A 54,755-nucleotide genomic window follows, 5' to 3' on the forward strand; every position below is an offset into this window, starting at 1 on the left:
GACATTTCTCTCCCAGATTCGCCCGGCGTTCCGTTCCCTATCCGGATATTTTAATCCTAAAGCAACTAGGCGTTTGGGCTCGGGGTGACGAGCTGGCCGGCATGGGAGTGCGCGCAACGGATTTCCCATTCCAGTGCCTCGGCGTCTTCATCGTTCCTGGCGGCCCGACTGCGCTTCCGCCGTTCGTCGATCTTCGGTGACGGGACAGCCGAAGGCCGGCCTGGCGTGCATGCGCCGACCGTCGCTCCGTCACCGCCGGTTTGTGTTGCCCGTGGGTGCGGGCCGGACTTGATGGAAATGGAGCGGGCGAAGGGATTCGAACCCTCGACCCCAACCTTGGCAAGGTTGTGCTCTACCCCTGAGCTACGCCCGCTCTGAGCGGAGGCCGCCGCCGCGGCCCCGGGTAAGGCGGCGGCTGCTAGCATGGCCCAAGGGGCCCTGCAAGTGCCATGAACACCGCCCGAACGATGGGGTTGGCAGACTCGCCCGCCATCCCACATAGGGGCCTTCAGATAGGAAGCGTGCGGAGGATGTGAAGTGGCGACATTGGGCTTGAGTGCGGACGAGCGCGAGGCGGTGGAAAATTTCCGGCGCGACGTGCTCGAGCCGAGTATGACCTCCCTGGTGATCCTCGATTTCTGGGCCGAATGGTGCGGTCCCTGCAAGCAGTTGACGCCGATCCTGGAAAAGGTCGCCGCCGATTATGCCGACCGCGGCGTCAAGCTGGTCAAGGTCAATGTCGACGAAGACAAGTTCATCGCTGCGCAGTTCCGCATCCAGTCGATCCCGACCGTCTACGCCCTGTTCCAGGGCCAGCCGGTGGCCGACCTGTCGCCGGCCCGGACCGAAAGCCAGCTCACGCGCATGCTCGACCAGATCCTCGCCCAGCTTCCTATCGAGGGCGAGGCCCAGCAGCGCGAGGCAGAGGTCGAGCCGCTGGTCGCGATGGGCGAGGAGGTGCTGGCGGGTGGCGACGCGCCGCGCGCGGCGAACATTTTCCGCCAGATCATCGAAATGGCTCCTGAGCTGCCCGAAGCGATTTCGGGCCTGGCCCGATCGCTGATCGCGGCCGGCGAGATCGAGGAAGCACGCACCATGCTCGCGGCGGTGCCGGAAAAGATCGACAAGGATCCGTCGATCGCCCGGGCGCGGTCGGCGCTGGCGCTCGCCGAGATCGCTCCGGCAGCCGAATCGTCGGAGCTGGAGCAGCGGGTCGCCGCCGATCCGGACGATCTGGAGGCTCGCTACGAGCTTGCCGGGGCGCTGATGGCGCGCGACCAGCGCGACGCCGCCGCCGACCAACTTCTGGAGATCGTGCGGCGCGACCGCGAATGGAACGAAGGCGCGGCGCGCACCCGTCTGCTTCAACTGCTCGAAGCCGTGGGCCTCGAGGACAAATGGGCGGCCGCGCAGCGCCGCCGCCTGTCCGAAATATTGTTCGGCTGATGGAAGCCGCGCTCCTTCGGGTGCCGATCTTTCCGCTCCCGGGAGCCCTGCTTTTTCCGCGCAGCCAGCTGCCACTGCATATTTTCGAGCCGCGCTACCGGGCGATGGTGCGAGACGCGCTCGCCAGCGACAGGCTCATTGCGATGGTCCAGCCCAAGGAAGTGGCGGCGGCGGAGGGCGCAGCCGCCGACCGGCCGCCGCCCCTGTTCCAGATTGGCTGCATCGGCCGGATTTCGGCCTGCGACGAGCTGGACGACGGACGATTCAACATCGTGCTGGAGGGGCTGAGCCGATTCCGGATCGCTCGCGAGGCCGAGGTGACCACGCCCTACCGCCAGGTCGACGCCGACCGCAGCGGATTCGTCGAGGACGACGAAGTGGTGCTCGGCATTGCCCAGCGTGCCGAAGTTGAGCGCGAAGCGCGGGCCTATGCCGACTCGCTGGGCTATCTGGTCGACTGGGAATCGGTGTCGCGACTGGACGACGAAATGCTGGTCAACGGCATTTCGCAGATTGCGCCGCTCGACATCGGCTCCAAGCAGGCGCTGCTCGAGGCGGCCGACCTTGCCGCACGTGCCGACCTGCTGGTCCAGTTCATGCAATTCCAGCGCATGGCGCCGGGCGGTGCGGACGGCCCGGAGACGATGCAATGACGATCGATCCGCGGCTGCTCGACAAATTGATCTGCCCGGTCACGCGGACACCGTTGCGCTACGACGCGGCGGCGCAGGAGCTCGTTTCCGAGGCCGCGGGCCTGGCCTTCCCGGTGCGCGACGGTATGCCCGTCATGCTGGTCGAGGAAGCGCGAAGGATCGCGGATTGAACGGTGTGGCCCGGGTGGCCGATCTGACCGGCAACTGGAAGGGCATTTTCAACTATCCACGGCTGCTGCCGCCCACTGCGTTCGACGCCGAGCTTCGGGACCTGGTCGGGTCGATCTGCGGCGTGACCAGCGAGCCGCATGTCGATGGTAACGGGCTGATCCTTCACGCCACGCTCGAAGGCTTTCGCGAGGGAGCGTGCGTTCGATTCAAGAAGGTCTATGACGATCCCGACGACGAATACCGGCCCGTCCTTTACGAAGGCAATGTCGATTCGTCGGGTGACGAGATATCGGGGAAATGGACGGTTCCCGGTGCCTGGTCGGGATCGTTCATCATGGTGCGCCACTCCGGGCAGGAAGAGGCCGAGGTCCGCCATGTGAGCGAGGAAGTCGGACCCTGAGGCCGTTCCGCGGGAACCCTGTCGGAGTCAGATCGGCAGGCCGCGCAGGAGAAGCGGGAGGTCGCCGCTCTCGCCGCGCGCCTCGGCCATCAGGCGATCCTTCAACGGACCGATGCGCTGGACCGCGCCCATGCCGAAGCGGCGAACGGCGGACGCCGCCCGGCCCGGGACTCCATAGAGGCGCGTGAGGCTGTCGGTGGCGAAGGCGACCATCAACGTATCTAGACCCCGCCAGGCCTGGTAGCGGTCGAGCAACTGGGCGTCGCCGAGGTCCATACCCAAGCGCGCGCCCTCGACCACGACCTCGGCCAGAGCGGCGACGTCGCGGAACCCGAGATTGAGGCCCTGGCCAGCGATCGGGTGGATGCCATGAGCGGCGTCGCCGACCAGAGCGAGGCGGCGGTCGGTAATCTGGGCGGCATGGTGGAAGCCGAGCTTGTAGTTCCAGCGCGGCCCGGCAAGGACGACAGCGCCGAGGAAGCCCCCCATCCTCCGCGCTATCTCATGCGCGAGCGCTCTTTCCGAAAGGTCGACCATCGCCTCGGCGTCACGGGCATTGACCGACCAGACGATCGCCGAACGCGGCCGCCCGTCGTCGCCCGGGAGCATCGGCAGGATCGCGAAGGGGCCGTCGGGATAGAATATCTCGTAGGCCACATTCTCATGGGAACGCTCGTGCGACACGGTGGCGACGATGGCGACATGGTCGTAACGCCAGCGGGCGATCGGAATGCCGGCGGCATCGCGGATCGGCGAGTTGCGTCCCTCGGCGCCGACCAGCAGCGGCGCCTCGGCCAACCGGCCGTCGTCGAGCGCCACTCGTGCGCCGGCGCCGTCGCGGACGATCTCGCCGGGGCGCGCCGGCATCATCAGTTTGATTCGCTTCGCGGCGACCACCCTTTCGCGCAGCGCCGCACGGAGCAGACGATTCTCGAACATCATGCCCAGCGGATCGTCGCCGGGCGGCGGCTCGAACAGGATCGCGCCGGGCTTCAGGCCGTCGTTGACCCGGATGCCGCCGATCGGGCAGCCCTTGCCCTCGAGCGCGTCGCCGACCCCGATCGCCTGGAGCATTCTCCAGGAGGAAGAGGATATGGCGGTCACCCGACCGTCATGAGTGGGCGCCAGATGCGCTTCCGGCTCGGCCGGATCGATGATGATGCTGGAAAGCCCGTGGCGATCGAGCGCGATGGCGAGGGTCTGGCCGACCAGGCCGCCGCCCAGGATGATGACGTCCGCGCGCTCCATGGCTTCGCCCTAGTCTCCCTCGACCTGGCGAGCAACGACCGGAAAGTGACATCCGCTCCCTCCTTCGTCATCCTGACGAAGGCTGAGACTCGATCCGGCTCTCCGTCCGTCGCGATTACCCGACGCAGGGGCCGCGCGACGCACGCTGATCGCTTGGACGCCCGCCTTGGCCGGGCCGACGGCGGGAGAGGTGCGGCGATCCCCGAAGGGCGTTGGCGCCCTCCGTCCGCACCTCTGCACGCCCTGTCGAAAAGCTGCGTTTGGTCGCCCGTTGCGACGCCTCGCGCTTGACCCGGGAGTCCGCCGGGGCGCATTAGGGCCTGCGGGAACATTTGGGGCACGACAATGGCGGCTACGACAGCGCATAGCGGCGGCGACGGGCGGCTGGCCCGGTGGCGCGACGGCTTCAACCGGGCAGCGAAGCGTTCCGGAACGCTGGTCGGTGGCCTGGCTCTCGCATTCGGATCACTCTTCGCCCTGGTCGCCCTGGTGAGCTATCGGCCGAGCGATCCCGCGCTGAACACGGTCGCGGCGGGCCCGGTCCGCAACTGGATGGGAAGCGCCGGCGCCTGGACGTCCGATTTCCTGCTGATGCTGATGGGGCCGCCGGCCGGGCTGCTGCTGCCGGTATTGCTGGTGTTCGGCCTTAGGCTCGCGCGCGACGTCGAAGCCGGCCGCTGGCTGCGGTCGCTGCTGCTGACGTTGAGCGGGATCGCGCTGATCGGCATGGCGGCCGGGTTGATGGTCGGCGGTGCGATCAACGGCCTCCCGGCCGGTTGGGGTGGGGCGATCGGGCTCGGCCTCGCCGGACTGGTGAATTTCGGGCTCGACGCGCTCGGTGCGCCGGGGATCGCCCAGCCGTTCCGGATCGCGATCATCCTCCTGGCCACTGCGGGCGGGCTTGCGCTCTGGCTGATCGGGCTCGGGCTCACCGTCGAGGAAAAGCGCTGGCTGGCCACGCGGCGGCTTCGCGCCGCCAAAGGAATCGAGCCCGACGAACTGCCCGCGCCGGAGGAACGCCCGGCGCGCGCCCCGGTTGTTGTGCCACCCGAGCCGCGCGGACCGGGCCCCGTGATCGCCGAGCGCACGCCTCCGCGCGAACCGGTGCGCCGGCCGATGCGCGAGCGGCAGCCCTCGCTGGCGCTCGGCGACGCCTATACCCTCCCGTCCATCGACCTCCTGAATCCGCCGCCGCCGGCGAGCAACGTCGGCTTCGACCGCGCAGCGCTGGAGCGCAACGCCCGGCTTCTCGAATCCGTGCTCGACGATTTCTCGGTCAAGGGGGAGATCGTGGAGGTCAGGCCCGGCCCGGTGGTGACGATGTACGAGCTCGAGCCCGCGAGCGGGATCAAGGCGAGCCGGGTCATCCAGCTGGCCGACGACATCGCCCGCAACATGTCGGCGCTCTCGGCGCGCGTCGCGACCATTCCCGGCCGGAGCGTGATCGGGATCGAGCTTCCCAACGCCAAGCGGGAGATGGTGACCCTATCCGAGCTTGTCGCCAGCCCCGCCTTCGAGGACCAGGTCGCGCAGCTGCCGATCATCCTCGGCAAGAATATCGCCGGCGACCCGGTCGTGGCCGATCTGGCGCCGATGCCGCATCTGCTCGTCGCCGGCACGACCGGCTCGGGCAAGTCGGTCGGCCTCAACTGCATGATCCTGTCGCTGCTCTACCGGCTGACGCCCGAGCAGTGCCGCATGATCATGATCGATCCGAAGATGCTTGAGCTTTCCTCCTACGACGACATCCCGCACCTGCTCGCGCCAGTGGTGACCGAGCCCGCCAAGGCGATCCGTGCCCTCAAATGGACGGTCGAGCAGATGGAGGAGCGCTACCGGATGATGGCCTCGGTCGGCGTGCGCCAGCTGTCCAGCTTCAACGCCAAGGTGCGCGAGGCCAAGATGAAGGGCCAGCCGCTCGGCCGCCGCGTCCAGACCGGCTACGACCCCGAGACTGGCCAGCCGCAATATGAGATGGAGGAGCTGGAATATGACGTCCTCCCCCAGATCGTGGTCATCGTCGACGAGCTCGCCGACCTGATGATGACCGCCGGCAAGGAGGTCGAGTTCCTGATCCAGCGCCTGGCGCAGAAGGCGCGCGCCGCCGGTATCCACCTCATCATGGCGACGCAGCGCCCGTCGGTCGACGTCATCACCGGCGTCATCAAAGCAAACCTCCCGACTCGAATTTCGTTCGCGGTCACCTCCAAGATCGACAGCCGGACCATCCTGGGTGAGCAGGGGGCCGAGCAACTGCTCGGCAAGGGCGACATGCTCTATATGCCGGGCGGCAAGCAGATCGTCCGCGTCCATGGACCGTTCGTCTCCGACGAGGAAGTGCGCTCCGTCGCCGAGCATTGGCGTGGGCAGGGTTCGCCCGAATATGTGATGGCGGTGACGGAGGAGCCGGAGGACGGCGGCTATATGTTCGAGGGCCAGCCGGTCGGCGAGGACGATGCCGAGACGCAGCTGTTCCGCAAGGCGGTCCAGGTCGTGGCCGAGAGCCAGAAGGCCTCGACTTCCTACCTGCAGCGGCAGCTGCGCGTCGGCTACAACAATGCGGCGCGGCTTATCGAGCGGATGGAGAAGGAAGGCTTCGTCAGCGCTCCCGACCATGTCGGGCGCCGCGAGGTGCTGGTAGATCCCGAGGGGAGGCCGATCGGCTGAGGCCGCAAGGCTTATGATCGGCCGAGGTCCGATGCAGGACGCCGCTGGCCTGCCCTGAACCGGAGGGAACTGCGAAGTTCACTGGGCATTCAAGCGCGGATCGCCATATCCATGGCCAATCCATCACGGAGGTTCTTCATGCCGCGCATAAGCGCACTTGCTCTCGCGGCCGTCGCCGCGCCGCTGACGATGACCCTGTTCGCGCCGGCGCCGGTAGTCGCGCAGGCCGATCGGGGCCTCGCCCAGGTCCAGGCTCATCTGCGCGCGGTCGACACGATGACCGCCCGCTTCACGCAGACCGACCGGCGCGGCCGTACGCTGAGCGGTACGCTCAGCATGAAGCGACCGGGCAAGGTCCGCTTCGACTACGGCCGCAACGCCAACATGCTGATCGTCGGCGATGGCCGGGCGCTCACCTTCGTCGACTATGAGGTAGGCCAGCGCCAGCGTTGGCCTATCAACGATTCGCCGCTTTCGGTGCTGCTCGACCCGAACCAGGATCTCGCGCGCTTCTCGCGCGTGATTCGCAACGACGATCAGGTGCTCCTGCTCGAGGCGCGCGATCCGCGCCGCCGCGAGTTCGGCAAGATCACGATCGCCTTCGTCAAGGCGCCAGGAGCCCCGGCCGGCCTGACGCTGCAGGGTTGGAACGTGGTCGACGCCCAGAACAACCTGACTTCGATCCGGCTTTCCGCGCAGCGCTTCAACGTGCCGGTCGCGGACAACCTGTTCACTTATCGTGACCCGCGTCGGGCGGGCCCGCGCGGCTGAACGTCGGCGGAACGCGCGAAACTGCCGTCGAGACGTGTGCCGTCGTTCATCGAGGCGACAGGTCGCCGGCGATAATGTCGAGTCTGCAATTGCGGAAGCGAACCGGGTTTCCCCCCTGTTGCCCGGACAAGCCACCGTAATTGACCTCGCGTGAGAACGCTTGGTAGGCCCTCGCTCCACGCCCCCGGAGCGAGGGCCTTTCCATGTCCCCCGTCATCGACAGCCGCCATTCCTGCCGCTAATCCGCCGCCATGTCCTCCATCAAGATCGCCTCCTGGAACATCAACAGCGTCCGCGCGCGCACCGAGATCGTCGAGAAATTCCTGACCCAGGAGGCGCCCGACATATTGTGCCTCCAGGAGACCAAGGTCCGCGACAGCGAGTTCCCTGAGGGGCTGTTCCGGCGGCTGGGCTACAACCACGTCATCATCTGCGGGCAGCAGATGCATCACGGAGTGGCCATCGCGAGCCGGGTGCCGATGCGCGAGGACGAAAGGTTCGACTGGCAGGCGAACGGCGAGGCACGCCATGTCGGCGTGCGCCTCGACTGCGGCATCCGGCTGGAGAATGTCTACGTGCCGGCCGGCGGCGATGTGCCCGATCGTGAACAGAATCCGAAATTCGGGCAGAAACTCGACTTTATCGAGCGGATGCTGCGCTGGTCGGAAAGCTGCGGCGCGCCGACCATATTGGTCGGCGACTTCAACGTCGCACCGCTCGAATGCGACGTCTGGAGCCACAAGCAGCTGATCAATGTCGTCAGCCACACGCCGGTGGAGGTCGAGGCGCTGACACGGCTGCAGCAGAGCAACGAATGGGTCGATCTCGGCCGCCGCTTCGTGCCCGCGCCCGAGCGACTGTTCACCTGGTGGAGCTATCGCTCGCCGGACTGGACGCGGAACGATCGCGGCCGCCGGCTGGACCATATGTGGGCGACCAAGGACGTCGCCGCCCTGGCGACTCGTCACCATGTCTACGAGGGGTGCCGGAGCTGGACGCGCCCCTCCGACCACGTCCCGCTGATGACGGAATTCTCGATTTGAGCGGCGCGCGGGATGTCGCCCGCGCCATAGACGCCCTTCGGCGCGGCTGGCCCGTGGCCGTGGACGACATCCGATTCCTGGCGGTTGAAGGCGCCAACGCCGCATCGCTGGCGGAGTTCGACGGCGATGGTGAAGGTGCTCCCGCCGACCTGCTCGTCTCCGGAAATCGCGCGGCGACTCTGAAGCTCACCAACCAGCGCGAGGCCCTGCCGACGGAGCCGGTATTGATCCGTCGCAGCCCTTGGATCGACCTCGATGCGGCGACCGCGGTCGCCGATCCCGCGCTCGATCTGGCGAATCCGCTGAAGGGGCCGTTTACCACCGCCCCCTTGTGCTCGCCGCCGACCGCCCGCGCCGCCTTGCGTCTCGCCCGGCTGGGCGGACTGCTGCCGGCCTTGTTCACCCGCCGCTCCGGCGAGGCCGAGGCCCGGGTGACGGCCGAGGACGTCGCCGCTTTCGGCGCGGGCGCCGACCTTCGAATCGTCTCGCGCGCGCGCCTGCCCAACCGTTTTGCGGAGAAGGCCGAGATCGTCGCGTTCCGCGCCGACGGGGACACCGTCGAACCGATCGCCTTGCTGATCGGGGAGCCAAGCGGCGCGCCTCCGCTGGTTCGGGTTCACAGCGAGTGTCTGACGGGGGACGTCCTCGGCTCGCTCAAATGCGACTGCGGGCCGCAGCTCGCCGGAGCGCTCTCCGCGATTGCCGCGGCCAGCTGGGGAATCCTGCTCTATTTGCGCCAGGAGGGCCGCGGGATCGGACTGGTCAACAAGCTGCGCGCTTATGCGCTGCAGGACCAGGGGTTCGACACCGTGGACGCGAACCTGCGCCTCGGCTTCGCGGACGACGAGCGGGACTTCACGATTGCGGCGAGAATGCTGGCGGCCCTCTCCCAGTGCCGCGTCCGGCTGCTCACCAACAATCCGCTGAAGCGGGAATCGCTCGAAGCGGCCGGGATCGAGGTGACGGAGACGGTGCCGCTCAGAGTGGAGGCCGGGATGCACAATCGCGACTATCTCGCCACGAAGCGCGACCGCAGCGGCCACCAGCTTTAGACGAGCAAGCAACGCGGCTCGCCGTGCGGCCGCCATTGGGGCCCATTCGGACTACGTCCTGGAAAAGCCGAGCATCTCCCGGACTTCGTCGAAGCCGTGCGCGATTCGTTCGACGCCCAGGTCGCGAAGGTGCTCGGCATGGCCAGGCAGGCAGTGGCGGCCGGCGCAAAGCCCGATCACCTCGGCACCCGACGCGACGGCGCCTTCCACGCCCACCGGAGAATCCTCGATGATCACCGTTCTGGCGATGTCCACGCCCAGCTGCGCGGCGGCGTAGAGGTAGATGTCCGGCGCGGGCTTGCCGCGGACGACATGCTGATGACCGCTGAAGATCATGTCGCCGAAATGCCGGCGCAGACCGACATGGTCGAGGTGCCGCTCGATCCAGTCGACCGAGCTCGAGGACGCGATCGCCCGCGGCAGATCCGGCGGCAGATCCTCGATGAAGGCAACGGCGCCCGCGACGGCCTCCAGCCCCTCGGCCAGCACGCGTGCATTCTCAGCCTCGCGCGCGCCGTGAAAGTCCTCGGGCAGCGGCCGACCGATCCAGCGCTCGATCGCGCCGAGGAAAGCGTCGCCGGACAAGCCCATGAATTGGCGCATCGAATCCTCGGCGCTGGTCGGATGGCCGATCGCGGTCAGATAATCGGCGATCTGCTTGTTACCGACATATTCGCTTTCGATCAGCACGCCGTCGAAATCGAAGATGATGGCATCGTAAGCGAAGCGTCGGGCTGTCAACTCCGCTCTCCGAACAGCGCGGTGCCGACACGGACATGGGTGGCGCCGATCATCACCGCCGTTTCGTAATCGCCCGACATGCCCATGCTGAGGCCGGCGACGTCATGACGCCGCGCCAGCTTCGCCAGCAAGGCGAAATAGGGTGCGGGCTCCACTTCGGCCGGCGGGATGCACATCAGCCCGGCGATCGGCAGGCCCGCCGTGCGCGCCTCCCGGAGCAGGGCGGGAAGGTCCGCGACCGCGCATCCGCCTTTCTGCGGCTCGTCCCCAATATTGACCTGGAGGAAGCAGTCGGGGCGCCGCCCGCTACGTTCCATCGCCGTGGCCAACGCAGAGATCAGAGAGGGGCGGTCGACCGAGTGGATGACATCGAACAGAGCGACCGCATCGGCGGCCTTGTTCGACTGAAGGGTTCCGATGAGATGGAGACGCAGGCCGGTGTGGCGCTCGGACAAGGGGGGCCACTTGGCCTGAGCCTCCTGCACCCGATTCTCTCCGAAGTCGCGCTGGCCGGCGGCAATGACGGGCTCGATCGCCTCCAGCGGATGGGTCTTCGAAACGGCGATCAGCGTCACCGAACCGCTCGGCCGCCCGGCCAGCGCCGCGGCGCGGGCGATGCCGGCACGGACGGTCTCCAGCCTTTGCGATGCGTCGTTCATCGTGGCTGCTATAGAAACGGCCATGCCTGCCCGCCACCCTCTCCCGCGCCTGTGGCTGATGACCGACGAGCGCCAGAGCGACGGTCTGTTCGAGGCGCTCGAGCGGCTGCCTCCGGCCAAGGCAGGAATCGTCTTCCGGCATTACGGGTTGCCGGAAGCGGAGCGGCACAGCCTGTTCGACGAAGTGCGCATGTTCGCGCGGCGACGGCAGATCATGCTCCTGCTCGCCGGCGCGGCCGGAATGGCGCGCGCCTGGGGCGCAGACGGGAGCCATGGCCGCGGTTCGGGAGAGGGCTTCCGGAGCGCGCCGGTGCACGATTTGACCGAGATCCGCGCGGCCGAGCGGGACGGCGCGGCCATGCTGTTCCTTTCCCCGGTCTTCTCGACGCGCAGCCATCCCGGCGCCCGGCCCCTCGGACCTGCACGGTTCAACTTCCTCGCGCGAAGGACCCGGCTGCCGGTGATCGCCCTGGGCGGCATGAACGCGATGCGCGCCCGCAGGCTAGGCGAGGCTCATGGCTGGGCGGGGATCGACGCCTGGGCGTGAGGCCCGGTTCGGCTCAGAAGCGGAAGACAGTTCCGACGTAAACGGCCTGGCTGTCGCGGCGCTCGTCGCGGGACATCGGCTCCAGCTGATCGCGAGCGATTCGGTAGCGGGCGCCCGCCGTGACGTCGACGTTGCGGGCGATCGTGAACGCGCCGCCGACGTCGACCGAAACCGCCTCGTCGTCGGAGACCAGGCGCTGGGCGCCCTCGCTGCGCTCCGCCGCAACCGCGACCCGGCCGGTCAGGCGACGATTGGCCCTGTAGCTCATGCCGACCTGCGCCGCCTCGCGCCGACCCGGGACGACCCCGCCTTCTGACTGGGCCACATCGCCCGACACGGCGAAGCGGCGCCAGCCCAGCGAGACGCCGAGCGTATAGGAGCTCGGGGTGATCGCCGTCACCGGAGTCGCCGAGCTAGTGGATATGACGTTGCGCGCCTCCTCCGGCGTGTTGCCTCGAGCGCGGATTGCGACCCGCACTGCACGGCTGCGCTCGGAAGTCGTCGGCGCAGGCGTGAATCGGAATTCGGTGCCGATCTGGCTCCCCCGGCGGGCGAGCGTCGCGGCGAGTCGGGGATCCGACACGGCCGGGGTGAAGGCGCCGATCGGGCGGCCGCTGACGACGAGAGAGGGGCGAGCCTTGGCGCGCGAGCCGGTCTGGGCAATGGCAGGGGCGAGCACCAGCGCCATCGCAATCAGCGATGCACCCCCCAACGCAGCCAGGCCCCGAAGCTGACTCAAATTCAAGGACTCCTATCCACCGGGGATTTAGTACGTCTCGCCGCGCATTCCCAGCGACCCGAATCGCTTCGGACCTGAATCATTTTCGTCTGTTGCAAGATTCACACAATGAACCTTTCCCATGCCTGAAGCGGGCGGTCACGTCGGTGCTTGCCGCCTGCGCGACGATATCTATAACGGCGGTCGCAAGAGAGTGTTTCCAAGGACCCCCATCATGGCTCGCGCACTGACCCTCGGCCTGGCAGCGGCATGCGCCGTTCTCCTCGGCGGCTGCCAATTCATCCGGGACGATGTCAATCGCACCCTTGGCAATGCTCCGGAAGACAATGTCCGGCGCAGCGATCTCGCCGCCCGTCAGACCACCACCATCGGAGTCAATGCCTATCTCTGGCGCGCCGCGCTCGACACGTTGGCGTTCGCGCCCTTGGCGCAGAGCGATTCGAACGGCGGCGTGATCGTGACCGAATGGTATGCCAATCCCAGCAATCCGGCCGAGCGGGTCAAGGTGACCGCGACCATCCTCGATTCGGACCTGCGCGCAGATGCGCTCAGGGTATCGGCGGCACGCGAGGTGCTGCAGAACGGGCAATGGCTGGCGGCCCCGGTCACCGCGGCGACGGTGCAGAGGCTCGAGGAGATCATCCTGACGCGAGCCCGCGACCTGCGTCGCTCGGCCATCTTGGGGTAGAGGCCCCTCTCCACACACGATTCAAGGAATTCCAACGCGATGGCATCGCGCTTCAACCCGTCAAAGGCCGATGCCCGCTGGCAGAAGGTCTGGGACGAAGCGGGCACGTTCCGCGCGTCCGACCTGAGCTCCCGGCCCAAGGCCTACATCCTGGAAATGTTCCCCTATCCCTCGGGGCGCATCCACATGGGCCACGTCCGCAACTACACGATGGGGGATGTTCTCGCCCGCTATAGGCGGATGACCGGCTATGAGGTGCTCCATCCGATGGGATGGGACGCGTTCGGAATGCCGGCCGAGAATGCGGCGATGGAAAGGAACGTCCATCCCGGCGAATGGACCTGGTCCAACATCGCGACCATGCGCGGCCAATTGAAGCGGCTGGGCTTCGCGCTCGACTGGAGCCGCGAACTGGCAACGTGCGATCCTGATTATTACGGCCAGGAGCAGGCGCTGTTCCTGGACCTGTACGCGGCCGGCCTGGTCTATCGCAAGCAGAGCGAGGTGAACTGGGACCCGGTCGACATGACCGTGCTTGCCAACGAGCAGGTCATCGATGGCCGCGGGTGGCGCTCCGGCGCGCTCGTCGAGCGACGCAAGCTCAACCAGTGGTTCCTCAAGATCACGGACTTTGCCGAGGAGCTGCTCGACGGGCTCGACGCCCTCGATCACTGGCCGGACAAGGTTCGGTTGATGCAGCGCAACTGGATCGGAAAGAGCCGCGGGATGCGTTTCCGCTTCCGGCTGGCGGCGCCGGCCGCCGGACATGACGGCTTCGACGTCTTCACCACCCGCCCTGACACGATCTTCGGATCGAGCTTCGCGGCCCTGTCGCCCGACCATCCGATCGCGCTGGCGCTCGCTCAGCAGGACGATCGAATCGCCGCCTTCATCGACGAGTGCAAGAAGGGCGGCACCACGGCGGCCGAACTCGAGACCGCCGAGAAGAAGGGCTATGATACGGGGCTGGAAGTCGTTCATCCGCTCGATCCCGAATGGCGGCTTCCGGTCTACATCGCCAATTTCGTCCTGATGGATTACGGCACCGGGGCGATCTTCGGCGTCCCGGCGCACGACCAACGCGATTTCGAGTTCGCGTCCAAATACGGCCTGCCGATACGCCGGGTCGTCGCCGCTTCCGTCGAGGAGGCCGCCCGACCGGTCGTAGGCGAGGCGGAGAGCGGCGACGGCGTGCTGGTCAACAGCCGATTCCTAGACGGCATGACCGTCGAGGCGGGTAAGGCCGAGGTGATTCGCCGCGCCGAATCGGAAGGCTGGGGCGAGGGCACGACCGTCTGGCGGCTTCGCGACTGGGGCGTCTCGCGCCAGCGCTATTGGGGCACGCCGATTCCCATCATCCACTGCGAGCAATGCGGACCCGTTCCGGTCCCGCGCGACCAGTTGCCGGTCAAGCTGCCGGAGGACGTGAGCTTCGACGTCCCCGGCAACCCGCTGGAACGTCACCCGACCTGGAAGAAGGCCGACTGCCCGCAATGCGGCGGCGGCGCCGAGCGCGAGACGGACACGCTCGACACATTCGTCGATTCATCCTGGTATTTCATTCGCTTCGCCAGTCAGCCGGCGGACAGGCCGTTCGACCGTACGATCGCGGAAAACTGGCTGCCGGTCGACCAATATATCGGCGGCGTCGAGCATGCGATCCTTCATCTGCTCTACGCCCGTTTCTGGACGCGGGCGCTCAAGCGGATCGGGCGGCTCGATGTCGAGGAGCCGTTCCGCGGCCTGTTCACCCAGGGAATGGTCACCCACGAAACCTATCGCTCCGAGGACGGGCGTTGGCTGAGCCCGGACGAAGTCGAGGTGCGCGACGGCGTGTGGGTTGAGGGCGCCACGGGTGCGGCGGTCGAAACCGGCCGGATCGAGAAGATGTCCAAGTCCAAGCGCAACACCGTCGATCCGGAGCCGATCGTCGATCAGTATGGCGCCGACGCGGTGCGCTGGTTCATGCTGTCGGACAGCCCGCCGGAGCGCGACCTGGAATGGAGCGAGGCGGGAATTCAGGGGGCGTGGCGGTTCATCCAGCGTTTGTGGCGTCTTGCCTCCGAAGCGCCGTCGCCCTCTGCGGCGCCGGCAGGCGACGATGCGGCGGCACTGAACCGCAAGCTTCATCGGACGATCGCCGCGGTCGCTGAGAATATCGAGGCGCTCGCTTTCAACAAGGCCGTCGCCAACATCTACGAGCTTGCCAATGCGATCGAGAAGGCGCCGCCTTCGCCCGCGCGCGCCGCGGCGGTGGCGACGATGATGCGCCTGGTGGCTCCGATGGTTCCGCACGTCGCCGAAGAGGCGTGGGCGGCCGCCGGCAACCAGGGCCTGGTCGCGGACGCGGCGTGGCCGGAAGCGGATCCGGCGCTGCTGGTCGAGGACGAGGTGACGATCGCCGTCCAGGTGAACGGCAAGCTGCGCGATACGTTGGTGGCGCCGAAAGGCGCGCCACGCGAGGCGCTGGAGGAAATGGCACTTGCTTCCGAGAAGGTTGTCCGCGTTCTCGAAGGAAGGCCTCCACGGAAGGTGATCGTTGTCCCGGACCGCCTCGTGAATCTGGTCGCATGAGGATCCTGGCGCTCGCTCTCGCCTTCTGCCTCTGCGGCTGCGGCCTGCGGCCGCTTTATTCGGGCGGCGCATCGGGCCAGGTGGCCCAGTCTCTGCGCGCGGTCGACGTCGCCCCCATTCCCGGGCGGGCGGGATGGCTGGTGCGTACCGCCCTCGAGGATCGTCTCGGCAATGGCGAAGGATCCGCACCGCGCTACCGTCTCGAGATCGAGCTCGACGACGACATTACGGGCTTCGGCATCCGCCGCGACAACTCGGTGACCCGCGAACGGCGGACGCTCCGCGCGCGCTACCGCCTGGTCGATGCCGAGCGAGGCACCGTCCTGCTCGATGCCACGGCCGGATCGGACGCCGGCATCGACGTGGTCTCTTCCGAATATGCGACGGTCGCCGCGGAACAGACCGCGCTCGAGCGTCTGGCCGCCGAGGTGGCGGACCAGATCGTCACGCGAATTGCCCTCTACGCTTCTCGGACCGGTGGGAGCGAATGAAGGCGAATCGGGCGCAGATCGAGCGTGCGCTCACCCGGCCCGCCGAGACCCGATTGTTCCTCCTTCACGGTCCCGACGAGGCGGGCAGCCGTGGTCTGGTCAAGCTGCTGGCGGCAGCGATGGGGCCGGACGCCGAGCGGATCGACCTTACCGGCGCCGAGCTCAAGGCGGATCCTGCGAGGCTCGCCGACGAGGCGGCGGCGATTTCGATGTTCGGCGGCGCCCGCTGGATCCTCGTCGAGCAAGCGGGGGACGAGAGCGTCTCTGCGGCGGAAGCGCTGATCGAGGCGGCCGCGGCGGGCAATCCGGTGGCAATCGTGGCCGGCGCGTTGAAGCCGGCATCGCGGCTGCTGAAGCTGGCGCTCGCCGCACCGTCGGCTCTAGCCTTCGCGAGCTACCCGCCGGATGCCCGCGATGTCGACCGCCTCGTCGGCGAAATGGCGCGGGGTCACGGCTTCACCGTTCGCGGGGATGTCGCGCGCCGGATCGCCGAAGCCTGCGGCGGCAATCGGGCAGTGATCGAGCAGGAGCTGGCCAAGTTCGCCCTCTTCGCCGACGCCTCACCCGACGCGCCCAGGTCGCTCGAGCACGAGCTTATTGATGCTGTCGGCGCCGGCGGCGAAGAGGGTGACCTTTCAAGGCTGGTGAACGCCGTTTCAGGCGGCGACGCGGCGACGCTCGATGCCGAGATCGCGCGGCTGCGTGCCGAAGGCCAAGAGGGAATAACCCTGCTGCGGGCCGTGCTGCGGCGGATGAGCCTGCTTGCCCGGCTCAGGGCGGAGGTGGAACAGGGCAATAGCGTCGGTGCCGTCATGGCGTCATCGGGCAAGTCACTGTTCTGGAAAGAGAAGGATGTCATCGGCGCCCAGCTCGGCCGATGGCGCGGGGCGTTGATCGCCAAGGCCATCGGTCGGCTGGTCGAGGCCGAACGGGACGTCATGCGCTCCGGTGGCCCGGGAATTGTCGCAGCCGACGCGGAGCTGTTCGCCATCTGCAGACAGGCCTCCCGGCTGCGTTAGTTCCTTGCCGGCGCGGCGGGGTACGACAAGGGGCCCCCTCCTGGCGTCGTGTTCATCCCCGCCACTGCGATGCCATCTCGACCGCAAAGTCCCGATAGGAGCGTAGTGGGCGTGCCAGCAACGTCGCGAGCCGTTCAGAGGTGCCGGCCTCGGCCGCCATGCCCTCGCTCTGGAGGCGATCGGCCATGATTCGCATGTCATAGGCCATCCAGGACGGCGCCAGACGCGACATCGTCAGCTCGAAGGCGGCCGTGTCGTCACCGCCATAGACGATCGCGCGCCCGAGGACCTCCGACCAGATTCCGGCGACAGCGGAGCCCGTCAGCCGCTCCGGGCCGACCAGGTCGATCCGCTCAAAGGCTAGGGGCTCGGGGGCCAGGTCGCGCTTCAGCAATTCGATCGCCGCGATCTCACCGATGTCGCGAACGTCGATCATCTCAAGACCCTTGGCGCCGATCGGCATCGGATAGACGCCGTGGCCCTGAATGGCTTCTCCCAAGGTCGCATCGTTGTTGATGAAGTAGGCGGGGCGCAGGATCGTTGCGGCCAGCCCGGTCCGCTCGATCATTCGTTCGACCGCATACTTCCCGGCGAAGTGGGGGACGTCCGCATAGATGTCGCTGTGGATCACCGAGAGATAGACGATTCGGTCGATCCCCGCTTCGCGCGCGAGATTGAGCGCTATCATGGCCTGGGTGAGTTCGTCCGGAGAAACCGCGTTCAGGAGGAACAGGGTCCGGACACCGTCGAGAGCGGAGCGGACCGACTCGACGTCGAGCAGGTCGCCTTTCACAACCTCGACGCCATGGGGAAGACGCGCCGCCTCGGGATTGCGGACGAGTGCGCGGATAGTTGCGCCGCGGTCGGCGAGCTGCGCCACGACTTGCGATCCGACGGTTCCGGTCGCACCGGTAACGAATATGGCCATTGGGATGCTCCTGATGCTGATGGGCGATCCCGGAAAGTTAGTGATCCAATCCTAAGCCGGAAGCGGCTATATTGGGACATGGTGTCTCTCTCATGGAACACCCCATGGACCTATTGGCTTTGTCCGATTTCAATCTGGTGGCGCGTCATGGCGGCTTCGGCCGTGCGGCCCGGACGGCCCGCCGACCCAAAGCCACCTTGTCTCGCCGAGTAGCCGAGCTCGAGTCGAGCCTGGGCGTCCGGCTGTTCGATCGCGGCACCCGAACGCTCCGGCTCACCGAGGAAGGCCGCGCGCTTCACGACCGGACCGCAGGGCTGTTGGGCGAGATAGACGAAGTCGCGGCAGCCATCGCTTCAGGCACGCGCGATCCGCGAGGCGTGCTGCGAATCAGCGCGCCCACGCTTTTCTCCCAGATGGCGATGGGGCGAATCGCCGCGGGATTCGCGTTGCTCCATCCCGCCGTCCGGCTCGAGATCACCGCAGAGGACCGGACGGTCGACATGGTCGAGGAAGGCTATGATCTGATAGTCCGGGTCAATCCTCGTCCGGACGAGGAACTGATCGGCCGGTGCTTCCTCCGTGACCAGCTGGTCGTTGCGGCAGCCCCGACGCTGCCCCGGCCGGAAGCGCGCGGCGAGGTGCGGGCGGTCCTGCGTCTGACAGCCGATCCCCCCGCATTTTGGCATGTCCGTGACGGAGTCGACGCGTTCGAACTGGAGCCGGTTCCGATAATGCAGCTCTCTTCGTTGGTGATGGTGCGGGACGCAGTGCGCGCCGGCGCGGGAGCCGGGATCCTGCCGCTATCGATGGTCAGCGCCGATCTGGCGCGCGGCTCACTCGTACGATGGGGGACTCCGCAGGGGTCGGAGGTGGGGATCTGGGCCCTTTATACGTCCCGACGCCTGCTGAGCAGCAAGGTGTCGGCCTTCCTGGACTATCTCGGCCGAACCTTCCCAAAGGGCACGTCTGAGGAATTGGCCGCCTTCATGGCAGGCGCGTAATTTTAGCATCGGCGGGTACGCGATGGACGAATCGGTTCACGTGGGGATCACGGCTCTATCGGCATGTCCCCATCTGGTCCGAGATAGGTCGCGAACCAAGCCAGTATCTCTTCATAGATGTTTCGAATGTTGGCTGGCGATTGGGCCAGCGCGTGGCTTTCGCCCCAGTAGCGGAGCAGGCGGGCCGTCTTTCCCTGGCGATAGAGGCTGTAGAAGAAGGATTCCGCCTGGGTCATCGGGCCGCGCTTGTCATGCTCGCCATGGATCAGCAGCATCGGCGTCTGCACTTGGGTGACGTAGCGCAGCGGCGATGCGCGAGCATAAAGATCGGGATCTTCGAACGATGAGATGCCGAAGCCGGGCGCTACCTGCTCCGTGATCTCCCAATTGATGGACTTTTCATGCTCGATACCCGGGTAATCCCGGGCGGCGCGATCGAACTCGTTGTAATGCGTTGTGAAATCGGTGATCCCTGCGATGGCGGCCGCGGCGCGGAAGCGGTTCGTCTGGGTCACCAGGGCATAAACGCCGAATCCGCCGAAGCTTTGCCCCATCACGCCGATCCGCCGCTCATCCGCGATCCCCATGTCCACCAGGCGATCGACCGCGGGCAGAACGTCCCCCGTGTAATCCGGCAGCCCGTCTGGCGCGGTGGAAGTCCTTGGGATGGACGGGATGAGCACGACATAGCCTTGTGCGGCATAGAGCTGGAGGTTGTAGATGCCCGGCAAATGGGGGTGCAGGAAGTAGGTGTCGAGGTTGCGGACCTCAAAGCCTGGATAGATCCAGGTGATCACCGGGTACCGCCGGTCCGGGAGATAGCCTGGCGGCAGGATGATTCCGGCTTTCCTGAGCTGGCCCCCGCTCCCTTCATACTCCACGAGCCGCGTTTCGCCCCATCGGACCGACGCAAGGTGGTGGTTGGCGCAAAGCAGATCCCGGTGACGCCCATCGTCGAGGACGGTGGCTCCAAGATGCAGGCCGCGCCTGGACGCCCTCGTCCACAGGACAAGGTCGCGCTTTGGACCAATAGCTACCGGCTCGGCCGATGGCGGGAGCATGAAGCGGCGCTCGCTCGGGGCAGCCCGGTCGAGCATGACGAGGCTATGGACCCGCCCTTCTTCCGACTCATTGCCCTTCAGCAGGATGACGGGGCTCGCAGATTGGGGATGGCGGGGCCATGCGAGCGCGGCGCCTTCCGGCAGGGGATCCGACGATGCCACGAAGGTCCGGCGGGTGAGGTCGAGCGTGACCAGGCGCCCGTTCGAGAGCGCGAAGAACCCGCCTGTGCCTGATCGGCGGAGCGCCGGCAGAGGCTCCACCCATTGGCTGGTGATCTTCTCATACTTTCCTTCCAGGGAGAGCAGCCACCAATCAGCGCGGTCGCCGTCTCCCAGCCTGGCAAGCAATCGGCCCTCATCCGCCCAGAACGTGGGAAACTCGCGCAGATCGACCGATCCGGCGGATGCATCGTCCACCCACAGGCCCTCGGGTCCGATCCGCTGGATGGAGCGGTCCAAGTCGGAGGCCACGTAGAGGGGCGTGATCCCGGTCCCGTACGAAGCGCGGGCACGCAGAGCCACGCGGCGGCTGTCGGGGGACCAGCCGAACAGTTCGAGCGGATAGGGCGCGTCCGCCGGCATGGTGATCCACTGCACGCCTTCACCCGGTGCCAAGGTGACGAAGCCGAGCCGCTTCTCAGCCATCCAGCTTTCGTAGCGCATCATCGGCCGGGCTCCCGGCTCGGGAGGAATAGTGCCGAGAGTCGCAAGAATGGCCGCCCGGCGGCGGTCCGGCGCGACATCCACCGTCAGTTCGCCGCGAAACGGATAGATCGGCAACGTCGCCAGTCTTTCGCCGCCATTCGTGCGCGAATCGACTACCCACAGTTCGGCCTGCGAGGTTCGCTCCGCTTCGGGCATGCGAGCGGCGCCGCTGGCGACCGCAGTCACCGTCGGCTCGCGACCCTCGGCCAGAGCACGCGCGGTCCGCTCCGCGTGCCGAAAGGGCCGCGACGCTTCATCGATCAATCCGGAGACTTCGCCCTCCGGGAGCATCACGACGAGCAAGCGATGATTGTCCAGCCACATGAAGGGAGCGTTTTCTTCGTTGCTGCAGCGATGGACGGCGTCTCCAGCAGGGCCTCCGCGCAAATCGAGCCTATGAAGGGGAGATCCATACCGCGTCTGGGTCATGACTGGGCGCTCGCTCAGGCGCACGACGGCCGATGTCGAGCGGTTCCAGAGATAGAGCCGGACATTGTCTCCACCCCTGGGCTCGGCCCCCTCAGGCTGGGTCGAGAGCATGGCGATCTTGGTGCCGTCAGGCGACCAGGTCGCGCACCAATATCCCGCCGCGCTCTCGGCGCCCTGGGTCAGGTTTCGGCGCTCCAAAGTTGCGAGCGAGACGAGCCAGACGTCTGCCCGACTAGGATCCACTTCGTAGGCGGTGCGGCCGAACACTTCCCCGGGGCGGGCTGGACGCTGAAGCACGATCGCGACCGAGCCGCCGCTAGGGGAGAGCGTTACCTGGTCGATCGACGTGAGATCGAGCACATCTTCGATCGTGATCGGGTGACCGGAAGACCGAGCTGGAACTCCGTAAAGAATGGCCGCAACGAGGGCGAGCGTTACGGCGATTGCCGCTCGTGCTGGGCGGATGCCCGTTCCGGAGAACTCCGGCAGCTTATCCGCAGACGATGGAGCGGAACGCCTCATCATCTGCATTCCTGACGAACGCCTATCTGTATGGCAAGCGGCTGATCAGAATTTGTCGCCGCTGAGGCGCTGGCAGATCATGTCGAGCTGGTCGAGCGTCGAGTAAGCGAGGGTGACGGCGCCGCCTTTTGGCGTATGCTTGATCGTGACCTTGAGCCCGAGCAGGTCCCCGAGTTGCCGTTCGAGCGCGGCGATGTCGGCATTGGCGCCCTTGATGGGCAGCGGCCGCTGTCGGGTGGGCTTGCCATCGCGCGCAAGCTGCTCCGTCTCGCGTACCGACAGGCCGCGCCGAGCCACCTCCTCGGCGAGTACCTCAGGATCCGGCGCGGTAATCAGCGCGCGGGCATGTCCCATCGTCAGCTCGCCGGCGCCCACCATCACCTGAATCCGAGCAGGGAGGTCGAGCAGACGGACCAGGTTGGCGACATGGCTGCGCGACTTGTGGACGATACGGCTCAGTTCTTCCTGAGTATGGCCATATTCCTGCATCAGCCGTCGATAGCCCTGCGCTTCCTCGATCGGATTGAGATCCTCGCGCTGGATATTCTCGATGAGCGCGATCTCGAGCGTCTCTTCCTCGCTGAAATCGCGGACGATGGCCGGAATCTCATGCAGCCGTGCCTTCTGCGCCGCGCGCCATCGACGTTCTCCAGCGACGATCTGGAAACGGTGACCGTGCGGCCGCACCAGGATCGGCTGGACGACGCCGCGCGCGGCGATCGACTCGGCGAGTTCGGCGAGCGCCTCCTCGTTGAAGATGCGGCGCGGCTGGCCCGGATGGGGTTCGATACTTGCGATCGGGATCAAGCGGACGTCGCCTCGGGGCGCGCCATCGCCGCCGACCGGGGCTTCCTGCACGGCGTCACCAAGCAGAGAGGAGAGCCCGCGGCCGAGGCCGGATGGACGCTTGCGTCCTTCGGCGGAAACCGCGCGGCGGCGTGCTTCGTCGCTCATGCCGCCTCCGCCTTGCGCGGCAGCCGCGCGATCAATTCGCGCGCCAGCGCGATATAGGCTTCCGAACCGGGGCAGCGGTGGTCGTAGATCAAAGCAGGGATTCCGTGGCTCGGCGCCTCGGAGAGGCGGACATTGCGCGGGATGATTGTCTCGAAGACGGTGCTGCCCAAGCAGGCGCGGACATCCTCCGCGACCTGAGAAGACAGATTGTTGCGACGGTCATACATGGTGAGGGCGACGCCGAGGATCGAAAGCTCGGGGTTGAAGCGGGAGCGGATCCGCTCGACCGTCTGGAGAAGTTGGCTGAGCCCCTCCAGCGCGAAGAACTCGGCCTGCAGCGGCACCAAGATCGCATTGGCGGCGACGAGGGCATTGACCGTGAGGAGACCGAGCGAAGGCGGGCAGTCGATCAGGCAGACGTCCCATCGCACGTCCGATATGCTGTCGAATGCGGCATCCAGCCGGTGCGTTCTTTGTTCGAAATCAATGAGTTCTATTTCGGCGCCGGACAAGTCGACCGTTGCCGGCACGATATCGAGACGGGGGACCTTAGTCGGCACCACCGCTTCGTCGAGCGTGTTCTGGCCGGTCAGCAGCTCGTAACTCGACCGATCGCGCAAAGCATGGCCGATGCCGAGGCCGGTCGAAGCATTGCCTTGCGGGTCGAGGTCGATCAGCAGCACTCGACAGCCGGTCGCGGCGAGCGCGGTTGCGAGATTGATCGCGGTCGTCGTCTTCCCGACTCCGCCCTTCTGGTTGGCGACCGCGATTCGGATCATCTTTCCATCCTCTTGGCCTTTCGGCTTACCCCCTCGGCGACGATGATGGCGGATTCGGCGTCGGTGAAGCTCGGCTCGAGATGGAAACCACCCTGCCACGAAGGATCGAGCGCTTCCAGTTCGGACTGCGCATTTCGTCCCTTTGGCAGGATCCAGACCGTCTTTGCTGTGGAAAAGCGTGCGCCAAGGCCGAGCAGGCGGGGCAGCGCCGCGAAAGCGCGGGCGCTGATCACGTCGAAAGAACGGGGAGGAACGCGCTCGACGCGGGCGCCCACGACTTCCACGTCCACCCCGAGACACTCTGCGGCCCGAATGAGGAATTCGACGCGAAGCCGCCTTTCCTCGACGAGCGTGACGGGGCCCCGATGAAGCAAAGCGACGATGAGCCCGGGGAAGCCGGCGCCGCTGCCGAGGTCGACCCAGCTCGCTTCCGTCGCCGGCGCGAAGCGGAGGAGCTGCGCCGAGTCGACGATGTGACGGTGCCACAGATGATCGAGGCTGGCGGCCGAGACGAGGTTTTGGCGCGCATTCTCTTCCCGGAGCAGACGGGCGTAGGCATCGAGCCGGTCCAATGTTTCACGTGAAACATCGTATCGGACAGCGAGCCAAGCCCGTGCCTCCTCCTCGTTCATCAGGCGGCCTTGCGACGCCGGGCGTGGACGAGAATAGCGGCGAGGGCGGCAGGCGTGATGCCGCGTATTCTTCCAGCGGCGCCCAGCGTCGACGGCCGGGCTGTCGTGAGCCGTTCGACCATCTCGCGCGAAAGGCCAGGGATCGAGCCGAAGTCGAGTTCGGCCGGGATCTTCACCGCCTCGTCGGCGCGTAGCCGGGCGATCTCCCCTTCTTGTCGCGCAAGATATGGCGCGTAGACATGATCCTGGACTGCCTCTTCGAGCCTCGCCGGGTCGACGTCTGCCAGAGCAGGGCACAGCCGGATCAAAGCGAGCGAGCCGAGCTCAGGATAGCGAAGCCAGTCGGTCAGGGGCCGGGCGGCACCGTCACCGCGGACCACGACGCCGGCCGCGTTCAACTCCCTGGCCGTGAACCGCTGCTCGAGCTCGGCTTCGATCTTCGCCCGGGCAGAACGGCCCGCTTCGAAATGGCGGCGTCGCTCGGGCGAGACGCAGTTCAAAGCGATGGCGTGAGGCGTCAGGCGTGCCTCGGCATTGTCGGCCCGCAGCCTCAGCCGATACTCCGCGCGGGCGGTCAGCATCCGATAGGGTTCGGTGACACCCTGGAGGACCAGATCGTCCACCATGACTCCGATATAGGAGTCGCTGCGGTCGAACAGCACCGGGGCGGCGGCGCCGACCCAGGCGGCTGCGTTGAGGCCAGCAACAAGCCCCTGCGCCGCCGCCTCCTCATAGCCGGTCGTCCCGTTGATCTGCCCCGCAAGATAAAGGCCATCGACGTCGCGGACGCCAAGGGTCGGCTCGAGGATGCGCGGATCGACATGGTCATATTCGACCGCATAGCCGGGCTGGGCGATCTCGGCGCGCTCCAGGCCGGCCATGGTGCGGATCATGGCGAGCTGAACCTCCTCGGGCAGGGACGTCGAGATTCCGTTGGGATAGACGAGAGGATCGTCGAGGCCTTCCGGCTCGAGAAAGATCTGGTGCCCGTCGCGATCGGCGAAACGATGGACCTTGTCCTCGATCGACGGGCAATAGCGCGGCCCGATCCCTTCTATCTCGCCGGCGAAGAGAGGCGACCTGTCGAGATTGACGCGGATGATTTCGTGGGTCCGCGCATTGGTCCGGGTGATGGCGCAGAAGAGCTGCGGCGCGACGCGGCCCGGGCCCATCGACGACATGGTCCAGCGGTCCGCGTCCGACTCCTGGCGCTCGAGAGCGGCCCAGTCGACCGTCCTTCCGTCCAGCCGCGGAGGCGTACCGGTCTTGAGGCGGGCGAGGGGGAGGCCAAGCGCGCGAAGCTGGCCGGCCAAGGCCGTCGCGGCCCGCTCGCCGACCCGCCCGCCGGCGCAGCTCGACAGGCCGAAATGAAGCTTGCCGCCAAGGAAGGTGCCGGTGGCGAGAATCACCGCCTTTGCCTTGAGTTCGCGCCCATCCGCGAGGGTCACGCCCGTGACGCGCCGTGCGTCGAGGCACAGGGCCGCCGCTTCGCCTTCCACGATGTAGAGACCGGCCTGGCCACCGACCAATCGATGAATGGCGTCTTTGTAGCGCCGCCGATCGGCCTGGATGCGGGGACCGCGCACGGCGGCGCCTTTGCTGGCATTGAGCATCCGGTAATGGATCGCGGCCTCATCCGAGGCGCGGGCGATCAGTCCATCGAAAGCGTCGACTTCACGAATGAGATGGCCCTTGCCAAGTCCCCCCATCGCCGGATTGCACGACATGGTTCCGATCTGGTCGCGGCTGAAGCTGAGCAAGGCCGTCGCCGCACCCAGGCGCGCCGCGGCGGCCGCCGCTTCGGTGCCGGCATGGCCGCCGCCGACCACGATGATGTCGAAGCTGGATCGCACGGGAAGCGATCTAGGCACTTGTTTCACGTGGAACAATGAAAAGCTGGCGCCGGCGGCCAGGGAGCGGCCGCTGCGTGCGCGGCCTGAGACGGCTCCTTCACTTTCCGATGCAGAATCGGCCGAAGAGCGTATCGAGCATGTCCTCCACCCCGGCGCGACCGGTGATCCGGTCCAAGGCCCCGAGGGACTGCCTCACCGCCTCGGCGGCGATCAGGAGGTCGCAGGCGGCGGCGCCTTCGACCAACCATTCCCTAACCTCGGCAAGCAGGGAACGGTGACGCGCGTTGATCGCCACTTCGCCTTCCGCGGGGAGCAGGGCTCGCGAACGTTCCACCAGAAGATCGATCAGCGAATCGATTCCGGCACCTGTTTTCACGGATACCGCCACGTCGGTTCGCAGGTCGGGCGGTGTTAGGTCGGACTTGGCCTGAACCAAGATCGAACGGGTGGGATCCGGACACGAATCGGGGCTGCCGAGCCAGAGGACCAGGTCCGCCGCCTCAAGCGAGGCGCGCGCCCGTTCGACGCCGATCGCTTCCACCGGATCGCCGCTCTCACGCAGGCCGGCCGTGTCCACCAGCAGGAAAGGCGAGCCACCGATCGCCGTCGGCGCCTCGACAAGATCCCGGGTCGTCCCGGCGATCTCCGACGTGATCGCCGCTTCCCGCCCAACCAGTACATTGAGAAGACTGGATTTTCCCGCATTTGGAGGGCCAGCGATGACGACTCTGAGCCCCTCGCGAAGCCGCTCGACCGATGGACGTGCCAGCCACTTTTCAATCTCGGCGCCCAACGCCCGAAGATCCGCCGCGACGCCTTCGCGTCCGGTCGGGACGTCGCCTTCGTCGGAAAAGTCGAGGTCGGCCTCGATCCGCGCCGCCGCGCCGAGCAACCGCGCCTGCCAGGCCTCGACCTGGCGGCCGAGCGCACCACCGGCAAGCGCCAGCGCAGCGCGGCGCTGCGACTGAGTTTCGCTGAACAGAAGGTCGGCAAGCCCTTCCGCTTCGCTGAGATCGATCCGCCCATTCTCGAAGGCACGTCGCGTGAACTCGCCGCCCCTGGCCGGCCGCAGGCCTTCCATCGTCCCGAGCGCGGCGAGCACCGCCGCGACGACGGAACGGCCACCATGAAGCTGCAGCTCCGCGACATCCTCGCCGGTCTCGCTGTGCGGCGCCGGAAAATGCAGGACGAGCGCCTGGTCGAGTGGCTCGCCTCCATGACGCAAGGTGGCGAGCCGGGCCATGCGCGGCCGAGGTAGCGACCCGGCGAGCGCCTCGAGCGCGGCCGGGGCGCGCGGTCCGCTGATCCTCACGACCGCAACGGCCGCCGGCGGAGCGCCGGAGGACAGGGCAAAGATCGTGTCGCGCGGCGTTTCGCCGGCCCCGGGTGACGGCACCGCGCTCAGCGTCCGGCCTTTCCCATCTGGTCGAGCATCTGACGCCACATGCCGAGGCCTGCTTCACTCATCGGTCCCCAGGCCTTCATCATCTCGGCGAACGCCTCCGGTCCGGGGGCGGCTGCTTCGCCCAAGGCGGACTTCATCTTCTCGATATAGGCTTCGTGCACGGCCGAGAGGTCGGGTAGGCCGAGAAAGCGCCGCGCCTCCTCAGGCGTGCAATCAACATCCACCGTGACCTTCATCGCACTCACCTCTCCGGCAATTGCCTCACCGCCTCTATGGCGATACTTCGCCGGTTCGCAAGCAGGGAGGAAGGGATGGCGATGATCGAACTCTCCACTCTGGAAGGCGACGCCCGGTTCGGTGCCTGGCTCGCCGAACCCGACGGTGAGCCGCGCGGCGCGATCGTCGTCATCCAGGAGATATTCGGCGTCAACGAAGGTATTCGCCGAAAGTGCGCCCATTGGGCGAGCCTCGGCTATCTCGCGCTCGCACCCGACCTGTTCTGGCGGATCGAAGCAGGCGTCGAGCTCGATCCCGACGTGCCCGAGCAGTTTGAGCAGGCACTCGCCCTGATGCGGAAGTTCGACCAAGACCGGGGAATCGCCGACATTGAGGCCGCGATCCGGGAGGCCAGACGGCGGATGGAGGAGGGCCGAAAGGTCGGCTGCGTCGGCTACTGCCTCGGTGGTCGGCTCGCCTTCATGACGGCGACCCGCACGGACGTCGACGCCACCGTTGGCTATTATGGTGTCGGCCTCGACGATCTTCTCGGAGAGAAGCACGGTATCGCCCGGCCCTTGCTGCTCCACATCGCGGGCGCCGACCATTTCGTGCCGCCCGAGCAGCAGGAGGCGGTCCACCAAGGGCTGGACGATCATCCGCGCGTGACGATCCACGATTATCCCGGCCAGGACCACGGCTTCGCCGCCGAGATGGGCAAGAGGCGCAGCGAGGACGCCGCGAGTCTGGCCGACAGCCGGACCGAGGTCTTCTTCGCCGAGCATGTCGGGTAACTTCTAGTCGACGCTCCGTCGCCGACACCGCACTTTCTTCCGAAGTCTCCGGTCGGCGCCAAAGAACATCACGCTGTCCGGTCAGCGAGATTCCGGCCAGTATCCGGAAACTAGCGGTGCCGCGTTGGCTGACAGCAGCGGCCGAGCCCTCAGGATATGTCGGCGAACAGGCGACCGGGAAGGGGCTGCGATAGGACCTGCGCTCACTCGGTCATGTTGGCGGCGACTTCGGGCCAGAAATATTGCAGCACCCCGACCTCCTGGTCGACGAAGCCGTCATAGATCATCCGCCCGGCCACCCAGACGATCACGACCAGGCCTACCCAGGCGATCCAGCGGTAGCGGTCGATATATTTGGCGATGAAATTGGCGGCGAGGCCCATCAAGGCTACCGAAAGCAGCAGGCCGATGATGAGGATGCCGGGATGATCGCGCGCAGCTCCGGCCACGGCGAGAACGTTGTCGAGGCTCATCGACACGTCGGCGAGCGCGACCGCCCAGGCAGCGCCGGCAAAGCTCTTGGCGGGCCTGAGGCCACTATGCTCGTCACCTTGGATTTCCGCAGAGCCGTGCGATTCGCCGCCGTGGCGGATCTCGCGATACATCTTCCACGACACCCAGAGCAGAAGGACGCCGCCGGCCAGAATCAGGCCGACGATCTGCATGAGCTGCGTGACGAGCAGCGCGAAGACGATCCGCAGCACCAGGGCCGCGATGATTCCGATCAGGATCACCTGCCGCCGCTGATGGGCCGGCAGGCCCGCGGCCAGCGCGCCGACGACGATCGCATTGTCGCCGGCGAGCATGATGTCGATCATCAGCACCTGGCCGAAGGCCGCCAGCGCCGCCGGCTCGGTGATATTCGAGAAATCGTGGACGATCGCGTTCCAGATGCCGCCGAGCCCCTGGATACTCGCGGACAGGTTCAACAGGGAGTCGAGCATCGGCTGTTCGTCCGCTCCTTGAGTGTCAGTTCATATGGCCGGCGCCGGCCGGGGCGCGCCATGATCGGAGATCAGGCGAACGCCCCAGCGGCTCACTGGTTCATCGAAGCGAAGAAGTCCTCGTTGGTCTTCGAGTCCTTCATCTTGTCGAGCAGGAATTGCATCGCGTCGACCGTGCCCATCTGCATGAGAATACGGCGAAGCACCCACATCTTGGAGAGCGTGCCCTGCTCGACGAGCAACTCTTCCTTGCGGGTGCCGGACTTGCCGACATCCAGCGACGGGAAGATGCGCTTGTCCGAGACCTTGCGGTCGAGGACGATCTCGGAATTGCCGGTGCCCTTGAATTCCTCGAAGATCACCTCGTCCATCTTGGAGCCGGTATCGATCAAGGCGGTCGCGATGATCGAGAGCGAGCCGCCCTCCTCGATGTTGCGCGCCGCGCCGAAGAAGCGCTTCGGCCGCTGCAGCGCGTTGGCGTCGACGCCGCCGGTCAGCACCTTGCCCGAGCTCGGAACCACCGTGTTGTAGGCGCGACCGAGGCGGGTGATCGAATCGAGAAGGATGACGACATCCTTCTTGTGCTCGACGAGCCGCTTCGCCTTCTCGATTACCATTTCGGCGACCTGGACGTGGCGACTAGCGGGCTCATCGAAGGTCGAGGAAATGACCTCGCCCTTCACCGAGCGCTGCATGTCGGTGACTTCCTCGGGCCGCTCGTCGATCAGCAGCACGATCAGGAAGACCTCTGGATGATTGTCGGTGATCGCCTTGGCGATGTTCTGCAGCAGCACTGTCTTGCCGGTGCGCGGCGGCGCGACGATCAGTGCGCGCTGGCCCTTGCCCTGCGGCGAGATGATATCGATCACGCGCGCCGACTTGTCCTTGACGGTTGGGTCGAGCGTGTCGAGCCGAAGCTTCTCATCCGGATAAAGCGGTGTGAGGTTGTCGAAATTCACCCGGTGACGGACCGCGTCCGGATCGTCGAAATTCACCTGGACGACACGGACGAGCGAGAAATAACGCTCTCCATCCTTCGGTCCGCGAATCTCGCCTTCGATCGTGTCGCCGGTTCGCAGTCCGAACTTCCGGACCTGGTTGGGCGAAACATAGATGTCGTCCGGACCGGCCAGATAATTGGAATCGGCAGATCGCAGGAAGCCGAATCCGTCCTGCAATACCTCGATCGTGCCCTGACCCATGATCTCGTCGCCGCGCTCGGCGCGTACCTTTAGGATCGAGAACATCAGCTCCTGCTTGCGCAGGGTCGAGGCGCTTTCGACGCCGAGCTCTTCCGCCATGGCCACGAGCTCGGCTGGTGTCTTCTGTTTCAAGTCATTGAGATGCATACGCGTTTCTCGGTTTGAGAAGGGGATTCTGGGCACCGAATGCTCAGAGAATGGAACTGTGGGGCGGCTCGGACCCGCGCGGACGGCGGGCAAACGACTGAACCCGCGTTATGCTCCGGCCGATTTCAAGTCAAGCAAGCGACTCGAGCAAGTGAAGCGAAGGCCTGTTTGCGCGCCTTCAGAACGGTCGGACGATCACCAGGACGACGATCAACACGACCGCAATCCCCGGAATCTCATTCATCATCCGGAGCGTCCGCCCGCTGATCGGCCGGGCGCCCGAAGCCAGCTTGCGGCCATAGCCAACCATCCAGCCGTGATAGCCGGACAGTGCGAGGACCAGAGCGAACTTGGCGTGGAACCAGCCTTCGCTCCAGGCCCCGGTCACCCAAGCCAGGCTCAGGCCAAACACCCAGACCAGGAGGATCGCCGGCGTGATGATGATATTGCGCAGCTTCCGCTCACGGTCGATCCACTTCTGCTCTTCGTCGGATCCGGGGGCCGCCTCCTGATGATAGACGTAGAAGCGAGGAAGCATGAACAGGCCCGCAATCCAGAAGATCACGAAGATGACGTGGCCAGCCTTCAGCCATGCGTAGGTCAAGGTCAGCGCCGCTCCCAGTTCACCGATCACGCCTGGCGCACCAGAGCGACGAGCCGTTCGACATGGGCGATCGGCGTTTCTTTGATAATTCCGTGGCCGAGATTGAAGATATGCGGCCTCCCCCGGAGCCTAGATAGGATGCGCTCCACCGCGCTTTCAAGCGCTTCGCCGCCGGCAAGCAGGGCAAAAGGATCCAGATTGCCCTGGACAGGCAGATCATCCGGAAGATCCGCCACCGCTACGGCCGGATCGACGGTCTCGTCCAGGCCGATCGCCCCGACCTGGGTCTCGCGCGCATAAGCCGCGAGCTTGCCGCCGGCGCCCTTGGGAAAGCCGATCACCGGCACGCCCGGGTGCCGCGCCTTCAGGGCCGCGACGATCCGCGCCGTCGGCGCGATCACCCAGCGCTCGAACTGCGCCGGCGCAAGGCTCCCGGACCAGCTGTCGAACAATTGCACTGCGTCGACGCCGGCTGTGATCTGGCCGGAAAGATAGTCGATCGTCATGTCGGCAATCGCGTCGATTATCTCGCCGAAGGCCGTGGGATCTCGATAGGCGTGAAGTCGGGCCTCCGCCTGCTCGCGGCTTCCCTGGCCAGCGACCATGTAGGTCGCAACCGTCCAGGGGCTGCCCGCAAAGCCCAGAAAAGTGGTTTGCGTCGGCAATCGGGCAGCCACTTTCTCCACAGTATCGTAAATCGGCTGCAGCCGCGCCTCCACGCGCTCCAGCGAAGCGAGCGCGGCATCGACCAGACGCGGCGAAAGACGCGGACCTTCGCCGGCTTCGAAGGCCAAGTCCTGGCCGAGCGCGTGCGGCACGATCAATATGTCGGAAAACAGGATCGCACCGTCGAAGCCGAACCGGCGGATCGGCTGAAGCGTGATTTCGGCTGCGGCTTCACTGTCGAAGACAAGTTCGAGGAATCCGCCCTTCGCCTCGCGCAAAGCCCTGTACTCGGGCAGGTACCGTCCGGCCTGGCGCATCAGCCAGAGCGGAATAATGTCCGTTTTTCCGCCACTTAATACGGACAGCAAGGGCTTGTTCTGCACGGGCATGAGAGCCGGTCGGTCTCCCTCCTCTTATCTTCTATAGGTTAGAATCTAAGAGTCTGATGAGATTAGTAGGGGGCGGAGAAGCGGGGTTTATGGCTTCGCACATCTTTTGCCAACAGCTTGACTCGCCTGAACCGGCGGCAATCCGGGGAGTCGCTCTTGCGATCCCCGCGATCCACAGGCTGGGGGCGGAATCCAGGCACTGTTCGTCAAGCTGTGGATCGGTTCGGAGGATGCGGGGACTAAACCCGTCCTTGATGTTGTGCGCAGGCTTCCGCTAGCGATTTCCCCATGGTTTTCCACAGGCCCAATCCTCCGGCCGCGGCCGGCTTCGAAGCTGCATGGACACAAGCCGCATGGACAAGGGTATCGCGAGGGTGAAGCAGCTTCACCTCCACCTCCTCTCGGATTCGACCGGCGAGACGCTCGACATGCTCGCCAAGGCCTGCCTCGCCCAGTTCGACAATGTCGAGGCGATCCCGCATCTCTGGCCGATGGTACGGTCCGAGGGACATCTCGACCGGGTTCTCGACGATGTCGCACGGCGGCCCGGCCTGGTCCTCTACACCGTCGTCAATCCAACCATCAGGCGGGAACTGGAGCAGAAATGCCGCCGCCGCTCCATTCACGCGGTGTCGGTGCTCGATCCGGTGATCGACGCGCTTGCGGCGGTCAGCGGCGAGCAGGCCAAGGGCCGTTCGGGCCGCCAGCACGTGCTGGACGCTGCCTATTTCGCGCGGGTGGACGCCATTCAGTTCACCATCGCCCACGACGATGGGGTCGGCCCGGAAAACTGGGAGGAAGCCGACATCATCCTGGCGGGCGTGTCACGCACGTCCAAGACGCCGACCAGCATCTATCTCGCCAATCGCGGCTACAAGGTCGCCAACGTGCCGCTGGTCCCGCAATCGCCTCCGCCCGATGCCTTGTTCCAGGTGAAGCATCCGCTCGTCGTCGGGCTTACCACCAATCCGGAGAGGCTGGTCCAGATCCGGCGCAATCGACTGCTCTCGCTGAACCAGGCGCCCGAGACCGACTATGTGGACATCGAGGCAGTCAATGCGGAGCTCGCCTTCGCGCGGCGCCTCTTCGCCGACAATGGATGGCCGGTCATCGATGTCACTCGCCGTTCGATCGAGGAATCGGCGCTGGCGATTGTCAAACTCTATAGCGAACGGCTGGAGCAGGCAGCGGAGTGAATGCCCTGTCACCGCCTGGCGCCGGCCTTCCGATACAGCCCAGGACAGGGCTGCTGCTGGCTTCCCGGAGCGAGGCCAGGCACCGGATGCTCCAGGCCGCCGGCGTCGCCTTCGAAGCCGCCGACGCCGAACTCGACGAGTCGGAGGCGAAGGTCGGCCTCGTCGCGGCGGGATTCGAGCCGCGCGACCTGGCCGAGATGCTCGCCGAGATGAAAGCGCGCAGCGTGCGGGCCCCGGGCGATGCGCTCATCCTCGGCGCGGATCAGGTTCTCGAACAGGACGACGGCTCCATCCTGAGCAAGCCCGCCTCGCGTGAGGACGCGCTGGCGCAGCTCCGATCTCTCTCCGGCCGGACTCATTTCCTCCATTCCGCGGCGGCGATCGTCGAGCGGGGGGAGCGGGTCTGGGGACGTACCGAAACCGTGGCGCTTCGTGTCCGCCCGCTGAGCGATTCCTATCTCGAGGATTATCTCGACCAGGAATATGAGCAGATCCGCTTCTGCGTCGGCGGCTATCGAATCGAAGGTCCGGGAATCCAGCTTTTCGATGAGATAGACGGAAGCCATTTCGCCATCCTGGGTCTACCGATGCTGCCTTTGCTCGCCTTCCTGCGCGAGCGTCGGATCCTTCCCCGCTGATGGTCGTGCTCGGCCTCACCGGGTCAATCGGCATGGGGAAGAGCACGGTCGCGCGAATGTTCGCCGAGCATGGCGTGCCGGTGTTCGACGCGGATGCCGTCGTCCACCAGCTCCAAGGCCCTGACGGCGCTCTGCTCGCCGACATAGAGGCGGCATTTCCCGGCACCACCTCCGGGCGGGGCGTCGACCGCGGCGCGTTGGCCGAACGCGTGCTCGGACGGCCCGACGCGCTGCATCGGCTCGAGGCTCTGGTCCACCCCGCGGTGGCACTCGAGCGAGAGGCCTTCCTCGAACGCCACCGCGACGTGCCGCTGCTCGTGCTCGACATTCCCTTGCTGTTCGAGAAGGGGGGATGGAATCTCGTCGACAAGGTGGCGGTGGTATCCGCCCCCGCCGAGGTTCAGCGCGATCGAGTCCTTGGCCGACCCGGCATGACGGCAGAGAAATTCGAGCGCATCCTTTCCCTGCAAATGCCGGATTCCGAGAAAAGGGCGCGAGCCGATTTCGTGATACCCACTGGCGGCACGTTCGAGGAGACTCGCGACTCGGTTCGCCGCATCATCGCTTGCCTCTCGCCGGCTCACGATTCATAGAATCGGTATGCGTGAGATCGTCTTCGACACGGAAACCACCGGACTGAGCCCTCAAAATGGGGACCGGCTGGTCGAGATAGGCTGCGTCGAGCTCTACAATCGAGTCGAGACGGGCCGGACCTTCCACTCCTATTTCAATCCTGGCCGCCCAATGCCTTCAGAGGCCGAAGCGGTGCATGGGCTCAGCGATCGATTCCTCGCCGACAAGCCGTTGTTCGGTGAAATATGCGAGGACCTGCTCGAGTTCATCGGCGATTCGCCACTGATCGCTCACAATGCCACATTCGACTTCGGATTCATCAATCACGAGCTCGGGGCATGCGGCCGCCCGACTGTCTGCGTGTCTCGAATGGTGGACACGCTGACATTGGCGCGTCAGCGTTTCCCTGGCGCAAAACACAGCCTGGACGCGTTGTGCACGCGCTTCGGCGTCGATCGTTCGCTCCGGGTCAAGCATGGCGCGCTGATCGACGCGCAACTGCTCGCCCAAGTCTATGTCGAGTTGACCGGCGGCCGTCAGATCGGGCTCGGCCTGGTGGCGGAGATCATCGAAACCGAGGATCCGGTGCCCGGCGAGCGCCCCGGCACAAGCGAGACGATGATCGTGGCGATGATCCGGCCACCGAGGCCGCACGCCCCGAGCGAAGAGGAGCTTGCGCGGCACGCGGCTTTCGTCGCGACGATCAGCGATCCGATCTGGCGTCGGGTCGGCTAACGCGCCGCCGACGAGCATGTGCCGGCGTCGGCTGCAAGATTCATGGGGGTGCTTCCGTCAGGTGCGGTTGACGGCAAGCGGGGCCGACGCCTAAGTCCCGCGCCGAACGCGTTGCGGAGCAGATGATGGACATTCGCGTCTCCGGTCACCAGATCGACATCGGTGAGTCGCTGCGAGGCCATGTCGAAACCCGCCTGAACGCGGTAGCCGAAAAGTATTTCTCGCGCGCCATCTCGTCGCAGGTGACGTTCGGCAAGGGGCCGTACGACCACAGTTTTACCTGCGACATCGTCGCCTATGTTCCGCAGGGCGTCGTGCTCAAGGGACATGGCGGGGCGGCGGACGCCCACGCCGCCTTCGACCAGGCGGCGGACAGGATCGAAAAGCAGCTCCGCCGCTACAAGAGGCGCCTCAAGGACCGGCACGCGCAGAGCGCCCATGCCGAGGCGGTCGCCAGCGCGATCGACGCTTCCTACACGGTCTTCGCCCCACCCGCCGACGAGGAGGAGCCGGTCGACAACCCGCCGATCGTGGCCGAAACCCGAGTCGATATTCCGGAAGCCAGCGTTTCGGACGCGGTGATGCTGCTCGACCTGCGCAACACCAATGCGCTTCTGTTCCGCAACAGCGGCACCGGCAATTTCAACATGGTCTATCGACGAGGGGACGGAACGATCGGCTGGGTCGAACCGCAACGCGACTAGCAAACCGCCTCCCGCCGCCAGATCCGTTTCTTTCAGGGGCCGACGCCCCCTTCCGGTGCATCCCATGACCGACCTTTCAGACATCGTCACGATCGAGGCCGTCGAGGCTGATTTCTCGGCGGCCAACAAGAAGGCTCTGTTCCAGCACCTGGCGGCCGCGGCGGCGCGGCTCACCGGGCTCCCGTCCAAGCAAATCCTCAAGGCCGTCAACGAGCGCGAGAAGCTCGGATCGACCGGCTTCGGAAACGGCGCCGCGATCCCTCATGGGAAGGTGGACGGGCTGGGCCGAGTCTTCGGCTATTTCGCCTGCCTTTCGGCGCCGATCGACTATGACGCCGTCGACGACCTGCCGGTCGACCTGATCTTCCTTCTCTTGTCCCCGCCGGACGCCGGCGTGGACCATCTCAAGGCCCTCGCCTCGGTGAGCCGCGCGTTTCGTGACCGGCAGACGCTCGAGAAACTGCGCGGCGCGCGGTCCAAGGACGCCTTGTTCGCCCTGCTCGTCGGCGAGGAAGAGCGAGATGCCGCCTGAGGACGGCGGTCAGCGAGGAACAGGCGAGGTGGCGCATTTCCGAGCGCTCGAATCGCTCTACCGCAGCGCGCCTATCAACGACCTGTTCCGTTCCGAGATGGAAATCGTCGAAGCGGGGCTGGTGCGAATCCGGTTCGACATCGATCCGGCCGCCTTCCACGCCGCCGGCGCGGCGCACGGCACCCTTTACTTCAAGATGATGGACGATGCCGCTTTCTACGCCTGCAACAGCCTCGTCAGCGATCGATTCCTGCTGACCACCGCCTTCAATCTGTTCTTCACGCGCCCGCTCAAGGAGGGGCCGGTAACCGCCGAAGGTCGCTGGATCAGCGGCCGCCGCCGCGTTTTCGTCGGCGAGTCGCGCCTGCTCACCGGTGACGGCGAGGAGGCCGGTCGCGGCACCGGCACCTTCATGCGGTCGCGCATCCCATTGTCCAGCCTGGACGGCTACCGCCCATGAACGCTGCCGGCCGTCGGCTCGGGTGATGCAGCCGCGGCTCGCAAGCTCCGTCTTGGTCGGCGCCTTGCTCCGCCTGGCGGAGTCGGAGGGCGGCTTCGGAATGGTGATCGCGAAAGGCGATCCGACGGCGGGATCCATCCTGGTGATTCTGCTCGAGCGTGGGGCCAAGCCGCGCTGCTACGAGCGCCTGCTCCATCCCGACGGCAACTATGCCTGGGAAGAGACTCGCCAGCAGCCGCCGGAGGCGGGGGCGCTTCGGGAATTCCTCGCGCGCCGCCGCCAATTCGATCCGGATCTGTGGATCATCGAACTGGATGTCGCGTCGGCCGAACGGTTCGCCGCTGAAATGAACTCGTTCAGTTGACCCTGGCCTGCGGCGCAGGCAATCCCCGGCCTGCACTTCAGGCGCATGAGCGGGGGTCGTCCGTCTTCAGGGTTACAGGCGGCCACGCGAGTCGGGGGGCGATCAGGGTGATGCTTGCATCCGGCCTGCGATCGACTCACCGCACAGAATAGAGTTTCCATTGCGACTTTCCGTCCGCACCGCGGCTTTTGCCGCGGCTGCTCTTTCGTTTTGCGCGATCGCCGGCTTCACGGCGCCGACCATGGCCTCCGAGGCGAAGGTCGACCCGGCGGTCTCCTATATCGAGCATGCCGGGAGCCAGCTGAGCTCCGGGTCTCTCGGCCTCAACGATCCCCGGGCTGAAGGCCCTTCGATCGAACCAACTCTTTCCGGAACGCCGGTCGCGATGCACGCGATGGCTCCGGCGCTGCCCGCCCCGGCACCCACCCTTGCCCCGGCCGTCGTCCAGTCGGAAGAAGATGAAGAGGCGCTGGAAGGCCGCCCCCTTTCCGAACTGGTCGCCGAGTTTGCGAGCCGCGAGACGACGGACGAGGAAACCGACTGCCTCGCCCGCGCCGTTTATTTCGAATCGAAAGGCGAGCCGCTGACCGGCCAGCTGACCGTTGCCGAGGTCATCATCAATCGGGCCGAATCGGGCCGCTTTCCGTCCACGATTTGCGGCGTGGTTCGCCAGCGCGGACAATTCTCCTTCGTCCGCGGCGGCCGCATCCCGACCCCACCGCCGGGCTCGCGCGACTGGCGCACGGCGGTCGGAGTCGCCCACGTGGCGATGCGCGACCTCGCCGACGGCGGCGCGCCCAGAGCCTTGTTCTTCCACGCGCGCCACGTCCGTCCCGGTTGGCGTTTGACCCGCGTCGCCACGGTGGGGAATCACATCTTCTACCGTTAAGCTCCGCCAGGAGCTCATGGCCCGCTCTCCAGTGCCCGGGGGAGCGGGCCCTTTCTAGTGCGCGCGTGCGGGGGTGTCTTTCACTCGTTCCCCTTTCATTCTACCCTCCCGCCATGGCCACCCAAAGCGAATCGCGCGCCGATCCCTGCTTTTCCGACATGCCGCTCGTGGCGCAGGACGTCGCCCGCGGCGTGACCCGCTTGTTCTTCCGCTCCGATCTGTTCGCCTTGTGCGAGGTCCCGCTGCCCAACGGCCGCCGCGCCGACATGATGGCGATCGGGCCCAAGGGGCAATTGGTGATCGTGGAGATAAAAGTGTCTCGGGCGGACCTGCTCGGCGACCAGAAATGGTGCGACTATCTCGATTATTGCGACCGCTTCTTCTGGGCGGTGCCTACCGGTTTCAGCCTCGAGCCGTTCGACGGCGACGGGCTCGGCCCGGACTGTGCCGGGCTGATCGTGGCGGATCGCTATGACGCAGAGGTCATCCGGGACGCACCCGATCGCCCGCTGGCCGCGGCGCGGCGCAAGGCCGAGACGCTGCGATTCGCCCGCCGCGCCGCGCGACGGCTGGCCGGCGACCTGGATCCGGGACTGGCCGGCCTGGACTGAGGCTCCAGCCTGCCCTCGAACGACTCATCGGAAAGTCGAGCTATTCCAGTTCGCGGAGGATCGCGGCCGCGCGGCGGTCCTGCCGGGCATAGTCCAGCGCGGAATAGCCGGCGACGTTGTCGGTCTGATTGGGATCTGCGCCCTGGCCTCGCAGCAGCCGCACCATCGTGAGATCGCGCCGCTGAACCGCGAAGATGAGCGGAGTCTCGCCGCGACTATTGCCGAGATTCGGATTGGCGCCGCGCGCAAGGAGCTGCTCTGCGCCTTCATACCAGCCGAGTTGCGCGGCGAGGATCAGCGGCGTCGTGCCGTCGTTGCTCTGCAGGTCGGGACGCGCGCCCCGGGCAAGCAGGAAGGCGAGCCAGTTCAGGTCCCGCCCTCGAGTGACGATGTGCAGCGCGCCTTCGCCGCTCGCGCCTTCGCGGGCATTGATGACAGCGGGGTTAGGCGTGGCGACGATGCCCTGCACGGTGTCACCGTCGCGTTCGCGGACGGCCTTGAGGAAGTTGAAGCTCTCGGAAAAACCCTGCGCGGCGACCGGCGTCGCCGGCACGGCCAGGACCGCCAGGGCGGCCGCGGCGAGAGCGAGAGGATTCATCCAGCGCATCGTCTTGAAATTCCCCGCATCCATTCGGCTTGATTGATTGGCCTTAGCAAAGCATGGCTGCCCCTGTCATGAATGAAACCGTCCGCCGGACTCTCGCCGCTCCGCTCGTCTTGCTCTTCGCCTTGCTGCTCGGTGGGTGCCAAAGCGATCCCGGTGCGCCGCCGCTCGAGGGCGCCTCGATCGGTGGTCCTTTCACCCTCACCAGCCATCAAGGCCGGCGCGTTAGCGACTCCGAATTCGCCGGCCGCTACCGGCTCGTCTATTTCGGCTACGCTTTCTGCCCGGACGTCTGCCCGGTCGACCTGCAGGTCCTGGGCGCCGGCCTCCGCGCCTTCGAGCAGGAAAATCCCGAACGCGCCGCACGGGTCCAGCCGATCTTCATCACGGTCGATCCGGCGCGCGATACGCCACAGGTCCTTCGGGACTATGTCGCCAATTTCCATCCCCGGCTGATCGGACTTACCGGCAGCGAGGAAGAGATAGCGAGCACCGCCCGCAGCTTCGGCGTCTATTATCGGCACGGCGAGCCGCCCGAAGGTGGCGACGCCGATTCGTATCTTGTCGATCATTCACGCATGATCACCCTGTTCGGACCGCAAGGCGAACCCATCGCCATCGTCCCCCACGACCAGGGACCCGAGGGAGTCGCCCGCGAGCTGGATCGGTGGGTGCGATGAGGGACCGCTTCTGGGAGCGACCGCTCGACGACCTCAATAGGCAGGAATGGGAAGCGCTGTGCGACGGCTGCGGCAAATGCTGCCTGCACAAGCTCGAGGACGACGTGAGCGGTGAGCTCCACGCGACCAATGTTGCCTGCCGGCTGCTCGACCGAACGACATGCCGGTGCAGCAACTACAAGCTGCGGCGGGTGTTCGTGCCGGACTGCGTGCGTCTCGACGCCGCCAGTCTCGGGGAAATAGACTGGCTGCCTTCGACCTGCGCCTATCGCCTGAGATCGGAAGGCAAAAAACTTCCGGACTGGCATTATCTCGTCTGCGGCGATCGGGACGAGGTCCATCGCACCGGAATGTCGGTGCGCGGCTGGACCATCTCGGAGGACGAAGCGGGCGAACTCGAGCACCACCTCGTGGATCGTGAGCTCTAGGGCGCCAAAGCCGCCGCCGACGGGCGACCTCCTCTTGGGGGGCATCGCGGTGACGCTTCGAGTTTCCCCGCGCGCCAGCCGGATGCGGCTGCGGGTCGATCCGAGAACCCGCGCGGTGCTGCTGACGGTACCGCGCCAAGTGTCGGCTCGGCGCGCCCTGGCCTGGGCCGCCGGCCACCGGGACTGGGTCGAAGCCACGCTGGCCGCGATCCCGTCTGGGACGCCGATTGGGCCCGGCGCCGAAGTGCCGGTCCAGGGCCGGCTTCACCGTATCGACTGGGCCGCAGGGCGGCCCCGGCGGGTGGACCTTTCCGACGGGCGGCTGATCGCCGGCGGCCCGATCGAGGGGCTTGAGCCGCGAATCCTGCGCTGGCTGAAGGGGCGGGCTTTGACCTTCCTCGAAAGAGAAACCCGAGTCCTCGCGGAGAAAGCCGGGGTCGCCATCGCCCGTGTGGGTGTCGGCGACCCCGTCTCACGCTGGGGCAGCTGCTCGAGCAGCGGCACGATCCGCTACAGCTGGCGGCTGATCATGGCGCCCGACTTCGTTCGCCAGGCCACGGTCGCGCACGAGGTCGCGCACCTCGTCCACATGAATCATTCGCCCGCCTTTCATGCGCTGGTCGAATCCCTGCTCGGCTGGGATCCGAAGCCGGCGCGGGTCTGGCTCCGGAGGGAAGGCGCCGGGCTGCACCGCATCGGCAAAGCCTGAATAAGGCATCGGAAGCGTCAGCCGGCCGGTCGTCGTCCGCGGCCGTTCAGCCGAAATTGGGGTCGCGCTCCGAGGGTTCGAGCCGCTCGGGAACCCGCCGCGGCGGCGGCCGATCGCGAGGGCGCTCTCGGTCCGGTGGCCTTGGCCGCTCGATCGCCCGCTCGAGCCAGTCGCGGTCGAGGCGATCGCGGTTGAGGCGGTCGCCGTCGAAACGGTCTCGGCCTTCCTCTTCCCTGCGCTCCTCGATCGGGCCCGCATCTGGAGGGCCGAACCCGTCCGGGACCAGATATTGCTCCTCGAACGGCGGCGGAGCCGGCTCGATCGGATTACCCTCCGGATCGATGAGCGGATCGTCTTCGGGCGGAGCGAACCAGAATTCGTCGTTCTGCTCGATCTGCCAGGCGGGGGCGGCCGCCTGCGTCGCGAGCGGCTCGACGGGCCGGCCCGCGACCGCACGTGCCATGAAATCGTGGAACGCGCGCGCCGGCGCGCGTCCTCCGGCGAGGCCGGGCAGCGCCCTGTTATCGTCGCGCCCCATCCAGACCCCAGTGGTGATCCCGCTCGAGAAGCCGACGAACCAGCCGTCCTTGTTTGAGGTGGTCGTGCCCGTCTTGCCGGCTGTCGGCCGCCCGAGCGCCGCGGCCCGACCGGTTCCATGCTCGACGACCCCCTGCAGAAGATCGGTCATCTGCGCGGCCACCCATGGTTGGAGCAGCACGCGCGTCTCGTCATCCTCATGCTGGTAGAGGAGGGTGCCGTCGGCCGTGGTGACCCGCCGAATACCGTATGGAGTAACGGCGATCCCCCGCCGCGCGACCGACGCATAGGCCCTCGTCATGTCGAGCAGGCGTACCGACGAGGAGCCGAGAGCCATCGATGGATTGGTCTCGATCGTCGTGGTGATTCCCAGGCGCTGCGCCAAGTCCGCGACAGCACGGGTGCCGACGTCCTGAGCGAGGCGCACCGCCACCGTGTTGATGGAATAAGCGAAGGCGGTGCGCAGCGGCACCGGTCCGGCATAGCGGCCATTGTCGTTGCGCGGACTCCAGTTGCCGATCCTGATCGGCGCGTCCGGCACGACGCTGTCGACTCGGTAGCCTGCCTCAAGCGCGCTAAGATAGACGAACAGCTTGAAAGAGGAGCCTGGCTGGCGGACTGCTTGGGTGGCGCGGTTATAGATCGAACTCGCATAGTCGCGTCCGCCGACGAGGGCGCGCACCGCGCCATCGCGGTCGAGCGCGACCAGAGCGCCCTGCGCGCCCCGTGGCGCGTTGGCATTGATCGCCTGGGCGGCAGCGCGCTGCATGTCGAGGTCGATCGTGGTCCAGACATCGAGCGGCTGGACGGTCTCGTCGATCAGCATGTCGAGCTGCGGCAGCACCCAGTCGGTGAAGTAGCGGGCGCTGCTCTGTTGCCCCGCTCGCCGGACGAAGGTCACCTCGTCGGGATCGGCGGCGGCCGCCTCGGCGCGGCTGATCGCTCCATGCTCGACCATGAGGTCCAGCACGACGCCGGCACGGCCGCGGGCCGCTTCGGTGTCCGCCGTGGGAGAATAGTTGGAGGGCGCCTTCACCAGACCCGCGATGATCGCCGCCTCGCCGGTGCCGAGCTCCGTGGCGCTGTGCCCGAAGAAGCGACGGGAAGCGGCGTCGATGCCATAGGCGCCGCCGCCGAAATAGACCCGGTTGAGGTAGAGCTCGAGGATCTGGTCCTTGGAGAAGCGCCACTCCAAAGCGAGCGCCAGAATCGCCTCGCGGGTCTTGCGGGCGAAGCTGCGATCATTGGTCAGGAAGATGTTGCGCGCGAGCTGCTGGCTGATGGTCGAGACGCCCCGGATGCGGTCGCCCTGGCTCCAACCTACCCAGATGCCCCGCGCGACTCCGATCGGATCGATCCCGGGATGCGACCTGAACCGGCGATCCTCGACCGCCACCATGGCCTCGCGCATGATCGGAGGGATCTGGTCGTAGCGCAGCCACTCGCCGAAGCTCGGCCCCATCGAATGGATGATGCTGCCGTCGGCAGCGCGCACCCGGATCATCTGCCCGAGGTCGTCCCGCCGGATCAGGGCGGAATAGCTGGGAAGCTGACTGACGGCGACCGAAACCGCGACCGCGAGCGCGACCAGGCCGACGATCAGCAGATAGATCCCGATCTTGAAGGTCGCGACGAACACCCGCTTGACGCGGGAAGGGGGGGCGCTGGCCATCGGGTGATCAGGAATAGGGGGCGCGAGTCATGGGGGCAAGCAGAAGCCGAAGCTGCCTTAACAGCGGCTTACTTCGCTCGAGCCGGCGCCGATTCGTCGAAGGCGAGCGCGGCCGCGTGGCCGCCGTCGCGCGGCCCATCCGGGCCGAGCCTGCCCCGGTCGTAGGCCGGATGTCCGCCGCACCGCGGGCAGCGAATTTCGATAAGATCGATCCTGTTCATCCTCCTTATGTGGCTCGGCGCCTGTCGGGGATCAACCGAGCCCGTGCGAAGTCGTCTCGCGCGACATTTCGGCTCGTCTTTGGTAGGAGAGGATCGATGTCCCAGGTCGCCCGACTGCCGCTCGCCGGAGAGGATCCTCAATCGGATCTCGGCCTGCCGGGCTGGATCTATCATGATCCCGAATATTTCGCGGTGGAGATGGAGCGGCTGATCAGGCCGGCGTGGCAGATCGTCTGCCACGCCAGTGACATCGCCGGGCCCGGCCAATGGCGTACGCTCGACTTTCTCGGCGAGAGCATCCTCGTCATTCGCGGCACCGACGGAATAGCGCGCGCCTTCGCCAATATCTGCCGCCATCGGGGGTCGCGGCTGGTCGACGGCGAGCAGGGCTGCGCCCGGCGGCTCACCTGCCCCTATCACGGCTGGACCTATGCCGCGGACGGCCGGCTGGTGGGCGTCCCACAACGGGAGGATTATCCCGGCTTCGATCCCGCACATTGGGCGCTGGTGCCCGTCGAGCTCGAGCAGTGGCACGGCTTCCTCTTCATCCGTCTTGAGTCTGGCGGTCCTGGCGTCGCCGAGATGATGGCGCCCTGGGAGCAGGAGGTCGCGCCTTACCGGCTGGAGTCGCTCGAGGCGCTGGGCCGGATCACTCTGCGGCCTCGCCCGGTCAACTGGAAGAATGTCGCCGACAATTATTCCGATGGGCTTCACATTCCGGTCGCGCATCCCGGGCTTAGCCGCCTGTTCGGCGGCGACTACGGAACCGAGGCGGGCGAGCATGTCGACCGGATGTGGGGCGACCTCGTCGACCGGCCGTCGGCCAACATCTCCGAACGCCTCTACCAATCGCTGCTGCCGTCCCGCGCGGGGCGACGCTGGCTCTATTTCAAGCTCTGGCCGAACGTCGCCCTGGATCTATATCCCGATCAGGTCGACTTCATGCATTTCGTCCCGGTGAGCCCGACCGAGACGCTGATCCGCGAGATCAGCTACGCCTTGCCCGATGCCGAGATTCCCGAGGAATCTCGCAGAAAGATGAAGGCGGCACGCTATCTCAACTGGCGAATCAATCGCCGCGTCAATGCCGAGGACACGGCCCTGATCGCGCGCGTCCAGCAGGGCATGACCTCCAGCCTCTACAGGCCAGGTCCGCTGGGCGCCGGAGAAGTCTGCCTGCGCGCCTTCGCCGGAAAGGTCCGCCGGCTCATTCCGCAGGCGCGCCTGGATCGGCCGCCGCCTGCGGGCTGGAGCCGTCCCGCCGGCGCGTGAGGAAATAGAGAGGCACGCCGCTGACGAGCAGGACGGCACCCCAAAGCATCGCCTCTCCACCCGCCCCCCAAATCGCCCACAGCGAGAAGAGAGCGGCGCCCAGGAAGGCCGGCACGAGCCGGCGGCTGGTGCCGAGGCGTATGGCGGCCACCGAGCAGGCCAGATAGACGACCAGCGCCGCGCTCGTCGCCAGCAGGATCAGGAATCCGAACAGGTCGGTCATCGAGCGGCTGTAGTTGAACGACAGCACGATCGTGACCAGCAGGCTCGCGGCGACGTGGGCCCGGGCCGGAGTCCCGCGTCGCGACAGCTTGGCCAGCCAGGATGGGAACACGCCGTCGCGCGCCATTGCCCAGGGCAGTTCGCCCTGCATAAGGATCCAGCCGTTCAACGCGCCGAAGGCCGCGATCGCCGCGAAGAGGGCGATCACGATGCCGGCTGGACCGCCCCAGTGCAGGCCGATGAAGTCGGCCATCGGCGCACCGGACCGCGCGACCTGCTCGAGCGGGAGCAGCAGCGCGACCGCCGAGGCGGCGAAGGTATAGAAGGCGCCGGTCACGGCAACGCCGATCAGAGTGGCGCGAGCGATGTTGCGGGACGGGTTTCGCACGCGCTCGGCCGGAACCGTTGCCGATTCGAGGCCGAGGAACGACCATAAGGTGAGAGCGGCCGCGGCGGCGATGCCGGTCTCGCCGCCCAGCTGCAAGGCCTCGGCCCGCAGCGGAGGGGCGGCGGCCGCGCCGCCTTCGCCCAGCACCAGAGCCGCCACCACGACGACGGCAACCAGCGGCAGGAACTTGAGGAGGGTGGTGACGAGCTGGATGACTCCGACCGGACGGGCGCCGATGCAGTTGATCGCGGTCAGGGACCAGATCAGGGCCAGAGTGAGCCACACCGAATGGGGTGCCATGCCGGGGAAGACGGTGCTCAGGGGCGCGATCACCCCGGTCGCTATCGCCACGTTGCCGACCCACATCGAAACCCAATAGGCCCAGGCCACGACGAAGGCGGGAAAGGGCCCGAAGGCGCGCCGTGAATAAGCGTAGGGACCGCCCGCTTCCGGAAAGGCGCGGGCGAGGCTTCCGAACACGGCGGCGAGGCAGAGCGCTCCGCTGGTGGTGACGATCCAGCCGGCGACGCCATTCCAGCCGAACGGCGCGAGCGTCGCCGGAAGCAGGAAGAAGCCCGAGCCGATCATGTTGCCGACGACGAGGGCAAGGCAGATCCAGAAGCCGAAAGCGCGTCTAGGGGTTGTGGGGGTCACCCCGGTGGTGGTCGCATCCATGTCCGATCATGGACCAGGCGGAGCGCGGGCGAAATGGTCAATTCCGCTTGCCGGAGCTGCGCCGGGCGGAGTCGCGAGAGCGGCTATCCAACTCCGCACCGGAACCCATGAAAGCCGCGGACACGCCGGCGTCGGCCGATTTCGTCATTCCGAACGCCGAAGGACAAGCTGTCGGGCTTGACCCGACTCATTGAATGATGGTGCGGTCGAGAAGACTCGAACTTCCACGGCCTTTCGGCCACAGCGACCTCAACGCTGCGCGTCTACCAATTCCGCCACGACCGCACATTGGACAACCGCCGGCCTTGGGGCCGGCGTGGCAGGCGGGTGCCTCTAGCAGCCGACCCAAGGGTCTGCAACGGCTATCGGACCGCCCTCAGTAGAGGAACATGGGCATTCCCTCGACCCGCATCAACCGGGCGCGATAGGTGGCCCGATCGTAGAGCGCGCTGACGTCGACCGACTTGCGGCCGTGCAGCAAGGTGTCGATCGGAACGTGGCCGTAATTGCCGTCGGCGAGCATCACCATCCGCCCTTTCTCGCCACGCTGCAGCAACTGCACGGCGAGGCCGCCGAAGGCGAATCCCACCATCCGGTCCATCGCGTCAGGCTCGCCGGCGCGCATCAGATAAGCGAGTTCCTGCACCACGGCTCCGCTGTCGAGCCTGGCGGCGATCTCCTTGCCCAGCCGGTGGCCGATGCCGACATCCTCGCGCTGGATGGCCGATTTGGCGATGTCGCCGTCACCCCCTTCGTCGCCTTCGATCTTGGCGCCTTCGGAGATGACGCAGATCGCGTAGCCGGCCGGGTTGGAGGCCTTGTCCTCGGCGAGCAGCGGCAGGAGCACGTCGAGATTGGCGGGCACTTCGGCGATGATCGTGCGGTCGACCTGGGCGAGGAAGCCGGCAAGCAAGGCGGTCTCGCCGCTGCGCCGGCCGAACAGCTCGATCACGCCGATGCGCTCGTGGCTTTCGATTGTCGTCCGCAATGCATTGATCGCCTCGACCGATCGGCTCACCGCCGTGGAGAAGCCGATGCAATAATCGGTTCCGAACACGTCATTATCCATCGTCTTGGGCACCGAAATGACCGGCATGCCCTGCGCAGCGAGATGGGCGGAAAAGCGCAGGGTGCCGTCACCACCCAGGGTAATCATCGCGTCGACGCCCAGGCGCTCGAGCACCTCGAGCACATGGCCGGTCTGGTCGCCATCTTCGTGCGTGCGCGGGTCGGACCGCGACGTGTGAAGGATCGTGCCGCCCGTCCGATCGATCCCGCGTACCCGCTCCCGGCTCAACTCCATGACATGGGCAGCGATGCTGTCGGGCTCGTTCGGGTCGACCTCCATCACACCTTCCCAGCCGCGGCGAAGGCCGAGCACCTCCCAGCCGAGATCGTCGGCGGAGAGCACGACCGACCGTATGCAGGCATTGAGACCGGGAACGTCGCCGCCTCCCGTCAGGATTCCGATCCGCATCCTCGTCTTTTCCTTGTATCTCTCGACTGTGCAGGTGCGGCCAACCGTCTATCGGCGGCGGCGGTACGCTACAACAGGGGAGGAACGCGTTCCGGCGTCCGCCGAAGGACGGGTATCAGGAAATCGACCCGAAGGTCAGGCTCAGAACCCGGCCCCCGCGCGGCACGCCGACATTGGCGCTGTTGAAGGGGATCCGTCCGCGCGGCTGCAGCTCCCGGACCGGCGGCGCGATCGACCAGCTATAGACGACCCGTCCCTGCGCATCCTTGAGCTCGGCCTGGATCTGCGGGACGCGCTGAATCTCGTCGGTCTGGTTGACGATGGTGCCAGACACCTCAAGCACTTCGTTGCCCCGCTCGAGCTGCCGGGTCTGTGCGCTCTCCTCGACAATGCTGAGCGCGTCACCGGATTGAACCGGAATGCCGATCTGGGCGCCGATACTCGGAATGCCGAAATATTGGATGCCGCCGATTGCCGCGATCATCAGGACGGCGGCGACGACCGCCGCGATCGTCCGGAGCCGGGCAGGGTTGCGGCGCGGCCGGACTGACGGCGCCTCGACCGGAGCCTCGCCCTGGTTCCCCGGCCGCTCCCAGCTCGGCGGCCCTGGCGTTGGGCCCGGTTCCGGCTCGCCCGCCGACATGGGGGCCGTCGGCGGTTCCGCGAAGGCGGGCGGCGGCCCCTGCGTGGCCGGAGTGGCAAAACCACCGCCGGCAGGCTCCTGAAACCAGCTGTGCCGGCAGCCGGCGCAACGCACCTTGCGGCCGATGGTCCCGATCGCGCTGTCCGGAACGACATATCGGGCTTGGCAGGACGGACAGGTCAGGATCATCTTTACGTGCGCCCCGGAGGCATTCCCCTTGCGCTCCTAAGCATGGTGGAGGCCCGGCGTGCAAGCAAATGCCGGAATTACCGGACTTTCGGAAAGCTTGAAGCGACCGCGGCGGCCGTGCCATGGCTCGGCAAGCGCCGCCGAGCGGCGGGGAGGCAACGCTGAACGCGACCGGATCGATCGTCCAGTTCGAGAATGTGGGACTGCGCTACGGCACCGGAGCGGAGACCCTGTCCGATCTTTCTTTCTCGCTGAAGGAGGGCGGTTTCTACTTCCTCACCGGGCCGTCGGGCGCCGGCAAGACCTCGCTGCTGAAGCTGCTCTACCTTGCTTTGCGTCCCAGCAGGGGGCTGATCCGGCTGTTCGGCGAGGATATCGTTACCATGCCGCGTGGCCGGCTGCCCGGCTTCCGAAGGCGGATCGGGGTCGTTTTCCAGGAATTCCGCTTGGTCCCGCATCTGTCGACGTTCGACAATGTGGCGTTGCCGCTACGGGTCGCCGGCGTCGAGGACAAGGACCTCAAAAAGCCGGTCAGCGAGATGCTGGCCTGGGTGGGCCTCGCCGACCGGGCGACGGCGCGACCCGCCACCTTGTCCGGCGGTGAGCAGCAGCGCGTCGCCATCGCTCGCGCCGTGATCGGCCGGCCCGAGCTGCTGGTGGCGGACGAGCCGACCGGCAATGTCGATCCCGAGATGGCGCTGCGCCTCCTCCACCTATTCGATTCGCTGAACAAGCTCGGCACGACGGTGATCGTCGCCACCCACGATCTCCATCTGCTCGCCCGGATCCAGCGCGCGGAGATGCTCCGCCTCGACCGCGGCCAGATCGCCGATCCGACCGGCGCGCTTCGCCATCCGCCGAAGAGGCCGGAGGCATGAAGGGCGGAGTTCGCCGGTTCGGCGCCGCCGAGCGCGGCCTGCTGCCGGAGGGCCGCCTCGCCGGTCCCATGCCCTGGGTGATCGCGATCATGATGTTCCTCACGGTGCTTGCCGCGGCGGCCGGCCTGGGCCTCGCCGGCGCCGCCGGCCGGTTGGACGACCAGCTTGGCAGCCGCATCACCATTCAGGTCGTTGAAGCGGACCCCGTGCTTCGCGGGCGTCAGGCGGCGGCGGCGGCAGCAGCGATCCGGTCGTTGCCCGGGATCATCGCCGTCCGGCCCGTGCCGGAGGGGGAGATACAGGCGCTGCTCGAGCCTTGGCTGGGCGAGGGACTGATGCGCAGCGACCTGCCGGTTCCGGCGCTGATCGACGTCGACCTGACGCCGGAAGCGCGCGCCCGGATCGATCGCCTTCGTCAGGTGGTCGCCGCGGCGGCGCCAGCGGCGCGCGTGGACGATCATGCCCAGTGGCTGGCGCCGCTCGCGCGGCTGATCGGGGCGCTGCAATGGCTGGCGGCCGGGCTCGTTCTGCTGATGGTGGGCGCGACCGCCGCAACCGTCGTGCTCGCCGCCCGCGCCGCGCTCGACACGCATCGCGGGACGATCGAAATCTTGCATCTGATGGGCGCCACGGACCTTCAGGTGGCGCGCCTGTTTCAAAGACGGATCGCGCTCGACGCCTTGTTCGGCGGCCTGATCGGCTTCATCCTCGGCGGCGCGGTTCTCGTCGCGATCGGCGACCGGGTCACGGCCCTTGGTTCGGAGTTGCTCGGATCGGCGGCGATCCCGCCCGAGGGGTGGGTGGTGCTGATCGCGCTCCCGGTCTTCGGCGTGCTGCTTGCCATGCTCGTCGCGCGGCTGACCATCCTTCGCGCGCTGGGGCGCATGCTGTGATCCGCTTCCTCACCCGCGTCATCGCCTTCATGATCCTGATCTACCTGCTCGGCTATGCCGCTTTCGCGGTGATGCTGCCGCGGCCGGCCGGGGACGAGCGCACCGACGCGATCGTCGTGCTCACCGGCGGCAGCGGCCGCCTCGAGCGCGGTTTTGATCTCCTCGAGCGGGGCATGGCGCCGCGCATGCTCATTTCAGGCGTCGCGCGAACCGTCCGTCCAAGCGAACTCGCCGCGGCCTATCGGGTCGACGAGCGCTTGCTGGATTGCTGTGTCACGCTGGGCCGCGAATCGTTCGATACCCGCTCCAATGCCGACGAGGTGAAGAGATGGTCGCAGCGGCGGCGGGTCCGTTCCATTCGCCTGGTCACGAACGATCTGCACATGCCGCGCGCCCGCTACGAGCTGCACAAGCGGATCGGCGACGGCGAGCTCAGAATCGTTCCGGACGCGGTGCCCACCGATCCGGATCTCGGCGCGATCTTCTTGGAATATAACAAATACCTGCTCGGCCGAGCCGCCGACCTGATCGGTATCTAGAGTAGCGTCCGATGAACTTCCTCCGTTCCGCCTTGTTCGCTCTGATCTTCTATTCCTGGACGGTCGTAGCCGTCCTGGTCTCCTTTCCGGTCAGCCTGCTTGGCACGGAGGCGCTGCGCCGCTGGGCCCATGGCTGGGCGCGCGTCCACCGCATCTGCGCCGCCTGGCTGCTCGGCATCAGGACCCGCCCGGAAGGGGTCGTTCCGGACGGCGCCACACTCGTCGCCATCAAGCATCAGTCGATGTACGAGACGCTGGAGGTCATCCTGATGCTGAAGGAGCCGGCGATCGTGCTGAAGCGCGAGCTCACCGAAATCCCGTTCTGGGGGTGGGTGGTCCGACGCTATGGCGTCATTCCGGTCGACCGAAGCGGAGGGGCCGCTGCCCTGCGTCGCATGATGAAGGCGGCCGCCGCGGCGGTCGCCGAGGGCCGCCCCATCGTCATCTTCCCTGAAGGCACGCGCGTTCCTCCCGGCGAGCAGCCGCCGCTCCAGCCCGGATTCGCCGGCCTGTACCGGTCGCTGAAGCTGTCCGTCGTGCCGGTCGCGCTCGACAGCGGTCGCCTGTGGCCTCGCCATCGTTTCATCAAGCGCCCGGGCATCGTCACCATGCGCTTCGCCCCGCCGCTCCCTCCTGGCCTGCCGCGCGACGAGATCGAGCCCGCCGTCCATGCCGCGATAAACGCGCTCGAGCGGAGCACATGACCCCGCCGCTCGCCCTGATCGAGGGTTTTTTCGGGCGGCCGTGGAGCTGGAGGGACCGGAGCGAGGCGGTCCGCTTCCTCGCGCCGCACGGTTATGGCGCCTATCTCTACGCGCCCAAGGCTGATCCCTGGCTTCGCCGCGGTTGGCGCGAGCCTTATCCGGATAATGAACTCGAGGCGCTCGCCGCCTTCGGCCGCGACTGTAATGCGGCCGGCGTTCGCCTCGGCGCCGGTCTCAGCCCCTTCGAGTTGCACCTCGAGGCTGGCCGGAACTGGGAGACGGCGCTGAACGCGAAGGTGGCGCAGCTCGACCAGGCGGGGGTCGAGGATCTCGCCATCCTGTTCGACGACATGCGCGGCGATGTTCCCGACCTCGCCGAGCGTCAGGCGGCGATCGTCCATCACGTCGCGGAACGAACCGGGGCGTCGCGCCTCCTGTGCTGCCCGAGCTATTATTCCGACGATCCGGTGCTCGACACGGCATTCGGCGAGCGGCCGGCCTTCTACCTCGAGCAGCTCGGCCGGCTGCTCGATCCGTCGATCCGGATCATGTGGACCGGCGAGGAAGTCGTCTCCAGGGAATATTCGCCGGGCCATCTTTCCCGCATCGCCGAGGCGATCGGCCGCAAGCCGTTCCTGTGGGACAATTATCCGGTCAATGACGGCGCGCGCATGTCCCAGCACCTCCACCTGCGCGCCTTCACCGGCCGACCGGCTGCGATCGCCGCGCACATATCCGACCACGGCATCAATCTCGCCTCCCAGCCGCTGCTGAGCCGGATCCCGGCATTGACGCTGGCGGAGAGCTATGCGCGCGGCGACGCCTATGAATATGGCGCGGCCTTCGGCTGGGCGGCGGCGGCGGTGCTCGGGGCGGAACTGGCGGAAAGAGTCCGCCGCGACCTGCTCGCGCTACAGGATCGGGGCCTCGACCGGCTCGCCGACCGGCGCGCGGTCCTTCGGGACCGCTATGCCGGCTTCGATCATCCGGCGGCGCGCGAAATCATTGCCTGGCTCGACGGCGAATGGGACGTCACAGACGAACTGGTCCAGACCCAGTAGCGGGGCGGCCTGCGACCCAGTCGATCCAGGCGCCGTGTGCGTGGGCCCAGGCGAGCAGCCGGTCCTCCCCGGGCCAGCAGCGCAGCCTCAGGCTGAATTCCCGATCCTCCGCCATCTTCTCGTAACGAAGCCAGGCGAGCGGAGCGGCCTCGTTCGCGCGGGCACCGGCCTCCTGCAGCCGAGCTCTCACCCGCGCCTGCGTCGCGGCCGGGAAATATTCGAAGGCGACGGAATGGAGGACGACCCGGCAGACGCCGGTCCCGGGCGCGGCCGTCAGATGCGTCTCGATCCAGTCCGCGGCGTCCCCTTGTGCGACCGGCGGCGGGTCCGCGGCCGCCAGGTCGAGCGCCGCCCCGAGGCGGTTCAGCCGCTCGCCCTGGTCCGGCCAGACATAAGCGAGCAGCCGCTCGCGTGCCGAGACCGCGTCGATCGGATCGAGATCGACGCCGAAGCGTCCGGATATTTCAGGTCGCGCCTCCGGCGGCGGCGCTCCCCGCCATTCGGGATCGAGCCGAAGCGGCGAATGTTCGCATCCCGCCGCGATGCCGCCGAGCCGGATCGCGTAGCGGTCGAGCTGGAGGTTGAGCCCGGCGCTGGCGCCGAGCTCGAAGAGGCGCAGCGGCAGGCGGAATCGGTCGCTCACCGCCAGCAGCCCACTCATAAGCACGGCCGAGCGGCCCACCTCGTTGGTCTGCGGAGGGCGGTCGAGCCAGGGATGGAGGCTCGCGGCGTGAGCATCCAGGACCGATTGCAATTCCCGCGCCAGCACCTGCTCCGGGGGGAGCGACGCGGGTGGATATAGCACCGACAGCTTGGGCGCCCTGCCGCCACGAACCAAGGCATGGAGACCGCCGCACAGCCGCAGGGCCAGAGCGTCGGCTGTGGGGTCGCCCGGCCATCCGAGAACCCGCTGACCGATCGGCGTGGCGGCATCCAGCGCCGTGGCCAGCGCCGTGCACAACAGGGCGGTGAACGGAGAGCCCAACCGATCGCACCAATCCGCCTGAACCAGGAAGGCACGGCGAATATCGTCGGCGCGGCTCACGTCAGGCGCGCAGGGTCGCGTCCAGCTTTGCCGCCGCGGCGATGATCCTGTCGGAGATCGCCTTCAACGCCTCGTCGGTGAAGCTCCTGTCACCGGGCTGAAGCTTCACTTCGATCGCTAGCGACTTGCGGCCTTCGGGGACGCCCGTGCCGGTGAACAGGTCGAACAGCCGGACGCCCACGATGGCCGTCTTGTCGGCGCCGCGCACCGCTCGGAGCAGTTGGTCGGCCGGCAGCGCCTGCGGCACCAGGAAAGCGAAATCGCGCTTCACCGCCTGGAGCGGCGGCGGCGCGTAAGCGCTCCGCATGAACCCCGTCGAGCGCCGCTGCGGCACGGCATCGAGGAAGATCTCGGCCGCAACGACAGGCCCGTCCAGATCGAACGCCCGCGCCACCCGCGGATGAAGCTCGCCAAATTCGGCCAGGGCATTTTTCGGCCCGAGCGCCAGCCGCCCGGAGCGGCCTGGGTGATAGACGGCGGCCGCGTCGCCGAGCACCTGGAGACTGTCGGTCGGAGCACCCGCGGCGGCGAGCAGGGCCAGAGCTTCCGCATTGGCGTCATGTGCGTCGAACGGCTGCGCCTTTCCGGTCCGCCAATGCCGCGGTGCCCGCTCCCCGGCAAGGACGAGCCCGAGGGTCGGATGCTCGCGGTCGGCGCGATAGCGGCGGCCGACCTCGAATAGCCTGACGCTTTCCGCCCCGCGCGCCAGGTTGCGGCGGGCAGCGGCGAGCAGTCCGGGAAGGAGCGAAGGGCGCATCACCTTCATCTCCTCGCTGATCGGATTGCTCAGCACCCAGGACGAGCCGCCGAACGGCTCCGCCTCGGCTTCGGGAATGAAGCTCCAGGTCACCGCCTCGTTGAGGCCGCGCGCGGCCGCCGTGCGGCGGACCTTGCGCTCGATCTTCTGCTCGGCGGTCGCGGTGGGCCGGGCGACCCCCGGTGCGCGCGACAGCGGCGTCGAAGGCACTTTGTCGTAGCCGTAGATGCGGGCGATCTCCTCGACCAGATCGGCGGGTCCTTCCGCATCCCGCCGCCATGACGGCACCTTGACCTGCCATGTCTCTCCCATTGTCGGC

General features: G+C 66.9%; 58 protein-coding genes and 2 tRNA genes (1 of these 60 running past the window's edge). 35 read left to right on the forward strand and 25 right to left on the reverse strand.

Annotated features, from left to right (window positions below):
• Positions 1-200 (forward strand): hypothetical protein (locus EKM57_RS22285; RefSeq protein WP_206185468.1); only part of this gene is annotated, 200 nt, incomplete at its 5' end.
• A 98-nt stretch (positions 201-298) separates the two neighbouring features.
• Here the strand turns inward: EKM57_RS22285 and EKM57_RS15735 are convergent.
• Positions 299-373 (reverse strand) — tRNA-Gly (locus tag EKM57_RS15735).
• Positions 374-537: 164 nt separating this feature from the next.
• Between EKM57_RS15735 and EKM57_RS15740 the strand changes: the two genes are divergently transcribed.
• Genes EKM57_RS15740 through EKM57_RS22520 form a run of 4 tightly spaced genes read left to right on the forward strand, consistent with a single transcriptional unit; the run spans position 538 to position 2,670 of the window.
• Positions 538-1,446 carry a tetratricopeptide repeat protein gene (locus EKM57_RS15740; protein WP_129793483.1) on the forward strand — a complete coding sequence of 303 codons (909 nt, stop codon included), beginning with the start codon at positions 538-540 and terminating at the stop codon, positions 1,444-1,446.
• Entirely contained in the window at positions 1,446-2,099 is a 654-nt protein-coding gene (locus tag EKM57_RS15745; RefSeq protein WP_129793484.1) for an LON peptidase substrate-binding domain-containing protein, read from the forward strand. The genes EKM57_RS15740 and EKM57_RS15745 overlap by 1 nt, the downstream gene beginning before the upstream one ends.
• Positions 2,096-2,269 (forward strand): Trm112 family protein, encoded by a 174-nt coding sequence (locus EKM57_RS15750; protein WP_129793485.1) that lies wholly within the window; start codon positions 2,096-2,098, stop codon positions 2,267-2,269. Before EKM57_RS15745 ends, EKM57_RS15750 begins: the two co-directional genes overlap by 4 nt.
• Positions 2,266-2,670, forward strand: a complete 405-nt coding sequence (locus EKM57_RS22520; RefSeq protein WP_243451082.1) for a hypothetical protein — start codon at positions 2,266-2,268, stop codon at positions 2,668-2,670. The genes EKM57_RS15750 and EKM57_RS22520 overlap by 4 nt, the downstream gene beginning before the upstream one ends.
• Positions 2,671-2,697: 27 nt before the next feature.
• On the opposite strand, the gene EKM57_RS15760 is transcribed toward EKM57_RS22520, so the two are convergent.
• Positions 2,698-3,918, reverse strand: coding sequence for a UbiH/UbiF/VisC/COQ6 family ubiquinone biosynthesis hydroxylase (locus tag EKM57_RS15760; protein WP_129793486.1), 1,221 nt, complete (start codon positions 3,916-3,918; stop codon positions 2,698-2,700).
• Positions 3,919-4,263: 345 nt separating this feature from the next.
• Here EKM57_RS15760 and EKM57_RS15765 point away from each other — a divergent pair, with 345 nt between their 5' ends.
• From EKM57_RS15765 to ribA, 4 genes are all read left to right on the forward strand, one after another.
• Positions 4,264-6,585 carry a DNA translocase FtsK gene (locus EKM57_RS15765; protein WP_129793487.1) on the forward strand — a complete coding sequence of 774 codons (2,322 nt, stop codon included), beginning with the start codon at positions 4,264-4,266 and terminating at the stop codon, positions 6,583-6,585.
• Positions 6,586-6,723: 138 nt separating this feature from the next.
• The gene (locus EKM57_RS15770) at positions 6,724-7,356 is read left to right on the forward strand and encodes an outer membrane lipoprotein carrier protein LolA (RefSeq protein ID WP_129793488.1); all 633 of its coding nucleotides are present in this window, start codon (positions 6,724-6,726) and stop codon (positions 7,354-7,356) included.
• A 251-nt stretch (positions 7,357-7,607) separates the two neighbouring features.
• On the forward strand, positions 7,608-8,399 hold the full coding sequence (locus EKM57_RS15775) for an exodeoxyribonuclease III (protein WP_129793489.1): 792 nt from the start codon (positions 7,608-7,610) through the stop codon (positions 8,397-8,399).
• Positions 8,396-9,451 (forward strand): GTP cyclohydrolase II, encoded by a 1,056-nt coding sequence (ribA, locus tag EKM57_RS15780; RefSeq protein ID WP_129793490.1) that lies wholly within the window; start codon positions 8,396-8,398, stop codon positions 9,449-9,451. Before EKM57_RS15775 ends, ribA begins: the two co-directional genes overlap by 4 nt.
• Positions 9,452-9,502: 51 nt before the next feature.
• Here ribA and EKM57_RS15785 read toward each other — a convergent pair whose 3' ends face one another.
• Both EKM57_RS15785 and EKM57_RS15790 read right to left on the reverse strand, forming a co-directional pair.
• On the reverse strand, positions 9,503-10,192 hold the full coding sequence (locus EKM57_RS15785) for an HAD family phosphatase (protein ID WP_129793491.1): 690 nt from the start codon (positions 10,190-10,192) through the stop codon (positions 9,503-9,505).
• Positions 10,189-10,851: a YggS family pyridoxal phosphate-dependent enzyme gene (locus tag EKM57_RS15790; protein ID WP_129793492.1), complete on the reverse strand. Its 663-nt coding sequence runs from the start codon at positions 10,849-10,851 to the stop codon at positions 10,189-10,191. The genes EKM57_RS15785 and EKM57_RS15790 overlap by 4 nt, the downstream gene beginning before the upstream one ends.
• A gap of 58 nt (positions 10,852-10,909) precedes the next feature.
• Between EKM57_RS15790 and EKM57_RS15795 the strand changes: the two genes are divergently transcribed.
• On the forward strand, positions 10,910-11,398 hold the full coding sequence (locus EKM57_RS15795; protein ID WP_243451083.1) for a thiamine phosphate synthase: 489 nt from the start codon (positions 10,910-10,912) through the stop codon (positions 11,396-11,398).
• Between the two features lie 13 nt (positions 11,399-11,411).
• Here the strand turns inward: EKM57_RS15795 and EKM57_RS15800 are convergent, their stop codons facing one another.
• Positions 11,412-12,137: a hypothetical protein gene (locus EKM57_RS15800; protein WP_129793494.1), complete on the reverse strand. Its 726-nt coding sequence runs from the start codon at positions 12,135-12,137 to the stop codon at positions 11,412-11,414.
• A 214-nt stretch (positions 12,138-12,351) separates the two neighbouring features.
• On the opposite strand from EKM57_RS15800, the gene EKM57_RS15805 reads away from it, so the two are divergent.
• Genes EKM57_RS15805 through holA form a run of 4 tightly spaced genes read left to right on the forward strand, consistent with a single transcriptional unit; the run spans position 12,352 to position 16,909 of the window.
• Positions 12,352-12,825 carry a DUF3576 domain-containing protein gene (locus EKM57_RS15805; RefSeq protein WP_129793495.1) on the forward strand — a complete coding sequence of 158 codons (474 nt, stop codon included), beginning with the start codon at positions 12,352-12,354 and terminating at the stop codon, positions 12,823-12,825.
• Between the two features lie 39 nt (positions 12,826-12,864).
• Positions 12,865-15,399 carry a leucine--tRNA ligase gene (gene leuS, locus EKM57_RS15810; protein ID WP_129793496.1) on the forward strand — a complete coding sequence of 845 codons (2,535 nt, stop codon included), beginning with the start codon at positions 12,865-12,867 and terminating at the stop codon, positions 15,397-15,399.
• On the forward strand, positions 15,396-15,890 hold the full coding sequence (gene lptE, locus EKM57_RS15815) for an LPS assembly lipoprotein LptE (RefSeq protein WP_129793497.1): 495 nt from the start codon (positions 15,396-15,398) through the stop codon (positions 15,888-15,890). The genes leuS and lptE overlap by 4 nt, the downstream gene beginning before the upstream one ends.
• Positions 15,887-16,909 carry a DNA polymerase III subunit delta gene (gene holA, locus EKM57_RS15820; protein ID WP_129793498.1) on the forward strand — a complete coding sequence of 341 codons (1,023 nt, stop codon included), beginning with the start codon at positions 15,887-15,889 and terminating at the stop codon, positions 16,907-16,909. The genes lptE and holA overlap by 4 nt, the downstream gene beginning before the upstream one ends.
• A gap of 52 nt (positions 16,910-16,961) precedes the next feature.
• Here holA and EKM57_RS15825 read toward each other — a convergent pair whose 3' ends face one another.
• Entirely contained in the window at positions 16,962-17,837 is an 876-nt protein-coding gene (locus tag EKM57_RS15825; protein WP_129793499.1) for an NmrA/HSCARG family protein, read from the reverse strand.
• A 104-nt stretch (positions 17,838-17,941) separates the two neighbouring features.
• Here EKM57_RS15825 and EKM57_RS15830 point away from each other — a divergent pair, with 104 nt between their 5' ends.
• Complete coding sequence (locus EKM57_RS15830; protein WP_129793500.1) at positions 17,942-18,838, forward strand: LysR family transcriptional regulator; 897 nt, start codon at positions 17,942-17,944, stop codon at positions 18,836-18,838.
• Between the two features lie 47 nt (positions 18,839-18,885).
• Here EKM57_RS15830 and EKM57_RS15835 read toward each other — a convergent pair whose 3' ends face one another.
• From EKM57_RS15835 to EKM57_RS15865, 7 genes are all read right to left on the reverse strand, one after another.
• Positions 18,886-21,393 (reverse strand): prolyl oligopeptidase family serine peptidase, encoded by a 2,508-nt coding sequence (locus EKM57_RS15835; RefSeq protein ID WP_165357497.1) that lies wholly within the window; start codon positions 21,391-21,393, stop codon positions 18,886-18,888.
• Positions 21,394-21,600: 207 nt separating this feature from the next.
• Positions 21,601-22,509: a ParB/RepB/Spo0J family partition protein gene (locus EKM57_RS15840; protein ID WP_129793502.1), complete on the reverse strand. Its 909-nt coding sequence runs from the start codon at positions 22,507-22,509 to the stop codon at positions 21,601-21,603.
• Positions 22,506-23,288, reverse strand: a complete 783-nt coding sequence (locus tag EKM57_RS15845) for a ParA family protein (protein WP_129793503.1) — start codon at positions 23,286-23,288, stop codon at positions 22,506-22,508. Before EKM57_RS15845 ends, EKM57_RS15840 begins: the two co-directional genes overlap by 4 nt.
• Entirely contained in the window at positions 23,285-23,920 is a 636-nt protein-coding gene (gene rsmG / locus EKM57_RS15850) for a 16S rRNA (guanine(527)-N(7))-methyltransferase RsmG (protein ID WP_129793504.1), read from the reverse strand. Before rsmG ends, EKM57_RS15845 begins: the two co-directional genes overlap by 4 nt.
• Positions 23,920-25,773, reverse strand: a complete 1,854-nt coding sequence (gene mnmG, locus EKM57_RS15855; RefSeq protein WP_129793505.1) for a tRNA uridine-5-carboxymethylaminomethyl(34) synthesis enzyme MnmG — start codon at positions 25,771-25,773, stop codon at positions 23,920-23,922. The genes rsmG and mnmG overlap by 1 nt, the downstream gene beginning before the upstream one ends.
• 97 nt (positions 25,774-25,870) lie before the next feature.
• Positions 25,871-27,169, reverse strand: a complete 1,299-nt coding sequence (gene mnmE, locus EKM57_RS15860; protein WP_129793506.1) for a tRNA uridine-5-carboxymethylaminomethyl(34) synthesis GTPase MnmE — start codon at positions 27,167-27,169, stop codon at positions 25,871-25,873.
• Between the two features lie 5 nt (positions 27,170-27,174).
• Complete coding sequence (locus tag EKM57_RS15865; RefSeq protein WP_129793507.1) at positions 27,175-27,414, reverse strand: DUF6489 family protein; 240 nt, start codon at positions 27,412-27,414, stop codon at positions 27,175-27,177.
• Between the two features lie 75 nt (positions 27,415-27,489).
• On the opposite strand from EKM57_RS15865, the gene EKM57_RS15870 reads away from it, so the two are divergent.
• Positions 27,490-28,188 carry a dienelactone hydrolase family protein gene (locus EKM57_RS15870; RefSeq protein ID WP_129793508.1) on the forward strand — a complete coding sequence of 233 codons (699 nt, stop codon included), beginning with the start codon at positions 27,490-27,492 and terminating at the stop codon, positions 28,186-28,188.
• 203 nt (positions 28,189-28,391) lie between these two features.
• Here EKM57_RS15870 and EKM57_RS15875 read toward each other — a convergent pair whose 3' ends face one another.
• The 4 genes from EKM57_RS15875 to hemE form a co-directional block, all read right to left on the reverse strand.
• Entirely contained in the window at positions 28,392-29,132 is a 741-nt protein-coding gene (locus EKM57_RS15875; RefSeq protein ID WP_129793509.1) for a TerC family protein, read from the reverse strand.
• Positions 29,133-29,224: 92 nt separating this feature from the next.
• Positions 29,225-30,481 (reverse strand): transcription termination factor Rho, encoded by a 1,257-nt coding sequence (rho, locus tag EKM57_RS15880; RefSeq protein WP_129793510.1) that lies wholly within the window; start codon positions 30,479-30,481, stop codon positions 29,225-29,227.
• Between the two features lie 178 nt (positions 30,482-30,659).
• Entirely contained in the window at positions 30,660-31,112 is a 453-nt protein-coding gene (locus tag EKM57_RS15885; RefSeq protein ID WP_129793694.1) for a CopD family protein, read from the reverse strand.
• Positions 31,112-32,140: a uroporphyrinogen decarboxylase gene (gene hemE / locus EKM57_RS15890; protein WP_129793511.1), complete on the reverse strand. Its 1,029-nt coding sequence runs from the start codon at positions 32,138-32,140 to the stop codon at positions 31,112-31,114. The genes EKM57_RS15885 and hemE overlap by 1 nt, the downstream gene beginning before the upstream one ends.
• A 374-nt stretch (positions 32,141-32,514) precedes the next feature.
• Here hemE and EKM57_RS15895 point away from each other — a divergent pair, with 374 nt between their 5' ends.
• The 10 genes from EKM57_RS15895 (at position 32,515) to EKM57_RS15940 (ending at position 38,842) form a co-directional block, all read left to right on the forward strand.
• Positions 32,515-33,336, forward strand: coding sequence for a pyruvate, water dikinase regulatory protein (locus tag EKM57_RS15895; protein ID WP_129793695.1), 822 nt, complete (start codon positions 32,515-32,517; stop codon positions 33,334-33,336).
• On the forward strand, positions 33,333-33,974 hold the full coding sequence (locus EKM57_RS15900) for a nucleoside triphosphate pyrophosphatase (RefSeq protein WP_371414154.1): 642 nt from the start codon (positions 33,333-33,335) through the stop codon (positions 33,972-33,974). The genes EKM57_RS15895 and EKM57_RS15900 overlap by 4 nt, the downstream gene beginning before the upstream one ends.
• Positions 33,974-34,567 (forward strand): dephospho-CoA kinase, encoded by a 594-nt coding sequence (coaE, locus tag EKM57_RS15905; RefSeq protein WP_129793513.1) that lies wholly within the window; start codon positions 33,974-33,976, stop codon positions 34,565-34,567. The genes EKM57_RS15900 and coaE overlap by 1 nt, the downstream gene beginning before the upstream one ends.
• Positions 34,568-34,574: 7 nt before the next feature.
• A complete protein-coding gene (gene dnaQ, locus EKM57_RS15910; protein WP_129793514.1) occupies positions 34,575-35,282 on the forward strand; it encodes a DNA polymerase III subunit epsilon in 708 nt (235 codons plus the stop codon).
• A 125-nt stretch (positions 35,283-35,407) separates the two neighbouring features.
• Complete coding sequence (hpf, locus tag EKM57_RS15915) at positions 35,408-35,986, forward strand: ribosome hibernation-promoting factor, HPF/YfiA family (RefSeq protein ID WP_129793696.1); 579 nt, start codon at positions 35,408-35,410, stop codon at positions 35,984-35,986.
• Positions 35,987-36,050: 64 nt separating this feature from the next.
• Entirely contained in the window at positions 36,051-36,518 is a 468-nt protein-coding gene (locus EKM57_RS15920) for a PTS sugar transporter subunit IIA (RefSeq protein WP_129793515.1), read from the forward strand.
• The gene (locus EKM57_RS15925; RefSeq protein WP_129793516.1) at positions 36,508-36,978 is read left to right on the forward strand and encodes a PaaI family thioesterase; all 471 of its coding nucleotides are present in this window, start codon (positions 36,508-36,510) and stop codon (positions 36,976-36,978) included. Before EKM57_RS15920 ends, EKM57_RS15925 begins: the two co-directional genes overlap by 11 nt.
• 25 nt (positions 36,979-37,003) lie before the next feature.
• A complete protein-coding gene (locus EKM57_RS15930) occupies positions 37,004-37,342 on the forward strand; it encodes a DUF1491 family protein (protein ID WP_129793517.1) in 339 nt (112 codons plus the stop codon).
• A 241-nt stretch (positions 37,343-37,583) separates the two neighbouring features.
• Positions 37,584-38,231, forward strand: coding sequence for a cell wall hydrolase (locus EKM57_RS15935; RefSeq protein WP_129793518.1), 648 nt, complete (start codon positions 37,584-37,586; stop codon positions 38,229-38,231).
• A gap of 113 nt (positions 38,232-38,344) precedes the next feature.
• Positions 38,345-38,842 carry an MmcB family DNA repair protein gene (locus EKM57_RS15940; protein WP_129793519.1) on the forward strand — a complete coding sequence of 166 codons (498 nt, stop codon included), beginning with the start codon at positions 38,345-38,347 and terminating at the stop codon, positions 38,840-38,842.
• 40 nt (positions 38,843-38,882) lie between these two features.
• On the opposite strand, the gene EKM57_RS15945 is transcribed toward EKM57_RS15940, so the two are convergent.
• On the reverse strand, positions 38,883-39,440 hold the full coding sequence (locus tag EKM57_RS15945; protein WP_243451084.1) for an ankyrin repeat domain-containing protein: 558 nt from the start codon (positions 39,438-39,440) through the stop codon (positions 38,883-38,885).
• Positions 39,441-39,517: 77 nt separating this feature from the next.
• Between EKM57_RS15945 and EKM57_RS15950 the strand changes: the two genes are divergently transcribed.
• The 3 genes from EKM57_RS15950 to EKM57_RS15960 are packed head-to-tail and all read left to right on the forward strand — an operon-like array spanning position 39,518 to position 41,263.
• Positions 39,518-40,126: an SCO family protein gene (locus tag EKM57_RS15950; RefSeq protein ID WP_243451085.1), complete on the forward strand. Its 609-nt coding sequence runs from the start codon at positions 39,518-39,520 to the stop codon at positions 40,124-40,126.
• A complete protein-coding gene (locus EKM57_RS15955) occupies positions 40,123-40,554 on the forward strand; it encodes a YcgN family cysteine cluster protein (protein WP_129793522.1) in 432 nt (143 codons plus the stop codon). Before EKM57_RS15950 ends, EKM57_RS15955 begins: the two co-directional genes overlap by 4 nt.
• Before the next feature lie 49 nt (positions 40,555-40,603).
• A complete protein-coding gene (locus tag EKM57_RS15960) occupies positions 40,604-41,263 on the forward strand; it encodes a M48 family metallopeptidase (RefSeq protein ID WP_243451086.1) in 660 nt (219 codons plus the stop codon).
• Between the two features lie 46 nt (positions 41,264-41,309).
• Here EKM57_RS15960 and EKM57_RS15965 read toward each other — a convergent pair whose 3' ends face one another.
• Positions 41,310-43,472 carry a transglycosylase domain-containing protein gene (locus EKM57_RS15965; RefSeq protein WP_129793523.1) on the reverse strand — a complete coding sequence of 721 codons (2,163 nt, stop codon included), beginning with the start codon at positions 43,470-43,472 and terminating at the stop codon, positions 41,310-41,312.
• Between the two features lie 317 nt (positions 43,473-43,789).
• Here EKM57_RS15965 and EKM57_RS15970 point away from each other — a divergent pair, with 317 nt between their 5' ends.
• A complete protein-coding gene (locus EKM57_RS15970; RefSeq protein ID WP_129793524.1) occupies positions 43,790-44,965 on the forward strand; it encodes an aromatic ring-hydroxylating dioxygenase subunit alpha in 1,176 nt (391 codons plus the stop codon).
• Here EKM57_RS15970 and EKM57_RS15975 read toward each other — a convergent pair.
• From EKM57_RS15975 to EKM57_RS15990, 4 genes are all read right to left on the reverse strand, one after another.
• Positions 44,901-46,250: an APC family permease gene (locus tag EKM57_RS15975; protein WP_129793525.1), complete on the reverse strand. Its 1,350-nt coding sequence runs from the start codon at positions 46,248-46,250 to the stop codon at positions 44,901-44,903. The two genes, EKM57_RS15970 and EKM57_RS15975, sit on opposite strands and share 65 nt — an antisense overlap.
• A 198-nt stretch (positions 46,251-46,448) precedes the next feature.
• A tRNA-Leu gene (locus EKM57_RS15980) sits at positions 46,449-46,535 on the reverse strand.
• 91 nt (positions 46,536-46,626) lie between these two features.
• A complete protein-coding gene (locus EKM57_RS15985) occupies positions 46,627-47,727 on the reverse strand; it encodes a 6-phosphofructokinase (RefSeq protein WP_129793526.1) in 1,101 nt (366 codons plus the stop codon).
• A gap of 115 nt (positions 47,728-47,842) precedes the next feature.
• Complete coding sequence (locus tag EKM57_RS15990; RefSeq protein WP_129793527.1) at positions 47,843-48,559, reverse strand: DUF3426 domain-containing protein; 717 nt, start codon at positions 48,557-48,559, stop codon at positions 47,843-47,845.
• 122 nt (positions 48,560-48,681) lie between these two features.
• Here EKM57_RS15990 and ftsE point away from each other — a divergent pair, with 122 nt between their 5' ends.
• Genes ftsE through EKM57_RS16015 form a run of 5 tightly spaced genes read left to right on the forward strand, consistent with a single transcriptional unit; the run spans position 48,682 to position 52,634 of the window.
• Positions 48,682-49,437, forward strand: a complete 756-nt coding sequence (gene ftsE, locus EKM57_RS15995) for a cell division ATP-binding protein FtsE (protein ID WP_129793528.1) — start codon at positions 48,682-48,684, stop codon at positions 49,435-49,437.
• Positions 49,434-50,330, forward strand: a complete 897-nt coding sequence (locus EKM57_RS16000; RefSeq protein WP_129793529.1) for an ABC transporter permease — start codon at positions 49,434-49,436, stop codon at positions 50,328-50,330. Before ftsE ends, EKM57_RS16000 begins: the two co-directional genes overlap by 4 nt.
• Positions 50,331-50,359: 29 nt before the next feature.
• Positions 50,360-50,869, forward strand: coding sequence for a YdcF family protein (locus EKM57_RS16005; protein WP_129793698.1), 510 nt, complete (start codon positions 50,360-50,362; stop codon positions 50,867-50,869).
• Between the two features lie 11 nt (positions 50,870-50,880).
• On the forward strand, positions 50,881-51,573 hold the full coding sequence (locus tag EKM57_RS16010; RefSeq protein ID WP_129793530.1) for a 1-acyl-sn-glycerol-3-phosphate acyltransferase: 693 nt from the start codon (positions 50,881-50,883) through the stop codon (positions 51,571-51,573).
• Positions 51,570-52,634: a beta-N-acetylglucosaminidase domain-containing protein gene (locus tag EKM57_RS16015; protein WP_129793531.1), complete on the forward strand. Its 1,065-nt coding sequence runs from the start codon at positions 51,570-51,572 to the stop codon at positions 52,632-52,634. The genes EKM57_RS16010 and EKM57_RS16015 overlap by 4 nt, the downstream gene beginning before the upstream one ends.
• Here EKM57_RS16015 and EKM57_RS16020 read toward each other — a convergent pair.
• Positions 52,606-53,679 carry a DUF2332 domain-containing protein gene (locus EKM57_RS16020; RefSeq protein WP_206185469.1) on the reverse strand — a complete coding sequence of 358 codons (1,074 nt, stop codon included), beginning with the start codon at positions 53,677-53,679 and terminating at the stop codon, positions 52,606-52,608. The genes EKM57_RS16015 and EKM57_RS16020 overlap by 29 nt on opposite strands.
• A gap of 1 nt (position 53,680) precedes the next feature.
• Positions 53,681-54,755, reverse strand: the 3' end of a protein-coding gene (gene pheT / locus EKM57_RS16025; protein ID WP_129793532.1) for a phenylalanine--tRNA ligase subunit beta. Its footprint extends 1,301 nt past the window's final position; the window shows 1,075 of its 2,376 coding nt (coding positions 1,302-2,376); its start codon lies off the right edge, out of view; its stop codon occupies positions 53,681-53,683.

It is taken from the genome of Sphingosinicella sp. CPCC 101087 (assembly GCF_004151485.1).
Taxonomy (GTDB): domain Bacteria; phylum Pseudomonadota; class Alphaproteobacteria; order Sphingomonadales; family Sphingomonadaceae; genus Allosphingosinicella.

What these genes read in the sequence shown, in the direction of transcription:
- EKM57_RS15745 (WP_129793484.1), top strand. Translation starts at nt 1,446, where the DNA reads ATGGAAGCCGCGCTCCTTCGGGTGCCGATCTTTCCGCTCCCGGGAGCC.
- EKM57_RS15750 (WP_129793485.1), top strand. Translation starts at nt 2,096, where the DNA reads ATGACGATCGATCCGCGGCTGCTCGACAAATTGATCTGCCCGGTCACG.
- EKM57_RS15760 (WP_129793486.1), bottom strand. Translation starts at nt 3,918, where the DNA reads ATGGAGCGCGCGGACGTCATCATCCTGGGCGGCGGCCTGGTCGGCCAG.
- EKM57_RS15765 (WP_129793487.1), top strand. Translation starts at nt 4,264, where the DNA reads ATGGCGGCTACGACAGCGCATAGCGGCGGCGACGGGCGGCTGGCCCGG.
- EKM57_RS15770 (WP_129793488.1), top strand. Translation starts at nt 6,724, where the DNA reads ATGCCGCGCATAAGCGCACTTGCTCTCGCGGCCGTCGCCGCGCCGCTG.
- EKM57_RS15775 (WP_129793489.1), top strand. Translation starts at nt 7,608, where the DNA reads ATGTCCTCCATCAAGATCGCCTCCTGGAACATCAACAGCGTCCGCGCG.
- EKM57_RS15790 (WP_129793492.1), bottom strand. Translation starts at nt 10,851, where the DNA reads ATGAACGACGCATCGCAAAGGCTGGAGACCGTCCGTGCCGGCATCGCC.
- EKM57_RS15795 (WP_243451083.1), top strand. Translation starts at nt 10,910, where the DNA reads ATGACCGACGAGCGCCAGAGCGACGGTCTGTTCGAGGCGCTCGAGCGG.
- EKM57_RS15805 (WP_129793495.1), top strand. Translation starts at nt 12,352, where the DNA reads ATGGCTCGCGCACTGACCCTCGGCCTGGCAGCGGCATGCGCCGTTCTC.
- leuS (WP_129793496.1), top strand. Translation starts at nt 12,865, where the DNA reads ATGGCATCGCGCTTCAACCCGTCAAAGGCCGATGCCCGCTGGCAGAAG.
- lptE (WP_129793497.1), top strand. Translation starts at nt 15,396, where the DNA reads ATGAGGATCCTGGCGCTCGCTCTCGCCTTCTGCCTCTGCGGCTGCGGC.
- holA (WP_129793498.1), top strand. Translation starts at nt 15,887, where the DNA reads ATGAAGGCGAATCGGGCGCAGATCGAGCGTGCGCTCACCCGGCCCGCC.
- EKM57_RS15825 (WP_129793499.1), bottom strand. Translation starts at nt 17,837, where the DNA reads ATGGCCATATTCGTTACCGGTGCGACCGGAACCGTCGGATCGCAAGTC.
- EKM57_RS15830 (WP_129793500.1), top strand. Translation starts at nt 17,942, where the DNA reads ATGGACCTATTGGCTTTGTCCGATTTCAATCTGGTGGCGCGTCATGGC.
- EKM57_RS15840 (WP_129793502.1), bottom strand. Translation starts at nt 22,509, where the DNA reads ATGAGCGACGAAGCACGCCGCCGCGCGGTTTCCGCCGAAGGACGCAAG.
- EKM57_RS15845 (WP_129793503.1), bottom strand. Translation starts at nt 23,288, where the DNA reads ATGATCCGAATCGCGGTCGCCAACCAGAAGGGCGGAGTCGGGAAGACG.
- rsmG (WP_129793504.1), bottom strand. Translation starts at nt 23,920, where the DNA reads ATGAACGAGGAGGAGGCACGGGCTTGGCTCGCTGTCCGATACGATGTT.
- EKM57_RS15865 (WP_129793507.1), bottom strand. Translation starts at nt 27,414, where the DNA reads ATGAAGGTCACGGTGGATGTTGATTGCACGCCTGAGGAGGCGCGGCGC.
- EKM57_RS15870 (WP_129793508.1), top strand. Translation starts at nt 27,490, where the DNA reads ATGGCGATGATCGAACTCTCCACTCTGGAAGGCGACGCCCGGTTCGGT.
- EKM57_RS15875 (WP_129793509.1), bottom strand. Translation starts at nt 29,132, where the DNA reads ATGCTCGACTCCCTGTTGAACCTGTCCGCGAGTATCCAGGGGCTCGGC.
- rho (WP_129793510.1), bottom strand. Translation starts at nt 30,481, where the DNA reads ATGCATCTCAATGACTTGAAACAGAAGACACCAGCCGAGCTCGTGGCC.
- hemE (WP_129793511.1), bottom strand. Translation starts at nt 32,140, where the DNA reads ATGCCCGTGCAGAACAAGCCCTTGCTGTCCGTATTAAGTGGCGGAAAA.
- coaE (WP_129793513.1), top strand. Translation starts at nt 33,974, where the DNA reads ATGGTCGTGCTCGGCCTCACCGGGTCAATCGGCATGGGGAAGAGCACG.
- dnaQ (WP_129793514.1), top strand. Translation starts at nt 34,575, where the DNA reads ATGCGTGAGATCGTCTTCGACACGGAAACCACCGGACTGAGCCCTCAA.
- hpf (WP_129793696.1), top strand. Translation starts at nt 35,408, where the DNA reads ATGGACATTCGCGTCTCCGGTCACCAGATCGACATCGGTGAGTCGCTG.
- EKM57_RS15920 (WP_129793515.1), top strand. Translation starts at nt 36,051, where the DNA reads ATGACCGACCTTTCAGACATCGTCACGATCGAGGCCGTCGAGGCTGAT.
- EKM57_RS15925 (WP_129793516.1), top strand. Translation starts at nt 36,508, where the DNA reads ATGCCGCCTGAGGACGGCGGTCAGCGAGGAACAGGCGAGGTGGCGCAT.
- EKM57_RS15930 (WP_129793517.1), top strand. Translation starts at nt 37,004, where the DNA reads ATGCAGCCGCGGCTCGCAAGCTCCGTCTTGGTCGGCGCCTTGCTCCGC.
- EKM57_RS15935 (WP_129793518.1), top strand. Translation starts at nt 37,584, where the DNA reads ATGGCCTCCGAGGCGAAGGTCGACCCGGCGGTCTCCTATATCGAGCAT.
- EKM57_RS15940 (WP_129793519.1), top strand. Translation starts at nt 38,345, where the DNA reads ATGGCCACCCAAAGCGAATCGCGCGCCGATCCCTGCTTTTCCGACATG.
- EKM57_RS15945 (WP_243451084.1), bottom strand. Translation starts at nt 39,440, where the DNA reads ATGAATCCTCTCGCTCTCGCCGCGGCCGCCCTGGCGGTCCTGGCCGTG.
- EKM57_RS15950 (WP_243451085.1), top strand. Translation starts at nt 39,518, where the DNA reads ATGAATGAAACCGTCCGCCGGACTCTCGCCGCTCCGCTCGTCTTGCTC.
- EKM57_RS15955 (WP_129793522.1), top strand. Translation starts at nt 40,123, where the DNA reads ATGAGGGACCGCTTCTGGGAGCGACCGCTCGACGACCTCAATAGGCAG.
- EKM57_RS15965 (WP_129793523.1), bottom strand. Translation starts at nt 43,472, where the DNA reads ATGGCCAGCGCCCCCCCTTCCCGCGTCAAGCGGGTGTTCGTCGCGACC.
- EKM57_RS15970 (WP_129793524.1), top strand. Translation starts at nt 43,790, where the DNA reads ATGTCCCAGGTCGCCCGACTGCCGCTCGCCGGAGAGGATCCTCAATCG.
- EKM57_RS15975 (WP_129793525.1), bottom strand. Translation starts at nt 46,250, where the DNA reads ATGGATGCGACCACCACCGGGGTGACCCCCACAACCCCTAGACGCGCT.
- EKM57_RS15985 (WP_129793526.1), bottom strand. Translation starts at nt 47,727, where the DNA reads ATGCGGATCGGAATCCTGACGGGAGGCGGCGACGTTCCCGGTCTCAAT.
- EKM57_RS15990 (WP_129793527.1), bottom strand. Translation starts at nt 48,559, where the DNA reads ATGATCCTGACCTGTCCGTCCTGCCAAGCCCGATATGTCGTTCCGGAC.
- ftsE (WP_129793528.1), top strand. Translation starts at nt 48,682, where the DNA reads ATGGCTCGGCAAGCGCCGCCGAGCGGCGGGGAGGCAACGCTGAACGCG.
- EKM57_RS16000 (WP_129793529.1), top strand. Translation starts at nt 49,434, where the DNA reads ATGAAGGGCGGAGTTCGCCGGTTCGGCGCCGCCGAGCGCGGCCTGCTG.
- EKM57_RS16005 (WP_129793698.1), top strand. Translation starts at nt 50,360, where the DNA reads ATGATCCTGATCTACCTGCTCGGCTATGCCGCTTTCGCGGTGATGCTG.
- EKM57_RS16010 (WP_129793530.1), top strand. Translation starts at nt 50,881, where the DNA reads ATGAACTTCCTCCGTTCCGCCTTGTTCGCTCTGATCTTCTATTCCTGG.
- EKM57_RS16015 (WP_129793531.1), top strand. Translation starts at nt 51,570, where the DNA reads ATGACCCCGCCGCTCGCCCTGATCGAGGGTTTTTTCGGGCGGCCGTGG.